Source organism: Mycobacterium paraffinicum (assembly GCF_001907675.1).
GTDB classification, from domain to species: Bacteria; Actinomycetota; Actinomycetes; order Mycobacteriales; family Mycobacteriaceae; genus Mycobacterium; species Mycobacterium paraffinicum_A.
The window spans coordinates 1-57,671 of record NZ_MPNT01000025.1 but is presented as its reverse complement, the minus strand read 5'-3'; the positions used below and the strand labels follow the sequence as shown (position 1 = coordinate 57,671).

At 69.2% G+C, this 57,671-nt stretch carries 49 protein-coding genes and 3 tRNA genes (1 of these 52 running past the window's edge); 33 read left to right on the top strand and 19 right to left on the bottom strand.

Annotation, left to right across the window (positions count from 1 at the left end):
• A protein-coding gene (locus tag BRW65_RS22375) for a lysylphosphatidylglycerol synthase transmembrane domain-containing protein (protein ID WP_073878393.1) crosses the window boundary here: on the bottom strand, positions 1-2,205 show its 5' portion. It extends 171 nt beyond the left edge of the window; 2,205 of the gene's 2,376 nt are visible here — the first part of the coding sequence; the start codon lies at positions 2,203-2,205; the stop codon falls past the left edge of the window.
• Positions 2,206-2,358: 153 nt separating this feature from the next.
• Here BRW65_RS22375 and BRW65_RS22370 point away from each other — a divergent pair, with 153 nt between their 5' ends.
• Both BRW65_RS22370 and BRW65_RS22365 read left to right on the top strand, forming a co-directional pair.
• Positions 2,359-3,309 carry a class I SAM-dependent methyltransferase gene (locus tag BRW65_RS22370; protein ID WP_073878390.1) on the top strand — a complete coding sequence of 317 codons (951 nt, stop codon included), beginning with the start codon at positions 2,359-2,361 and terminating at the stop codon, positions 3,307-3,309.
• Between the two features lie 9 nt (positions 3,310-3,318).
• Positions 3,319-4,269, top strand: a complete 951-nt coding sequence (locus BRW65_RS22365; protein WP_073878389.1) for a class I SAM-dependent methyltransferase — start codon at positions 3,319-3,321, stop codon at positions 4,267-4,269.
• Here the strand turns inward: BRW65_RS22365 and BRW65_RS22360 are convergent.
• Positions 4,266-4,976, bottom strand: a complete 711-nt coding sequence (locus tag BRW65_RS22360; protein WP_073878386.1) for a TVP38/TMEM64 family protein — start codon at positions 4,974-4,976, stop codon at positions 4,266-4,268. The genes BRW65_RS22365 and BRW65_RS22360 overlap by 4 nt on opposite strands.
• Before the next feature lie 87 nt (positions 4,977-5,063).
• On the opposite strand from BRW65_RS22360, the gene BRW65_RS22355 reads away from it, so the two are divergent.
• Both BRW65_RS22355 and BRW65_RS22350 read left to right on the top strand, forming a co-directional pair.
• The gene (locus BRW65_RS22355; protein WP_073878384.1) at positions 5,064-6,182 is read left to right on the top strand and encodes a DUF2235 domain-containing protein; all 1,119 of its coding nucleotides are present in this window, start codon (positions 5,064-5,066) and stop codon (positions 6,180-6,182) included.
• Between the two features lie 13 nt (positions 6,183-6,195).
• Positions 6,196-6,756, top strand: coding sequence for a phospholipase D-like domain-containing protein (locus BRW65_RS22350; protein ID WP_073878382.1), 561 nt, complete (start codon positions 6,196-6,198; stop codon positions 6,754-6,756).
• 12 nt (positions 6,757-6,768) lie between these two features.
• On the opposite strand, the gene recD is transcribed toward BRW65_RS22350, so the two are convergent.
• The 4 genes from recD to BRW65_RS22330 are packed head-to-tail and all read right to left on the bottom strand — an operon-like array spanning position 6,769 to position 15,973.
• Entirely contained in the window at positions 6,769-8,478 is a 1,710-nt protein-coding gene (gene recD / locus BRW65_RS22345) for an exodeoxyribonuclease V subunit alpha (protein ID WP_073878380.1), read from the bottom strand.
• Positions 8,475-11,792, bottom strand: a complete 3,318-nt coding sequence (gene recB / locus BRW65_RS22340) for an exodeoxyribonuclease V subunit beta (protein ID WP_073878378.1) — start codon at positions 11,790-11,792, stop codon at positions 8,475-8,477. The genes recD and recB overlap by 4 nt, the downstream gene beginning before the upstream one ends.
• A 1-nt stretch (position 11,793) precedes the next feature.
• On the bottom strand, positions 11,794-15,066 hold the full coding sequence (gene recC / locus BRW65_RS22335; protein ID WP_073878376.1) for an exodeoxyribonuclease V subunit gamma: 3,273 nt from the start codon (positions 15,064-15,066) through the stop codon (positions 11,794-11,796).
• 40 nt (positions 15,067-15,106) lie between these two features.
• On the bottom strand, positions 15,107-15,973 hold the full coding sequence (locus tag BRW65_RS22330) for a cyclopropane mycolic acid synthase family methyltransferase (protein WP_073878374.1): 867 nt from the start codon (positions 15,971-15,973) through the stop codon (positions 15,107-15,109).
• Positions 15,974-16,150: 177 nt separating this feature from the next.
• Between BRW65_RS22330 and BRW65_RS22325 the strand changes: the two genes are divergently transcribed.
• Complete coding sequence (locus BRW65_RS22325) at positions 16,151-16,666, top strand: nitroreductase family protein (RefSeq protein ID WP_073878372.1); 516 nt, start codon at positions 16,151-16,153, stop codon at positions 16,664-16,666.
• Positions 16,667-16,717: 51 nt separating this feature from the next.
• Complete coding sequence (gene cynS, locus BRW65_RS22320) at positions 16,718-17,173, top strand: cyanase (protein ID WP_073878370.1); 456 nt, start codon at positions 16,718-16,720, stop codon at positions 17,171-17,173.
• A gap of 218 nt (positions 17,174-17,391) precedes the next feature.
• On the opposite strand, the gene BRW65_RS22315 is transcribed toward cynS, so the two are convergent.
• The 3 genes from BRW65_RS22315 to BRW65_RS22305 are packed head-to-tail and all read right to left on the bottom strand — an operon-like array spanning position 17,392 to position 19,714.
• Positions 17,392-18,087 (bottom strand): crotonase/enoyl-CoA hydratase family protein, encoded by a 696-nt coding sequence (locus BRW65_RS22315; RefSeq protein ID WP_073878368.1) that lies wholly within the window; start codon positions 18,085-18,087, stop codon positions 17,392-17,394.
• A 19-nt stretch (positions 18,088-18,106) separates the two neighbouring features.
• Positions 18,107-18,940: a hypothetical protein gene (locus tag BRW65_RS22310; protein ID WP_073878366.1), complete on the bottom strand. Its 834-nt coding sequence runs from the start codon at positions 18,938-18,940 to the stop codon at positions 18,107-18,109.
• A 60-nt stretch (positions 18,941-19,000) separates the two neighbouring features.
• Positions 19,001-19,714 (bottom strand): MBL fold metallo-hydrolase, encoded by a 714-nt coding sequence (locus BRW65_RS22305; RefSeq protein WP_073878364.1) that lies wholly within the window; start codon positions 19,712-19,714, stop codon positions 19,001-19,003.
• 110 nt (positions 19,715-19,824) lie between these two features.
• Between BRW65_RS22305 and BRW65_RS22300 the strand changes: the two genes are divergently transcribed.
• From BRW65_RS22300 to rplA, 12 genes are all read left to right on the top strand, one after another.
• On the top strand, positions 19,825-20,034 hold the full coding sequence (locus tag BRW65_RS22300) for a type II toxin-antitoxin system VapB family antitoxin (protein ID WP_073878362.1): 210 nt from the start codon (positions 19,825-19,827) through the stop codon (positions 20,032-20,034).
• A 79-nt stretch (positions 20,035-20,113) separates the two neighbouring features.
• Positions 20,114-20,186: transfer RNA gene (locus BRW65_RS22295), tRNA-Thr, on the top strand.
• Positions 20,187-20,238: 52 nt separating this feature from the next.
• Positions 20,239-20,312 (top strand) — tRNA-Met (locus BRW65_RS22290).
• A 46-nt stretch (positions 20,313-20,358) separates the two neighbouring features.
• Complete coding sequence (gene rpmG, locus BRW65_RS22285; protein ID WP_007167776.1) at positions 20,359-20,526, top strand: 50S ribosomal protein L33; 168 nt, start codon at positions 20,359-20,361, stop codon at positions 20,524-20,526.
• Positions 20,527-20,576: 50 nt separating this feature from the next.
• The gene (gene hadA, locus BRW65_RS22280) at positions 20,577-21,056 is read left to right on the top strand and encodes a (3R)-hydroxyacyl-ACP dehydratase subunit HadA (RefSeq protein WP_073878360.1); all 480 of its coding nucleotides are present in this window, start codon (positions 20,577-20,579) and stop codon (positions 21,054-21,056) included.
• Complete coding sequence (gene hadB, locus BRW65_RS22275; protein WP_067274995.1) at positions 21,043-21,471, top strand: (3R)-hydroxyacyl-ACP dehydratase subunit HadB; 429 nt, start codon at positions 21,043-21,045, stop codon at positions 21,469-21,471. Before hadA ends, hadB begins: the two co-directional genes overlap by 14 nt.
• Before the next feature lie 13 nt (positions 21,472-21,484).
• Positions 21,485-21,982, top strand: a complete 498-nt coding sequence (gene hadC, locus BRW65_RS22270) for a (3R)-hydroxyacyl-ACP dehydratase subunit HadC (protein ID WP_073878358.1) — start codon at positions 21,485-21,487, stop codon at positions 21,980-21,982.
• A gap of 144 nt (positions 21,983-22,126) precedes the next feature.
• A tRNA-Trp gene (locus BRW65_RS22265) sits at positions 22,127-22,199 on the top strand.
• Positions 22,200-22,348: 149 nt separating this feature from the next.
• Positions 22,349-22,801 (top strand): preprotein translocase subunit SecE, encoded by a 453-nt coding sequence (gene secE, locus BRW65_RS22260; RefSeq protein WP_073878356.1) that lies wholly within the window; start codon positions 22,349-22,351, stop codon positions 22,799-22,801.
• 26 nt (positions 22,802-22,827) lie between these two features.
• Entirely contained in the window at positions 22,828-23,571 is a 744-nt protein-coding gene (gene nusG, locus BRW65_RS22255; RefSeq protein WP_073878354.1) for a transcription termination/antitermination protein NusG, read from the top strand.
• 30 nt (positions 23,572-23,601) lie between these two features.
• On the top strand, positions 23,602-24,030 hold the full coding sequence (gene rplK / locus BRW65_RS22250) for a 50S ribosomal protein L11 (protein WP_066952006.1): 429 nt from the start codon (positions 23,602-23,604) through the stop codon (positions 24,028-24,030).
• An 84-nt stretch (positions 24,031-24,114) separates the two neighbouring features.
• Positions 24,115-24,822 carry a 50S ribosomal protein L1 gene (rplA, locus tag BRW65_RS22245; protein WP_073878352.1) on the top strand — a complete coding sequence of 236 codons (708 nt, stop codon included), beginning with the start codon at positions 24,115-24,117 and terminating at the stop codon, positions 24,820-24,822.
• 11 nt (positions 24,823-24,833) lie between these two features.
• Here rplA and BRW65_RS22240 read toward each other — a convergent pair whose 3' ends face one another.
• The 9 genes from BRW65_RS22240 to BRW65_RS22200 form a co-directional block, all read right to left on the bottom strand.
• The gene (locus BRW65_RS22240; RefSeq protein ID WP_073878350.1) at positions 24,834-26,051 is read right to left on the bottom strand and encodes an RNA polymerase sigma factor; all 1,218 of its coding nucleotides are present in this window, start codon (positions 26,049-26,051) and stop codon (positions 24,834-24,836) included.
• A gap of 9 nt (positions 26,052-26,060) precedes the next feature.
• Complete coding sequence (locus tag BRW65_RS22235; protein ID WP_073878348.1) at positions 26,061-26,756, bottom strand: YciI family protein; 696 nt, start codon at positions 26,754-26,756, stop codon at positions 26,061-26,063.
• Positions 26,757-26,850: 94 nt separating this feature from the next.
• Complete coding sequence (mmaA4, locus tag BRW65_RS22230; protein WP_073878444.1) at positions 26,851-27,747, bottom strand: hydroxymycolate synthase MmaA4; 897 nt, start codon at positions 27,745-27,747, stop codon at positions 26,851-26,853.
• Between the two features lie 81 nt (positions 27,748-27,828).
• On the bottom strand, positions 27,829-28,710 hold the full coding sequence (locus BRW65_RS22225) for a cyclopropane mycolic acid synthase family methyltransferase (RefSeq protein ID WP_073878346.1): 882 nt from the start codon (positions 28,708-28,710) through the stop codon (positions 27,829-27,831).
• Between the two features lie 125 nt (positions 28,711-28,835).
• Positions 28,836-29,696, bottom strand: a complete 861-nt coding sequence (locus BRW65_RS22220; RefSeq protein WP_073878344.1) for a cyclopropane mycolic acid synthase family methyltransferase — start codon at positions 29,694-29,696, stop codon at positions 28,836-28,838.
• 87 nt (positions 29,697-29,783) lie between these two features.
• The gene (locus BRW65_RS22215) at positions 29,784-30,701 is read right to left on the bottom strand and encodes an alpha/beta fold hydrolase (protein WP_073878342.1); all 918 of its coding nucleotides are present in this window, start codon (positions 30,699-30,701) and stop codon (positions 29,784-29,786) included.
• The gene (locus BRW65_RS22210; protein ID WP_073878340.1) at positions 30,701-32,044 is read right to left on the bottom strand and encodes an ABC1 kinase family protein; all 1,344 of its coding nucleotides are present in this window, start codon (positions 32,042-32,044) and stop codon (positions 30,701-30,703) included. Before BRW65_RS22210 ends, BRW65_RS22215 begins: the two co-directional genes overlap by 1 nt.
• Before the next feature lie 150 nt (positions 32,045-32,194).
• A complete protein-coding gene (locus BRW65_RS22205) occupies positions 32,195-32,767 on the bottom strand; it encodes a DinB family protein (protein WP_073878441.1) in 573 nt (190 codons plus the stop codon).
• A 23-nt stretch (positions 32,768-32,790) separates the two neighbouring features.
• Positions 32,791-33,312: a DinB family protein gene (locus BRW65_RS22200; protein ID WP_073878338.1), complete on the bottom strand. Its 522-nt coding sequence runs from the start codon at positions 33,310-33,312 to the stop codon at positions 32,791-32,793.
• Positions 33,313-33,408: 96 nt separating this feature from the next.
• Between BRW65_RS22200 and BRW65_RS22195 the strand changes: the two genes are divergently transcribed.
• The 5 genes from BRW65_RS22195 to rplL all read left to right on the top strand — a co-directional run bounded on the left by BRW65_RS22195 (position 33,409) and on the right by rplL (position 40,399).
• Positions 33,409-37,569 (top strand): NEW3 domain-containing protein, encoded by a 4,161-nt coding sequence (locus tag BRW65_RS22195; RefSeq protein ID WP_073878336.1) that lies wholly within the window; start codon positions 33,409-33,411, stop codon positions 37,567-37,569.
• Positions 37,566-38,177, top strand: a complete 612-nt coding sequence (locus BRW65_RS22190) for a DUF7158 domain-containing protein (RefSeq protein WP_073878334.1) — start codon at positions 37,566-37,568, stop codon at positions 38,175-38,177. The genes BRW65_RS22195 and BRW65_RS22190 overlap by 4 nt, the downstream gene beginning before the upstream one ends.
• Before the next feature lie 5 nt (positions 38,178-38,182).
• Positions 38,183-39,088, top strand: a complete 906-nt coding sequence (locus BRW65_RS22185; protein WP_073878332.1) for an ROK family protein — start codon at positions 38,183-38,185, stop codon at positions 39,086-39,088.
• Between the two features lie 257 nt (positions 39,089-39,345).
• Positions 39,346-39,963, top strand: a complete 618-nt coding sequence (gene rplJ / locus BRW65_RS22180) for a 50S ribosomal protein L10 (protein WP_073878330.1) — start codon at positions 39,346-39,348, stop codon at positions 39,961-39,963.
• A gap of 43 nt (positions 39,964-40,006) precedes the next feature.
• Positions 40,007-40,399 carry a 50S ribosomal protein L7/L12 gene (rplL, locus tag BRW65_RS22175; RefSeq protein ID WP_067274949.1) on the top strand — a complete coding sequence of 131 codons (393 nt, stop codon included), beginning with the start codon at positions 40,007-40,009 and terminating at the stop codon, positions 40,397-40,399.
• 49 nt (positions 40,400-40,448) lie between these two features.
• Here the strand turns inward: rplL and BRW65_RS22170 are convergent, their stop codons facing one another.
• Complete coding sequence (locus tag BRW65_RS22170) at positions 40,449-41,132, bottom strand: TetR/AcrR family transcriptional regulator (RefSeq protein ID WP_432206447.1); 684 nt, start codon at positions 41,130-41,132, stop codon at positions 40,449-40,451.
• A 62-nt stretch (positions 41,133-41,194) separates the two neighbouring features.
• On the opposite strand from BRW65_RS22170, the gene BRW65_RS22165 reads away from it, so the two are divergent.
• The 10 genes from BRW65_RS22165 to BRW65_RS22120 all read left to right on the top strand — a co-directional run bounded on the left by BRW65_RS22165 (position 41,195) and on the right by BRW65_RS22120 (position 57,630).
• Positions 41,195-42,688 (top strand): carotenoid oxygenase family protein, encoded by a 1,494-nt coding sequence (locus BRW65_RS22165; protein WP_073878328.1) that lies wholly within the window; start codon positions 41,195-41,197, stop codon positions 42,686-42,688.
• Between the two features lie 169 nt (positions 42,689-42,857).
• Positions 42,858-43,868 (top strand): ABC transporter ATP-binding protein, encoded by a 1,011-nt coding sequence (locus BRW65_RS22160; RefSeq protein WP_073878326.1) that lies wholly within the window; start codon positions 42,858-42,860, stop codon positions 43,866-43,868.
• A 397-nt stretch (positions 43,869-44,265) separates the two neighbouring features.
• Positions 44,266-47,772, top strand: a complete 3,507-nt coding sequence (locus BRW65_RS22155; RefSeq protein ID WP_139273210.1) for a DNA-directed RNA polymerase subunit beta — start codon at positions 44,266-44,268, stop codon at positions 47,770-47,772.
• A 41-nt stretch (positions 47,773-47,813) separates the two neighbouring features.
• Entirely contained in the window at positions 47,814-51,764 is a 3,951-nt protein-coding gene (locus tag BRW65_RS22150; protein WP_073878321.1) for a DNA-directed RNA polymerase subunit beta', read from the top strand.
• A gap of 164 nt (positions 51,765-51,928) precedes the next feature.
• Entirely contained in the window at positions 51,929-52,684 is a 756-nt protein-coding gene (locus BRW65_RS22145) for a deoxyribonuclease IV (RefSeq protein WP_073878319.1), read from the top strand.
• Positions 52,685-52,694: 10 nt separating this feature from the next.
• Positions 52,695-53,531 (top strand): extracellular catalytic domain type 1 short-chain-length polyhydroxyalkanoate depolymerase, encoded by an 837-nt coding sequence (locus BRW65_RS22140; RefSeq protein WP_073878317.1) that lies wholly within the window; start codon positions 52,695-52,697, stop codon positions 53,529-53,531.
• A gap of 48 nt (positions 53,532-53,579) precedes the next feature.
• Complete coding sequence (locus BRW65_RS22135; RefSeq protein ID WP_073878315.1) at positions 53,580-55,208, top strand: acyl-CoA dehydrogenase family protein; 1,629 nt, start codon at positions 53,580-53,582, stop codon at positions 55,206-55,208.
• Positions 55,205-56,143 (top strand): crotonase/enoyl-CoA hydratase family protein, encoded by a 939-nt coding sequence (locus BRW65_RS22130; RefSeq protein WP_073878313.1) that lies wholly within the window; start codon positions 55,205-55,207, stop codon positions 56,141-56,143. Before BRW65_RS22135 ends, BRW65_RS22130 begins: the two co-directional genes overlap by 4 nt.
• A 3-nt stretch (positions 56,144-56,146) precedes the next feature.
• Positions 56,147-56,866: a PaaX family transcriptional regulator C-terminal domain-containing protein gene (locus tag BRW65_RS22125; protein WP_073878311.1), complete on the top strand. Its 720-nt coding sequence runs from the start codon at positions 56,147-56,149 to the stop codon at positions 56,864-56,866.
• Positions 56,863-57,630: a crotonase/enoyl-CoA hydratase family protein gene (locus BRW65_RS22120; protein ID WP_073878309.1), complete on the top strand. Its 768-nt coding sequence runs from the start codon at positions 56,863-56,865 to the stop codon at positions 57,628-57,630. Before BRW65_RS22125 ends, BRW65_RS22120 begins: the two co-directional genes overlap by 4 nt.
• The last annotated feature ends 41 nt before the right edge of the window (positions 57,631-57,671 follow it).

Genomic DNA, 57,671 nt, shown 5'->3' with positions numbered 1-57,671 from the left:
GGGAGTCGGCGCCGCGGAGGCCAGGGTCCCGCCGACCATCGTGACCACGGTGACGGTGACGAATGTGGTTCCGCCGCCGAAGGCTTCGACGCTGGCCCACAGCGCCAGTGCGGCGCCGAGAGTCGTTCCCGCGCAACCGAGCAGGATCAGCGCCAGTCGCCGGGGCTCGCGGGCCAGCTTGACCAGGTCGCCGGTCACCTCGGTCAGCTTCGGGCGCACCTCCGTGGCCAGCCAGCGCCGCGACTTCGGCACGAACAGCAAGGTGCCGAGGATGCCCAGCGCGACGCCCCCGATCAGGTAGAGCATCGTGGCGCTCGGCACGAAGTGCGACAGGTGCATCGACGCGCCCGCGACCACGCTGAAAAAGATCAACAGCAACAGGTGCACGATCACCTGCACGGCCTGCTGCAGCGCGACCGCCGCGGTGGCGCGCATCGCCGACAGGCCGCTCTTTTGCAGGTACCGGGTGGACAGCGCGAGCCCGCCGACGCCGGCGGGCGTGGTGGTCGCGGCAAAGGTGTTGGCCACCTGGACGAATGACAGCCGCCAATAGTTGACCGTCCCGTCGGTGCAGGCCCACAATGCCGCGGCGGCGCCCAGGTACGTCAGGGCCGACACCGCCAGCCCGAGCAGCGCATACCACCAGTTGGCGGACCTCAGCTGGGAGAAGAACGTGGGCGCGGTGCTGACGAAGGGGTAGGCGACGTACACCAGCGCCCCGAAGAGCACGAGCTGGACCAGCTGGCCGCGAGTGAACCGGGTGATGGTTTCGGTCTTGATCTGGTCGGCCCCGGTCTGACGCTTCACCTCCGCGCGGGCGGCCGAGATGACGGCGCCCGCATCCGAGACGGACCTCCGAATGAACCGCGGCACAGCCACTTTCGTCAATCGACGCGACGCGTTGAGGATGGTGTCCCTGTCGAACGCGTCGATCGCCGCCGCCACCGCCGATTTGGGGTCGTACAGGGCGGAGGTGGTCACCAGCAGCTGCGCGATGTCGGATTGCAGTTGGGCTTCGGTGGCGCCGTATTCGGCGTTGTGGAACCCACCGAAGCGCACTCCGCCGTCGTCGACGGTGATTTCGTTACCGCGCAGGTCGCCGTGCGCGATCTGCTGGTCGTTGAGGCTGCGCAGCGCTTCCCACACCCGGTGCACGGACGTCGATTGCGCGCAGCGCGTGAGCGCCACACCGTGGGGCGGCTTGTGCGAGTAGAGAATCCAGCCACGGTCGAGGGTGGCGACGGCGATCGTCGCGGTGTTGGCCAGGTCCACCTGCCCGACGGCGATCGTCATCAGTGCGCGGTGCTCGACGGCGCGGCGCATCGAGGTCACCAGGGGCGCGGTCTCGGTATCGCGCAGCCGCAGCTTTATCCAGAGTTGCCGCAGCGTGCCGCCGCTGCGCTGATGCGGTCCGTACAACTCGACGACCGCGGCGCCGTCGGGCTGCGCACATCCGGCCGAGAGAACGAGCGGGCCGCGGCCGGCCGGCCGGACTACGGTGAGCCGGGTGACGACGAATCCGCGCCTGGCCATCGCGCGCACCGCGGCCTCCAGCGGCACCTCGAGCGCGGGGGTCCCGACCACGAGCACCACCAGCGAGCCGACGAGCCACCCGACCGCCAGGCCCAACAGGGCGCGCGCCGGCACGATGGCGCTGACCACCAGGTGAATCGGCACGAAAGCCAGCAGCAGCGCCCACCACCAACGCCGCCAGCGCGCGGGCAGCCACGGTCCCGAGACCGTCAGCACCGCCGCCAGCATGCCGATCCAACGCGGGTCGTCGAGGAACTGGCCCAGCACGGTCTGCAGCCGTTCGGACAGGTCGAAGTGCCAGCGCGGCGCCGAAAACCCATTGCCGCCAATCGACAGCGGCAGGGCCGCGAGCACCGCGGCGGCCGCGTACGCCGCCAGCAGCTTCCACTGTCGGCCGACGACCAGGCCGATCAGGATCATGAACGGCAGGGCCAGGATCGCCACGCCGTACGCGAGGTACACCAGGTCGGACTGCCGCGGGGAGAGCACGCCGACGATCTGCGAGATGGACTTCTCCAGCGCGTCCCACTGCGGCCGGGTGATCAGCGAACTCGTGATCACCACGGCGAGGAACGTCGCGCTCGCCGCGAGCCGCAGGATGTCGTTGGTGCGCCGGGTCAGCGGCTGCAGCAAGCTGCCGGAAACGCTGACCTCGCGCCCGTCGACTCGCATGGTGATCCTTCGGATCCGTTCGGCGCCGCAAACAATTGCCGCTTGCCGGCTCGCCGACAACTTAACCGGATGGCCGGTTCCGCGACAGCTCCCACCCATCCGGCGCGCGTACGGTCGAGTATGTAGGCGAACTATCGATTCGGGGGGACGGGCGTGGCCAGGACCGAGAACGACAGCTGGGAGATCACCGAGAGCGTGGGGGCGACGGCGCTGGGCGTGGCGGCGGCGCGCGCCGCGGAGACCGACAGCGAGAATCCACTGATCTCCGACGAGTTCGCGCGGGTGTTCCTGCACGCCGCCGGTGAGGGCGTATGGAACTGGTTCGCCGCTCCCAACCTGCCCGACCAGATCGCCCAGGCCGAACCCGACCTCAAGCCGCGGATGCAGGGGATGGTCGACTACATGGCCGCGCGGACGGCCTTCTTCGACACGTTCTTCACCGACGCCACCCGGGCCGGCGCGCGGCAGGTGGTGATCCTGGCCGCCGGCCTGGACTCGCGGGCCTGGCGGTTGTCGTGGCCCGACGGCACCACGGTCTACGAACTGGATCAGCCCCGGGTGCTGGAGTGGAAGCTGTCTACCTTGCAGGACAACGGCGCCGAGCCGACCTGCCGCCTGGTTCCCGTGCCGGTCGACCTGCGCCACGACTGGCCGGCGGCCCTGCGGCAGGCCGGGTTTGACGCCTCCGCGCCGAGCGTCTGGTCGGCCGAGGGGTTGTTGCCGTTCCTGCCGGCGGCCGCCCAGGAGCTGCTGTTCGAGCGGGTCCAGGCGCTGGCCACCCCGGGCAGCCGAATCGCGGTGGAGGCGCCGGGCCCCGACTTCCTCGACGAGGCGGCCCGTGAGCGGCAGCGGCAGACGATGCAGCGGGTTCGCGACCTGATGGCCGAACTCGAGCCGGAGCGCGACATCCCCGACGTGGCGGACCTGTGGTATTTCGAGGAGCGCGAGGACGTCGGCGAATGGCTGTCCCGCCACGGCTGGGACGTGACGGTGAACCCGGCCGAGGAACTGATGGCCAGCTACGACCGCAGGCCCCCACACGACATCGAAGGCGCCACACCCCAGACACTGTTCGTGTCGGCCGAGCGGACGGAAAGGAACTGAAACCTCAAGATGAGCACAGTCAGAAGCGAAGACGACAGCTGGGAGATCACCGAGAGCGTCGGGGCCACCGCACTGGGCGTGGCGTCGGCGCGCGCCGCGGAGACGCGAAGCGAGAACCCGTTGATCTCAGACCCGTTCGCGCAGGTCTTCCTCGACGCCGCCGGCGACGGGGTGTGGAACTGGCATTCGGCCCCGCAGCTGCCGGACGAACTCCTCGAGGCCGAACCCGAGTTGCCGCTGCAGATGCAGGCGATGGTCGGCTACATGGCCTCGCGGACAGCGTTTTTCGACGAGTTCTTCCTCACCGCGACGCGCGCCGGAATCCGCCAGGCGGTGATCCTGGCCGCGGGCCTGGACGCGCGGGCGTGGCGGTTGTCCTGGCCGGACGGCACCACGGTTTACGAGCTGGATCAGCCCCGGGTGCTGGACTTCAAACTGTCGACGCTGACCGAACACGGGGCGGAGCCCGCGTGCAACCGGGTCGCCGTCCCGGTGGACCTGCGCCACGATTGGCCGACGGCCTTGCGCGAGGCGGGTTTTGACCCGTCGGCGCCCAGCGTGTGGTCCGCCGAGGGGTTGATGCCCTACCTGCCGGCCGCCGCCCAGGAGCTGTTGTTCGACCGCGTGCACGCGCTGACCGTCCCCGGCAGCCGGGTGGCCGTGGAGGCGCTGGGACCGAAGTTCCTCGACCCCGCGCTCCGCGCGAAGCGCCGCGAGCGGATGGACCGGGTCCGCGCGCTGATGGCGCGCGTGGACCCGGGCCGGCAGGTGCCGAGGACCGACGAGCTGTGGTACTTCGAGGAGCGCGAGGACGTCGGCGACTGGTTCCGCCGCCACGGCTGGAGCGTGACGGTCACGCCGGCCGACGAGCTGATGGCCGGCTACGGGCGCACGGTGCCCAAGGAGGTCGAGGACGCGGTGCCGGGCAACCTGTTCGTGGCCGCGGAGCGCCCCGCTTAGCCGTCCCCGGCCTTCCGGCTGGCGCGCCACCGTTGGAATCCGCGCCGCGCGGCGAACGCGCCGACGATGGCGGTCACGCACCACACCGCGATCGCCGCGTACGCCAACGGCGACGACCGGTTGCCGATCGACGCGCCCAGCGCGGTGTACACGAACGCGCGCGGCACCGAACCGACGAACGAGCCGATGACCATCTGCCACAAGGGCACCCCGAACGCCCCGAAGGCGTAGGACGCCAGGGCGTCGGAGACGCCCGGGACGAATCGCTGGCCGACGACCGCCCACAGCCCGCGGCGCTCGATCAGCGCGTCGATGCGGTCGGTGCGTTTCGCACCCAGCAGCGCCCGGGCGCTGTCGCGCCCGGCCCGCCGGCCGATCAGGCTCGCGACGATCGCGGTGCCGACCGTCGCGCCCAGCGTCACGAAAATGCCGAGCAGGGGACCGAACAGCAGCCCGCTGGCCGCGGCCAGGATCGAGCCCGGCACGAACACGGCGCCAAGCACGGCCGACGCCACCACGTAGGTCAGCGGCGCCGCCGGCCCCGTCGCCGAGACCACGCGCCGCAGCTCCTCCACGTGGACGACGCGCGCGATGGCCACCAGATAGAACATCAGCAGCAGGAAGGCGACGAACACGCCGAGCCGCACGATGTGGCCGCGCCGGGATGCGGGTCCCGGTGCCGGCGCGTCGTCGTCGTTGTGGTCCATGCTGACCGCGATTCTTCCGCACCCTGCGTGGGCGTCGTAAAGTGCCACACACAGGGAGTCGCATACCTGTGAGAGGCGTTCGTCGAGATGTCCGAGCACCCTGAGCAACCCCGGGGCAAGCGGATCGTCGTCTGCCTCGACGGCACCGCCAACCAGATCGGGGCCGGCAACCTCACCAACGTCGCCAAGCTGTTCGAGATGTTGGACAAGGACGATCCGGCCGGCCAGCTCGCCTATTACGACCCCGGCGTCGGCACACTGGTGCCCGCATCGGTGCGCTCGTCGCTGTCGCGCACGGTCGACCTGCTGATCGAGAAGGCGTTCGGGCTGGGCCTGAAAAGCAATGTGGCGCAGGCCTACTGGTACGTGATGCAACATTGGCGCCCGGGCGACTCGCTCTATATCTTCGGCTTCAGCCGCGGCGCCTACACCGCGCGCGCGTTGACCGGCATGTTGCTGCGGCCCGGATTGCTGCGGCCCGGCTCGGAGAACCTGCTGCCGTACGCGGTCGAAAAGTACGCCATCAACCGGCATTTCACCCAGGACGAGTACGCCCACTGGGCCGAGTTCGCCAGAGCGTTCTGCTGGCGCACCGAGGGCGAGCCGCTGTTTTCGACTGTGCGGCAGAACAGCCCGAATCAGGTTTGGCACCATGCGGTGCCGGTGGCCTATCTCGGCCTGTGGGACACGGTCAAGGCGGCCGGATTTCTGCGGTTCGGCAACCTGCGCTGGCCCTACACCCGGTCGCTGCCCAACGTCGCGCGCATCCGCCACGCCGTCTCGATCGACGAACGTCGCCGTCCCTACCGCGAATATCTCGTCGAACGCCACCCGCTGGGGCTGGAGGAACGCTGGTTCGCCGGCGTGCACGCCGACGTCGGCGGCACGTTCATGCCCGATCACCGGCTCGCCACCATCGCGTTGAAGTGGGTCACCGACGGCGTCGTCGGTGAACTGGCGATCGACGCGGCGGCCTACCGCCAGCAGTGCGCGGTAACCGAAGACTTCGCGGACGCGCCGATCCATCACAACGGCAAGCTGTGGTACCTGGTCGGCTGCCGGCGCCGGCCGATGGGTCCCGACGCGCTGGTGCATCCCAGCGTGCTGGTGCGCCGTCGCGACAACCCCGGCTACTTGCCCAATCTGACCGAAGAGGCGCAACGGCTCAGCGCCGACCCGACCGACTGGACCTCTCCCGCGTTGTGAAGGAGCAACCGCCATGGCACTGCGTTCGCTCACCGAGTTGGACCAATACAAAGCCGCGCCGTTCCCGCCGGGCTACCCCGATGACACGCGAACGTTTTACAGTCCGGTCGACCGGGTGCACGAGGCGCTGAAGGCCTTGTTGACATCCGCCGACAAAAGCATCGTGGTGGCGATGTACGGCTACGACGACGCCGAACTGAATTCGGTGCTGCAGTCGGCGCTGAAGGACGAAAAGATGTACGTGCAAATGAGTCTCGACTCCACCCAGGCCGCCGGGAAGTCCGAGCGGGCTCTGTTGGCGCCGTGGCTCAACGACAAGATCGGCAACAGCATCGCGATCGGGCACAGTGAGAAGTCGGCGATCATGCATTTGAAGATGGTGATCATCGACGGCGTCGACGTCATCACCGGCTCGACCAACTGGTCCACCGGCGGAGAATCCAAGCAGGACAACCAACTCACCGTGATCCGGGACCCGTACGTGTGCGCGGAGGCCCGGTCACGGATCGACATCATCCACGACGTCATGCTCAAGCAGATGGCCGCCAAGGCGCAATCCGGCGGCCCGCACTAGGGCGACGCCCCCTTAGAACGACTGCAGCCGCTGGGCCAGCCCGGTCGCGCGCACCGCCCGTCGCTCGATGGCCGCCCGCACCGACGCCTCGGTTCCGGCCACCCGGACCTTGGCCTTCGCCCGGGTCACGGCCGTGTAGAACAACTCCCGGGTCAGCAGCCGCGAATCCTCCGGCGGCATCAGCACCGTCACCTCGTCGGCCTGGCTGCCCTGACTCTTGTGGATCGTCATCGCGTGCATAGTCTCGATGTCCGTGAGCCGGCTGGTCGCGAAGCTCAACGTCCCGGTGGCGCCGGCGATGACGGCCCGCAACCCGCCGTCACCCGCCACCACCACCCCGGTGTCGCCGTTGTAGACCTTGAGCCCATAGTCGTTGGCCGTCACCAACAATGGCCGGCCCGCGTACCACGCCGACGCTGGCTGCTGACCCGTCTCCTCCGCGAGCCAGCGCTCCACCTGCCGGTTCCAGTGCGAGACCCCGTAGGGGCCGTGCCGGTGCGCACACAACAGCCGGTGCTCGTCGAGCGACGCCAACGCCGCCCCGGCGGCGCCGAGGATCGCGGCCTCCCGCACCCGCAGCGCGTGCGGGACCAGCACCGCGTGCAGCCGGTCGGTCGGCCCGTCGGAATCGAGCCACTCGATGTGCTCACCGCCGGTCCGCAGCAGCCCCATCGCGCGGTCGCCGTCGCCGACCCGGATCGCCTCGGCCAGCGCGCCGATCGACTCGCCGAATCGATGCGGTGTGCGCAGCGCCGCCACCCGCACGTCGGGTCGCGCCGTCAGCCCGTCTACCAGGTCGGCCAGGACCGCACCGGCCTCCACCGAGGCCAGCTGGTCGGGGTCGCCCACCAGGATCAACCGTGTGTCGGGCCGCACCGCCTCGAGTAGCCGCGCCATCATGGTCAGCGACACCATCGACGTCTCGTCCACGACGATCACGTCGTGGGGGAGCCGGTTGCCGCGATTGTGCTTGAACCGCACCGACGTATCCGGCCTCGAACCGAGCAGCCGGTGCAGCGTCGTCGCCGGCAGGTCCGCCAGCCGGGCCCGGTCCGCCGCGTCGAGCCTGTGCACCTCGGCGGCCACCGCCTCGGCGAGCCGCGCCGCGGCCTTGCCGGTGGGTGCGGCCAGCGCCATCCGGGGCCGCGGCAACCCGGCGCTCTCGGCCTGCCCGGCCAGCAACGCCAGCAACCGCGCCACCGTGGTGGTCTTGCCCGTTCCGGGACCACCCGTCAGCACGGTGACCGCTTGCGCGACGGCGATTTCCGCGGCCGCCCGCTGCTCCTCGTAACCCGGCGGGAAGAGTCGATCCAAGTCCGGCGCGTCGCCTCGCGCCCCCGGCGCGGAGAGCGCGAGTAGGTCGGCGCACACCTGCTGTTCCTCGAGCCAGTACCGGTCCAGGTACACCAGTTCGCCGAACATCCGCAGCACCGGCGGGGACCCCAGCAGCGGGCTGGCGCGCACGGCGGCCAACCAGTCGGCGGGCTCGGGCCAGGGCAGGTCGGCGACGCCGACTTGCGCCGCCACCGCCCGCAGGTCCATGCACACCGAACCGCTCCGCAGCGCCCGCACCAGCAGGGCGACCGCTAGCGCCACCCGCTCGTCGGGCTCGTCGGCGAGTGCCGTAAGCCGTTGGGCCACATGGACATCGGCGGCCTCGAACACGCCGGCATCGCTGTACGTCCGCAGCAGGCCCGCGGCGGTGATCGCCTCCAGCGTCACGCGGCGGCCCTCCCATCGAGCAGGTCCGACAGCTCGGCTATCAACGACGCGGGCGGCCGCCAGCTGAACACTCCCGACGGGTGACCGTCGACCACGGGGGTGTCCGGGCCGCACATGCCGCGCACGAACAGGTACAGGACGCCGCCGAGATGCGCGCCGGGGTCGTAGCCCGGCACGCGCCACCGCAGAAACCGGTGCAGCACAACGCTGTACAGCAGTGCCTGCAGTGGATAATCCGAATGCAGCATCGCCTCGACCAGGCGCCCCCGGTCGTAATCGGCGGACGTCAACGGCCGGTCCGGGTCACCGAGCCAGTTGGTCTTGTAGTCGACCACCAGATAGCGATGCCCCACGCCGTCGGGCACGCGCAGCACGGCGTCGACCGAGCCGGTCAGGTAGCCGCGCAGCGGCTGGTCGCCGAGCGGGCGGCTCGTCAGGCGGTCGGCATAGGACGCCAGCGCGTCATCGGCCGGCAGGTGCGCGCGCAGCAACGCGCCCATGTCCGCCAGCCGGATCTCGGGCGCCGCGGAATTCAGATCACCACCCGCGAGGGGAAATTCGAAGTCCAGCTCGCGCAGTCGGTCCGAGAGCCCGATGCGCCGCAAGGTCAGGTCGCCGGCCAGCGGTCCCAGCGGCGTGTCGTGCATCGGCACCATCGCCGCCGCGAGCGCGCCGGGGGGCACGTCGACCGGCCACCACACCGAGTGGGTGCGGATGTGCGCCTCGAGCTCGGCGGCCAGATCGCTGGCCAGCGGGTCGGTGGTCTCGAGCACGGCGTGCACCAGCGTGCCGAACTTCGCGCCCATCGGCACGTCGGCCATCGGCGACGGCAGCTCCGGCCCGGATGCGGCCTGCACCAACGGTATTTCGCCGACCTCGTCGTCCAGCTCGGTGACCTCCGGCTCGCTGCCGACCCCGGCGGCCGCGGAGTTTTCCGTGACCCGGATGAGGCCGGAGTAGGAGGTGCGCCGCCACCCGGTGTCGATGGCGCGGTGAAAATGCCGGCTGTCGAGGTCGGCCGGCACCGGCTGCGGCGGCACGGACGGCGCGGCCGCCACCACCGACCGTTCGATCACCGGGCCGCCCGCCGCCTCCCATTCCCGCAAGCGGTCGAGGGCGTCGTCGTCGGGGATCTTCGCCGGCTCGCATCGGTCCGGCACGCACGGCTCTCCCGGCCGTCGGCCGCGCAGCAGCCGCGACAGCCCGCCGTTGGGTTCGTCGAACGCCGGCGACCACCACGCGACGACTTGCGACTGGGCCCGGGTCAGGGCCACATAGGTCAACCGGCTGTCGTCGCTGGCGTCCTCCTTGCGGCCCAGCACCTCGACGGCCTTGAAGTCCGGGCTGTCCTTGCCCCCGATGTGCAGGCAGCGCACGCCCTCGTCGTGGAACAACACCACGTCGCGGTCCTGGGTGTTGCGGTTGAACGCGAACGGCAGGTACACGATCGGGTATTGCAGACCCTTGCTGACGAACACCGTCATGATCTGCACGGCCGCGGCGTCACTGTCCAGGCGCCGATTGCGTTCGGGCGCGCCGGCGCGTTCCTCGCGCTGCCTGCGCAGCCAGTCGCGCAGCGCCGGCAGGCTGGAGCGCTCGCGGTGGGCGACGTCCTGCAGCAACTGCGCGATGTGCGCCAGGTCGGTCATGTGGCGTTCGCCGCCGTGGGCGGACAGCACCCGGTCGGCCATGCCGGAAAGCTGCGCGGCTTCGAAGATGGCGGCGACGCCGCGCTCGCGCGCGTGGCCCGCCCACTCCCGCAGGGTTTCCGCGACGCGGTCGGTCAGCGCGTCACCGCCGGCCGCCAGCGATTCGGCGGTCTCGCCGAAGAACATGGTGGCCGCCGCGGCGCGCACCATGCCGGGCCGGTGCGGTTGGTCGAACGCCTCCAGCAGGCAGAGCCAGTCTTCGGCCGCGTCCGAGCCGAACACGTCGGAGTCGCCGGTGTACACCGCCGGCACGCCCGCGTCGCACAACGCCTTGAAGCAGGCCGCGGCGTCCTTGTGCTTCTCCACGATCACGGCGATGTCGCGGGCCTGCAGCGGCCGGCCGGCGAACGTCGCACCGGCGGCCAGCAGGGCGCGGATGTCGGCGGCGAGGTCGGCGCCGATGTGGGCCCGCAGCTCGTCGATGGGCAGGTTCTGAATACCGCTGCGCCCCAAGGTCGCTCGTTGGACCACCCGCAACCGGAACGGTTCGTTGTGCGGGGCGCTGGCGAGCCGGTGGCCCCGATGGTGGGCGTCGACGTCGTCCACCACGATCGCGGGATCGCCGAGCTGGGCGCCGCGCAGCACCACCTGCAGGCGCTCGATGAGCGCCGAATCGCTGCGCCAATTGGTGGCCAGCGTCTTGCGCTCGCCCGCCGTTTCGGCCGCCCGCAGGTACGTTACGATGTCGCCGCCGCGAAACGCGTAGATGGCCTGCTTGGGATCGCCGATCAGGATCAGGGTGGAGCGGCCGCTGAACGCGCGGTCGATCACCTGCCACTGCACCGGGTCGGTGTCCTGGAACTCGTCGACCATGACGATGGGCCAGCGGTGATGCATGCGCACCCGCGCGGGGGAATCCACGGCGGCCAGCGCGTCGGCGAGCCGGCTCAGCAGGTCGTCGTAGTCGAGCACGCCCAGCCGGCGCTTGCGGGTGTCCAGTTCCGCGAGAACGTCTTTCGCGAACGCCACGCAGACGGCGGCGCGCGAACCGGGCTCGGGGTCCAGCGGGCGCAGCTGCGTCGACGGGTTTCTGACGACTTCGCGCGCCAGGCGCAGCGCCTCGCGATAGGCCAGCGCCGGATCGTCGCGCTCGCGCCCGAAATGGGCCAGGTACAGATCGTCGACGATCTCGACCACCAACTCGTCGAGGCTTTCCAGCAGTGTGACGTTCGCGGCGGTGTCGCCGGCCACGCCCAGAGACTTCAACACCAGCTGACAGAACTGGTGGGTGGTGGCGATGGTCGCCGCATCGAAGCCCGCCAGGCCGTCGCGCAGCCGCTGCCTGCGCGCCGCGCGCTCGTCGTCGGTGCCGTCGAGCAGGTAGGCCACCAACTCGTTGTCACCGGCGGCCGACGGATCGCCGAAAGCCGCCACCGCGTCGACCAGTTGGCCGCGGACCCGTTCGCGCAGCTCCTGGCTGGCGGCCCGGCCGAACGTGATCAGCAGCATCTGGTCCAGCGTCGCGGTGCCCTCGGCGAGGTAACGGGTCACCAGGCCGGCCAGCGCGAACGTCTTGCCGGTGCCCGCGCTGGCCTGCAGCACCGTGGTCGACCGATCGGCGGGCAGCGGGCCGAGCAGGTCGAAGCGCTCTGTTACCTGCCCCATCTCAGGGCTTCCTCTCGGCCCGCAGCATCGGCAGCCAGACCCGCGCGGCGTAGGCGCCCAACCGGGTGTCTTCGCCGTCGAACTCCTCACCCGGCCGCACGGGCCGCATAAGGTCGGCCACCCGGGTGTTCTTGCCCCAGGCCCGCACGTGGGCCGGCTCCTCCTGCTCGTACTTCCACCGGTATTGCGCCTCGCGCAGCGGATCGTCGCCGCAGTGCCGCGCGGCCGCCCACGCGTAGGACGTCTTGACGGGCAACGGAATCGGCTCCCGCCGGCCCGCGTCGTAGACCGCCACCAGCTCGCGCAGCAGCGCCAGGGCGTCCTCGTGCGGCCGCCCCAGCCCCTCCACCCGCGGCGTGGTGCCCCGTTTCAGGCGGCCGACGCACACCGCCGACCAGTCTCGGCCCGGCTCGTGAGCGATCAACGCCAGCAACGGAATCCACGACTCGAGCAGGTGCTTGCCGTCCAGCTTGGAGTACGTCACCGACACCAGCCGCTCGCCGTACACCGGCGACACCGTGCCCGTGAGCCGCCGCCCGGAGCCCAGGTCGATGTCGACGTCGTACGCCCGGGCGCCGGCCCGGCGGTACTGCTGCGCCGCGGACGCCAGCAGCGCGACCTGGTCGCGGACCTCCGTCGCGGTGCGCCAGCCCAGTTGTCCGGGCGGCAACGTGCCGCGCCGCCACTCGGCCTGCCGGGCATCGTCGGGCGTCCACCCGCGCAGGATGTCGCCCAGCATCCGGTCGCCGACCGTCCACTCCTCGAGGGCATCGAGGTCGACGGGCATGGCGTCTTGCACGCCGTCGACATCGCGCGGCAGCGTGAAGTCCAGCGCGCGGAAGAAGCCCTTGACCGGATCCTTGAAGAAGCCGATGAGGTCGGCCAGGATGACGTCATCGGCGGGAGGTGGCGGCAGCGGTCCCGAGATGAACCGGGGCGCCTGGCCCCGCTCGCCCGCGGCGACCCGGGCCGCCCGCAGCACGGTGGGGTCGAAGCTGAAGGGCACCTTGGGCACCAGCCTGCCCGGGATGACGTTGCGAACGTCGAAGGGCTGCAACGGATGCTCGACCACGATGCGCCTGCGTATCCTTTCGCCCGACACGGTCATGTCGAGCGTGTCCAAGAGTTCGGCCAACGGCACCGCCGGCGGGCGCGGCTGGCCCGAGTACTCATTGGCGCCGGTGTAGGTGATCACCAGCTTCTCGGTGGCCGCGCCGATGGCATCGAGCAGCAATTGCCGGTCCTCGGAACGGATGTCGCGTTCGCCGGTCATCGGGTCGCGCGCCAGCGCGTCGTCGCCGTCGACGACGCCGAGCCGAGGGAACACCCCGTCGTCGAGGCCGACCAAGCACACCACCCGGTGCGGCACCGAGCGCATCGGGACCATGGTGCACACCGTCAGGGTGCCGGTGCGAAAGTTGGCCCGCGTCGGGCGTCCCGCGAGGCGACCCTGCAGCAGCGCGCGGATGTCCGGCAGGCGCAGCGGCGTGTCGGCCCGGGGCCCGGCGTCGGCCAGCGTCGACGCGAATTCCCGTTGCATCTGGCCGGTCTGCCACAGGTCCGCGTCGTCGACCCGGGTCAACAACTCGATCCCGGCGGCCAGCGCGCCCAGCCAGTCGCGCAACGGCCTTGTGCCCGTGAGCGAGTCGACCACGCGCTGCAGGCGCGACACGAATTCGGCGAGCTGGCCGGCCAGCTGGACGCGGTTGCTGCTGACATCGTCGAGGGGCAGTGTCGCGTCGATCCAGGCGTGCGAGTCGTCGGACATCGCGACGCCGGCCAGCACCCGGTCGATGCCGAAACGCCACGTGTTGTGCACGAAGTCGACGTGGTACGGACGCCGGTGCTCCTGGTCGAACCCCCAGCGGATGTTCGCCTGGCGAACCCAGCGGGTGATGGCCTCCAGGTCGTCGTCGGTGAAACCGAAGCGGGCACGCACCGGCGCGGCCTCGGCGAAGTCGAGCACCTCGCTGGCGGTCACCCGGCTGCCCGCCAGCGCCAGCAGCTGCGAGGCGACCCCCAGCAGCGGATTGGTTTGCAGCGGTGAGCGATCCGCGAGCCGCACCCGCAACCGGTGCGCGGGATGCGCGCCGCGCACCACGTCACCCAGCCCGAAGTCGGCGACGATCAGCGGCGCGTAGGTCTCGATGTCCGGACACATCACCAGGATGTCGCGCGGCTGAAGCGTCGGGTCGTCCTGCAGCAGGCCCAGCAGCACCTCGCGCAGCACGTCGACCTGGCGCGCCGGGCCGTGACAGTTGTGCACCTGCACCGAGAGGTCGTCGTCGGCGAGCGTACGCCCTTGTGGCCGAACGGCATTCGCGGCGATGTCGGACTGCAGCCAGCCGAGCAGCGTGTCGGGCCGCGCCGGCGCGGGCAGGTACTCGTCGATGCGCGGGTCGGGGGGCAGGGAACGTTGCAGCTCGCGCAGGTCACGCCCGAGCGTCGCCAGCAGCGGATGGTTCACGGCGCGGTGGCCGGTGTCGGTGCGGCGCGGGATCGCCCCGCGGGCGCCGGCCAGCGCGCGCCACAGTTCGTCGCTGGGATGCGGCAGCCACAAGTGCAGGTCGTGGTGGGTGGACAACGCATCCAGCAGCTCCACGTCGGTGTTCGCCAACCGGGTGTGCCCGAACAGCGACAGCCGCTCCGGCAGGTCGGCCGGGCCCCCGCGGAGCAGGGTCACGGTTCGCTGATGGCGGACGTGCGGGGGATCGGCGGGTACCGCGGCCACCAGCGCCCGCCAGAGCTGGGGCTGCCAGGCCAGGTCGGGATCGAGGCCGCGCTCCTCGCCGGCCAGCCAACCGGCGAGCAGCCCCGGACGCTGCCTGGCGTACGAGGCGAACAGACCGGCCAGCCGGCGCGCCACCGAGTAGCGGCGGCCGCGGCGCAGCTCGGCCTCCGCCTCCGTCGACGCGAAGTGCCCCAGATGCGTTGCCAGCGTGCGGCACCACGGCTCGTCGAGCGAGCAGTCGATCACCGCTAACAGCGGCCACGTCATCGCGTCCGGCGACCACGGGTCCTCGTCGGCCGTGCCGGTGAGCTCGGCGATCAGGGAAGCCGGGCTGCGGAACGCCACCCCGGCACACACCCCGTCGCCGCCGCGGCCGCGGCCGAGCACGTGCGACAACCGCTGGCTGAGCCAGCGTTCGACGCCGCGCGCCGGCACCAGCACGAGTTCCTCGGTGAAGGGGTCGGTCGGCGGGTTGGTCAGCAGGGCGCCGAGGCCGTCGGCAAGGAGGTCGGTGCGTTCGGCCCGGTGGAGATGAAGCGACATCGCGGTGCCACCATAGCCCCGGACACCGACGGGAGTGGGGCTACTTGGCCAGCGTGAACTGGTTGATGTCGATGTAGCCGTCCCGGAACGCTTTGGCGCAACCGGTCAGATACCTCATGTATCGCTGGTAGACCTCTTCGGACTGGATCGCGACGGCCTCGCTGTGGTGGGCTTCCAGCGCCGCGGCCCACAGGTCGAGGGTGCGGGCGTAGTGCAGCTGCAGCGACTGCCTGCGGGCCAGGTTGAATCCCATCTTCGACGCGTGGAACTCCACCATCTCGATCGGCGGCAGCTGGCCGCCCGGGAAGATCTCGGTGGCGATGAAGTTGTTGAAGCTGGTCTGCTCTTCGGTCATCGGCAGGCCGTGCTCGACGATCTGCTCCGGCGTCAGCATGGTGATCGTGTGCAGCAGCATCACCCCGTCGTCGGGCAGGACGCGGTAGGCCTTCTGGAAGAAGTCGTCGTAGCGGTCGTAGCCGAAGTGCTCGAACGCGCCGATGGAGACGATCCGGTCGACGGGCTCGTCGAACTGTTCCCAGCCCTGCAGCAGCACCCGCCTGCTGTGCGTGGTGTCCATCGCGTCGAACAGCTTCTGCACGTGGGCGGCCTGGTGCTCGGAGAGGGTCAGACCGACGACGTCCACGTCGTATTTCTCGATAGCGCGGCGCATCGTCCCGCCCCAGCCACAGCCGACGTCCAGCAGCGTCATCCCGGGCCGCAGCCCGAGCTTGCCCAGGGCCAGGTCCATCTTGCGCAGCTGCGCCTCTTCCAGCGGGATATCGCGCATCCGGTCGAAGTAGGCGCAGCTGTAGGTCATCGTGGGGTCGAGGAAGAGCCGGAAGAAGTCGTCGGACAGGTCGTAGTGCGCCTGGACGTCTTCGAAGTGCGGCGTCAGGTTCTGAGTCATGCCGGCTACGCGCCTTTCTGAATCCGGGGCCATCAGCTGTACACGAGCGCAGGGCGCAGCTGGTTCACCGTGGCTTCCCGGATGGGCCGGAATGAGACTCGGCGGGCCCGTACGCGGGGAATTCCGACGACGTTACGCCCGTTTACCCCGGGGTCAAGCGGAAAACGAGGAGGGCACATGGAGGCTTGGGACGCGATATGCGCCCGGCGCAACGTCCGGCAGTACACGCCGGAGCCGGTTTCCGACGAGGACTTGAACCGCATCACCGAGGCCGGATGGCGCGCGCCGTCGGCAAAAAACCGGCAGCCCTGGGACTTCGTGATCGTCACCGACCGGGCGCAGCTGCAGGAGCTGTCGACCGTCTGGCAGGGGGCCGGTCACATCGCCGCCGCCGCGGCCGCGATCGCGATCGTCGTGCCCGTGCCGCCCGACGAGCGCCGCGTGATCACCGACAACTACGACGTCGGCCAGGCCACGATGGCGATGATGATCGCGGCCACGGACCTGGGGATCGGGACGGGCCACTCGTCGGTGGGGGACCAGAAGAAGGCCCGCGCCGTCCTGGGTGTCCCCGAGGACCGGCTGGTGGCCTTCCTGCTCGGCGTCGGATATCCCGCCGACCGTCCGCTCCGCCCGATCCGCAAGCCGAACCGGCGCCCTTTCGCCGAGGTGGTCCACCGCGGACGCTGGTAGCGCCTTATGGTCCCGCGACGGCGCCGCGCGGTGCGGGCATGCTTGGGGGCTATGAACAGACATGAGATCACCGAGCAGATCGTCCTGGCTCGCCTGAGGCTAGGCCTGACCTGGCAGCAGCTGGCCGAGGCCATCGACAGGCCGGTGGTATGGACCACCGCGGCGCTGCTGGGCCAACACCCCATTCCCCCCGAACTGGCAACGGCTCTGGTGGAGAAGCTCGGCCTGGACGAGTCGGTGGTGCCGGTGCTGGCGGCGCCGCCGATGCGCGGCGGGCTGCCCACCGCGGTGCCGACCGACCCGACCATCTACCGCCTCTACGAGGCCCTGCAGGTCTACGGCGGCGCCATCAAGGAGCTGATCCACGAACAGTTCGGTGACGGCATCATGAGCGCGATCAACTTCAGCGTCGACCTGCAGAAGAAGCCACACTCGTCGGGCGACCGCGTCGTGGTGACCCTGGACGGAAAATTCCTTCCCTATCAATGGGTTTCGACGGATACCTGAAATGACGCTCGCGGCGAAGCCGGTAGGCCGGGTGCGCCCTTCACCGGTTCCGCCGAACCGGTGAAGTGACGACCCTTCGCGCGCGTGTCACACTGGCATCGAGGAGGCGAAGGGAACGCGGTGGCGGCCAGCGGCGGCCACCGCGTTCGCCGTTCAGCTCATCGACACCTGCGGTGAAAGCTCGTTCAGCATCGCGCTGGCCCAGCGCAGCTGGCCGCCTAGAGGCCGAACTCGGCCTCGATGCCGTCGATCCCCGCGCGGATGGCCTTGAGCGCGTCGGCGCGGGCGCGGAGCTTGGTCGCGGCGTGGGCGTGCTGGCGCAGACCGGCGAATTCGCGCGCGGCCTCCTCGGCGCGGCTCACCACCATCTCCGGCAGCACGATCTCGTCGACGAAGCCGGCGGCCAGCGCGGTCTCGCCGAAGAACGTCTTGGCCAGCCCGGCGGCCTGCTGGTACGCCGACCGTGTCAACCGCAGCTTCATGATCTCCAGGGCGGCGTACGGGATGACCATGCCGATCGCCACCTCGTTGGCCTGGATGTTGTAGGCGTGCGCGGCCACCCGGTGGTCGCCCGACGCCAGCAGGAACGCCCCCATCGCGATGGCGTGACCGGTGCACGCCATCACCACCGGCTTGGGATGCGACAACAGCCGGTAGGACAGCTCGAAGCCGCCGCGCAGCATGTCGATCGCCGGCTGCGCCTCGCCGGAGGTCAGGATCTTCAAGTCGAACCCGCCGCTGAACACCCGCTCGTTGCCGGTGATCACCAGCGCCCCGGCGTTGTCCGCCTCGGCCCGGTCGATCGCCTCGCCCAGGGCCTGCTGCATCGTCGGGCCCAGGGCGTTGACCTTGCCGTCGTCCATCCGGATGACCGCGATGGAATCCTTGAGGCTGTAGTGAACCGGGCCGCTCATGGTTGCTGGCTCCTTGCCGTCACGCCGGCTGGCTGTGGTGTTTGCCCAGGTCGTCCGGGGCCTCACTCCAGCGCAGGCTGACATCGGTGGGGTCGTCGAGCTGGCGGGTGCGCCACCTGTCCTGCGTTTCCCGCACGGCGCCGTTGATCCGTTCGATCTCGCTGCGGAACACCTCGGGCCGGGTTTCCTTGCTGGCGTAGTGGAAGTAGGTGAGCAGGCCGCGCAGCAGCTCCAGCTTCTGCTTCTCCCGCTTCGCCAGGTCGTGGGTCGTCATCAGCTCGATGCGCTGGACGGGCGGCAAGGAATCCCAGTCGAGCACCACCTGGGTTTCCAGCGGAAGGCGGTCACGTTCCCAGAACCGCCACCCGCGCGGGCGCTCGGGCTGGTCGAAATAGCTGATCGTGCCGGCGAAGCGGGACTCGATGCCGCTGCCGATCTCGGCGCGGTCCAGCGCCGAGTCCCACACCATCCGCCATTCCTGGCCGGGGGCCAGGTACGGCAACTCGCGCGGGAGCCGCAGTTCGACGACGTCGGCGTATCCGTCGGTCGCGTTCTCGTACTCGGCCACCGTCGGCGGGTTCACGAACGAGAACGTGATGTCGTACGCCGCGGTCTGACCGAAGTTCCTGACCACCAGCTCGATCACGTGCCAGTCGGCGGGATGCGGCTCCATGAACATCGAGACCTGCGGGCGCGTCTGCTCCGCGGCCAGCCGGCGGTTGCGGGCGATCTGCCTGTTGGTGAAGACCAGGGTGATGGCGGCGAGCGCAATCGCCGCCCACGCCGCCCACGCGATCCAGGTGCTGGACCCGACGTGTGTGATCCCGTGCCAGCTGTCCTGGATCCACCCCATGGCATCCACCCTCCGCTTATATCACAGGCCGGTTGCCGGCCCGTTGTGGTCGAGCGACCCTCAGCCGCCCATCAACATTCGCCATTGGGCGAGGTCCGCGGCCCGATACACGTAGTTGGAACGCTTGACTTCCGACAGCGAAGCGCTCGACTCCGCCGAATACCAGTGCCCGGGGAAGACCGTCGGGTCACCGGGCAACGTCGCGAGTTGCCGCAGGCTGCGATACATCTCGTCGGAGTCGCCGCCGGGAAAGTCGGTGCGCCCGCAGCCCTCCAAAAACAACGTGTCACCGGCGACCAGGCGGCCGTCGAGCAAGAAGCACTGGCTGCCGGGCGTGTGGCCGGGAGTGTGCAGCAATTCGATCTCGATGTCGCCGATGCTGACCTTGTCGTGGTTCTCGTGCGCGGTGAGGTCCCCGAGGCTGATTCCGGTCACCCGCGAAACCCATTGCGCCTCATGGGTATTGACGTGTACCGGCACGGCTCTGCGTTCGAGCAGCTCGGCCAGGCCCTGTAGCGAAAAGCCCATCATCGATCCACCGACGTGGTCGGGATGATGATGGGTCACCAGCACGCCGGACAGCCGCATGCCGTCGGCCTCGAGCGTGTCGAGAAGATCACCGGCCGCGTATGCGGGGTCGACCACCACGCAGTCGCCCGTTTCGCGGTCGCCGATCAGGTAGGCGAAGTTGCGCATCTGGGTCGCGATCATGTCGCCGGCGGCGAAGTCGCGGCCGGAGAGCAGTTGGCGAAAGTACAGCCGGTCCGTTGACACGTGACCAGACTAGGGCGTGCTCGCCCGGCGCCCGCAGCGCCGCCGCGAACTTTGCCGGACCCCGCCCGCGAGCAGCGATTGGGCGCCCGTCCGCTGGGTATTGTTGGCCCATGAGGAAGAAGGTCGAAATTGAGATCGACGTTGATCTGATCGACGAGGCGATCCGCCGCTTCCATCTGGCCGACGCCCGCGAGGCCGTCAACCTGGCACTGCGCACCCTGCTCACCGAGGCCGACGCCAACGAACCGGCCGAGGAGTACGACGAGTTCAGCGACCTCAGCGCCTGGCAGCCCCGCCCCAGCGGCGGCGCCGCCCCGTAACGGCCGTAGTTTGGTCCGGTTGCGGGCCAGGCTGTACCCTCTTTTAGGCCCGAGGCACCACGTCCGATTCGGGTGAACGGCCCCCTTAGCTCAGTCGGTAGAGCGTTTCCATGGTAAGGAAAAGGTCAACGGTTCGATTCCGTTAGGGGGCTCGGCGGACGCCGAGCAGGCGTGGGCGGCCCTACCCCAAAAGGGGTGGCCAGAGGCGATGTAGCTCAGTCGGTTAGAGCGAACGACTCATAATCGTTAGGTCGCCGGTTCGAGTCCGGCCATCGCTACAACACAACAACGCGCACTTTTTTAGAGAGTTGAGAGAGAACCGTCATGGCTTCCAGTACCGACGTGCGGCCGAAGATCACCCTGGCCTGCGAGGTGTGCAAGCACCGCAACTACATCACCAAGAAGAACCGCCGGAACGACCCGGACCGCATGGAGCTCAAGAAGTTCTGCCCGAATTGCGGCAAGCACCAGGCCCACCGGGAAACGCGCTAGCGGCGACCCGCGACCGTTTATTCGCCCCTGACTAGGTAGATTTTAGAGCCGTGCCGTTAAGCGAGAGCATCGTCGGGATGCATTACCGCTATCCCGACCATTACGTCGTGGAGCGGGAGAAGATCCGTGAGTACGCCGTCGCCGTGCAGAACGACGACGCCATGTTTCTCGAGGAGAAGGCGGCCGCGGAGCTGGGCTATGACGACCTGCCCGCGCCGCTGACGTTCATCTGCGTGTTCGGCTACAAGGCGCAGACGGCGTTCTTCAAGCACGCGAACGTTGCCGTCCAGGACGCGCAGATCGTGCAGGTCGACCAGGTGCTGAAGTTCATGGCGCCGATCGTGGCGGGCGACACCCTGTACTGCGACGTCTACGTGGACTCGATGCGGGTTTCGCACGGCACCCAGATCATCGTGACCAAGAACATCATCACCAACGAGGCGGGTGATGTTGTGCAGGAGACCTACACGACCCTGGCGGGTCGTGCCGGTGAGGATGGAGAAGAGGGATTTTCTGATGCCACTGCGTGAGTTCAGCTCGGTGAAGGTGGGTGACCAGCTCCCCGAGCGGACCTACCCGCTGACCCGCCAGGATCTGGTGAATTACGCGGGCGTCTCGGGTGACCTGAACCCGATCCACTGGGACGACGAGATGGCCAAGGTCGTCGGCCTGGACACCGCGATCGCGCACGGCATGCTCACCATGGGCATCGGTGGCGGCTATGTCACCGCGTGGATCGGCGACCCGGGCGCGGTCACCGAGTACAACGTGCGGTTCACCGCGGTGGTGCCGGTGCCCAACGACGGCAAGGGCGCCGAGTTGGTGTTCAACGGCCGGGTGAAGTCGGCCGACCCGGAGACCAAGTCCGTGACCATCGCGTTGACGGCCACCACCGGCGGCAAGAAGATCTTCGGTAGGGCCATCGCGTCCGCGACCCTCGCCTAGGCGGGCCTGGTTAATGGCGCTCAAGACCGATATCCGCGGAATGATCTGGCGGTACCCGGACTACTTCGTCGTCGGCCGCGAACAACTCCGCCAATTCGCCCTGTCCGTCAAGGACCGCCACCCCGCCCATTACAGCGAGGACGCGGCCGCCGAGCTCGGCCACGACGCGATCCTGGCGCCGCTGACGTTTGCGACCATCTTCGCCAAGCTCGTCCAGCTGGATTTCTTCCGGCACGTCGACATCGGCATGGAAACCCTGGTGATCGTGCAGGTGGACCAGCGGTTCGTGTTCTCCCGGCCGATCAAGGCCGGCGACAAGCTGTGGGCCCGGATGGACATCCACTCGGTCGACGAGCGCTTCGGCGCCGACATCGTCGTCACCAGGAACACCTGCACCGACGATCAGGGCGAGGTGGTCCTGCAGTCCTACACGACGCTGATGAGCCAATACGCCGAGTCGGAGAACCTCAGATGGGACCCGGAGTCCGGCCAGGTCGTCAGAACGGCGTAATTAGTATCTGGCTCGCGCGTCGATGTACACTCGGACCTCGGGGTTTTCCCAGCATTAGCGCGCTTTCCGGGATTCGAGCAATCGGAAGGCGCGCGTGTCATGTAAGCCCCGGTAGGTAAGCGCAGGTTGGCCTGCCAACCGCGAAGGGGCGTAGCTCAACTGGCAGAGCAGCGGTCTCCAAAACCGCAGGTTGCAGGTTCAAGTCCTGTCGCCCCTGCTGAACGCGACGTCCGGTGACGATGCGGGCCCCGAACGGGCCCGAGAAGGAGCCGGACAACCGCAAAGGCGTGCCATGGTGGACACTGGAATAGTGGCCGTCCACCACGGGACGGCCCGCGGGATATTGGCAAACTTAAGGAGCATGCGGTGAGCGACGAAGGCGACGCTGCCAACGACGCCACAAGCGACGGCGCCGACAGGGAGGACGACCGCGCGAGTGGCGGTCGGACCGCTGTGGTGACGCGCCCGCAGCGCCCGACCGGCAAACGATCCCGGCAGCGAGTGGCCGACGCGGGCGAGGACGTCGACGTAGAGTCGGCGGACGAGGCCGAGGCCGCCAAGGACAAGGGCGCCAAAGCCAAGAAGGCCAAGAAGGGCAAGAAGCCGAAGAAGCCCGGAGACCGTTCGGCCAACCCGTTCGTCTTCGTCTTCAACTACCTCAAGCAGGTGGTTGCGGAGATGCGGAAGGTCATCTGGCCCAACCGCAAGCAGATGATCACCTACACGTCGGTGGTGCTGGCGTTCCTGGCCTTCATGGTGGCGCTGGTCGGCCTCGCGGATTTTGGCCTCACCAAGCTCGTGCTGCTGGTGTTCGGCTGAGCGATAGATAGAGAGGACTGAAAACCGTGACTACCTTCGACGGTGACACGTCCGCGGGTGAAGCGGTCGACGTAGAAGAGCGCACCGAGGACGCCGAGACCACCGAGACCTCGGCGGCCGAAGCCCCCGAGGAGTCGACCGAAGAGACCGACCCGGCCGCCGCGCTCAAGGCGGAGCTGCGCAGCAAGCCGGGTGACTGGTACGTGATCCACTCCTACGCGGGATACGAGAACAAGGTCAAAGCCAATCTCGAGACACGCGTGCAGAACCTGGACGTCGGCGACTACATCTTCCAGGTCGAGGTGCCCACCGAAGAGGTCACCGAGATCAAGAACGGCCAGCGCAAGCAGGTCAACCGCAAGGTGCTGCCCGGCTACATCCTGGTGCGCATGGACCTGACCGACGACTCGTGGGCCGCGGTGCGCAACACCCCCGGCGTCACCGGCTTCGTCGGCGCGACGTCGCGGCCGTCGGCCCTGACCCTGGACGATGTCGTCAAGTTCCTGCTGCCGCGCGGCGCGACCAAGAAGGCCGCCAAGGGCGCGGCCACCACCGCCGCCGCCGCCGAGGCGGGTGGGCTGGAGCGGCCGGCCGTCGAGGTCGACTACGAGGTCGGCGAGTCGGTGACCGTCATGGACGGCCCGTTCGCGACGTTGCCCGCGACCATCAGCGAGGTCAACGGCGAACAGCAGAAGCTCAAGGTGCTGGTGTCGATCTTCGGCCGTGAGACGCCGGTCGAATTGACCTTCAGCCAAGTGTCGAAGATTTAGCACGTCAGTTAGGAAGGAACACCAACACCCATGGCCCCGAAGAAGAAAGTCGTTGGGCTGATCAAGCTGCAGATCGTGGCCGGGCAGGCCAACCCCGCCCCGCCGGTGGGACCCGCGCTCGGCCAGCACGGCGTCAACATCATGGAGTTCTGCAAGGCCTACAACGCCGCCACGGAGAACCAGCGCGGCCAGGTCATCCCGGTGGAGATCACGGTCTACGAGGACCGCAGCTTCACCTTCGCGCTCAAGACGCCGCCGGCCGCCAAGCTGCTGCTCAAGGCCGCGGGCGTGGGCAAGGGCTCGGCCGAGCCGCACAAGACCAAGGTCGCCAAGGTCACCTGGGACCAGGTTCGCGAGATCGCCGAGACCAAGAAGACCGACCTCAACGCCAACGACATCGACGCCGCCGCCAAGATCATCGCCGGCACCGCCCGGTCGATGGGGATCACCGTCGAATAGGCGGACATCGTTCGACCCCAACCGTGGGAGGGCCAGCTTCGGCCCGCTGCTTAACCACGACCCAACACCAGATTGGATGAATCAATGAGCAAGAACAGCAAGGCATACCGCGCCGCCGCCGAGAAGGTGGACCGCGACAACCTGTACAGCCCGCTGGAGGCGGCCAAGCTCGCCAAGGAGACCGCGTCGGCCAAGCAGGACGCGACGGTCGAGGTGGCGATCCGGCTCGGCGTCGACCCGCGCAAGGCGGACCAGATGGTCCGCGGCACGGTCAACCTGCCGCACGGCACCGGTAAGACCGCCCGCGTCGCGGTGTTCGCGGTCGGTGACAAGGCCGAGCAGGCGCAGGCCGCGGGCGCCGACATCGTCGGCAGCGACGACCTGATCGAGAAGATCCAGGGCGGCTTCCTGGACTTCGACGCCGCGATCGCGACGCCCGACCAGATGGCCAAGGTCGGGCGCATCGCCCGCGTGCTCGGTCCGCGCGGCCTGATGCCCAACCCCAAGACGGGCACCGTCACCCCGGACGTCGCCAAGGCCGTGGCCGACATCAAGGGCGGCAAGATCAACTTCCGCATCGACAAGCAGGCCAACCTGCACTTCGTCATCGGCAAGGCGTCCTTCGACGAGAAGGCCCTCGCGGAGAACTACGGCGCCGCCCTCGACGAGGTGCTGCGGCTCAAGCCGTCCGCCTCCAAGGGCCGTTACCTGAAGAAGATCACCGTGTCGACGACCACGGGCCCGGGCATCCCGGTGGACCCGTCCGTCACCCGGAACTTCGCCGAGGCCTAGGTCGCCGGGGCCTACCCGCCGCACTCGGCGATTCGGCGCCGCAGAAACTCGCGGCCCGGCTCGGAACCGTTGACTGCCAACGCTTCTCGATACCAGACGACGGCATCGGCCGGCCTGCCCGCGCGCCGGAGCAGGTCGGCGCGCACCGTGGCGACCAGGTTGGAGCGGCGTAACCGGGCGTCGTGTGCCACCTCGTCCAGGGCGCTCAGGCCGGCGTCGGGGCCGTCGCGGAAGCCGACCGCCAGGGCGCGGTTGGCCCGCACGACCGGCGAATCGGTCAGCCGCACCAACCGGTCGTAGGCCGCGCAGATGGTGACCCAGTCCGTCTGCTCCCAGGACGGCGCCGTCGCGTGCACCGCGGCGATCACCGCCTGCGGCAGGTAGGGGCCCGCCGACCCCTCCGCCAGGCGCAGTCGGTCGAGTCCGCGGGCGATGCAGCCGCGGTCCCACCGGCGGCGGTCCTGCTCCTCTAGGGGCACCAGCATGCCGGTGTCGTCGACCCGGGTCACCCGCCGCGAATCGTGCAGCAGCATCAGGGCGGCCAGCGCGTGGGCCTCGGGCTCCTGCGGCATCAGCGCGCACAGCTCACCGGCCAGCCGGATCCCCTCGTCGCACAGTTCGTCGCGGATCGCGGACGGGCCGGCCGTCGACCAATACCCCTCGGTGAACACCGAATACACACAACCCAGCACGTGCGGGGTGCGTTCGGGCAGCAGCTCGGCGGGTGGCACCCGCAGCGGGATGTTGGCGTGCCGAATCTTGCTCTTGGCGCGCGTGATCCGCTGGCCGATCGCCGCGTCGGTCTGCAGCAGCGCGCGGGCGATCTCGGTGACGGTCAACCCCGACACCAGCCGCAGGGTGAGCGCCAGCTGCGACTGGCGGTCCAGGGCGGGATGCGCGCAGGTGAACATCATCCGCAGTTCGTCGTCGCGCACCGGAGACGGGTCGGTGTGATCGGTGCGCGCCCGGATTTCGTCGATCACGGCCGCCAATTCCTTTCCGGGGCGGGCGGTTTCGCGACGCAGGCGATCGCGCGCCCGATTGCGGGCGACGGTCACCAGCCAGGCGCCGGGATTGGCCGGCGGGCCGTCACGGCCCCAGCTTCCAAGCGCCTCGGCGCAGGCTTCCTGGACGGCGTCCTCCGCGATGGTCAGGTCACCCGACCACCGCGCGAGCGCGGCGACGGCGGGCCCCCATTCCCGACGAAAGACGCCGTCCAGGTCGGACACCGGCGACGCTCAGAGCTCCGAGAGCCCAGCCAGCTGCCGCACCTGCACCGTCGAGGCGGGGATCATCGACGCCAGCTTGACGGCCTCTTCGCGGTCCGCGGCACTCAACAGGTAGATCCCGGTGGCGATTTCGGCGCCTTCCACATAGGGCCCATCGGTGATCAGCACCTCGCCGTCGCGCACTCGCACGGTCGTCGCCGTGGACCGATCGTGCAACGCGGCGCCGCCGATGATGTGATCACCCGCGGCCGCGTGCAGGTCGGCGTGCTTGGCGGCCACCGCCTCCCACTCCGGTGTGCCCGGAGTATGCGCGGATTCGGCCGGCTCCAGCAGCAGCGCGAGCCAGTCGTTGCCGGTGAGCCCGCGGGACAGCTCGACCGAGTGAACCGTCGGCCAGACCTCCACCGCGCCGAACGTGGCGAGCGGGACGTCGCGCGCCAACGCGAGCGCCTCGTCGAGGTTTTCGGCTTCGAACAGGTAGAAGCCGCAGGCCACCTCGGCGGATTCGGCGAAGGGGCCGTCGGTGACCACCGGCGCATCCGGGCCGCCGGTGATGACCGCCGCGGCGCCGGCGGGCGCCAGGGCGTCCCCGGACTTGATCGCCGGGCCGGCCTTGGCGTGGAACTTCCCCCAGGCGGCCATTGCGTCCGGGCTTTCGGGCGCGCGGTCCTGTTCCCTGCTGATCAACAAGGCGAAGTACTGCATGTCTCGTCACCTCCAGATAGCGAGCGAAGCCCCGTGCTCCACTCTCTACCTATTCGACGAACGACGCAGCCCTAATCCGACAGCGGCGGAGAAATCAGCCGACGGCTCCCGGCTTGAGGTAGGTCACCAGGCTGACGTCGAGCATTTCGTCGGTGAAGTAGTGCTCGCAACCGCGCAGATACTTGATGTAGCGGTTGTAGACCTCTTCGGAGGTGACCTCGATGGCCTTGTCCTTGTTCGCATCGAGGTTGTCGCCCCAGATGTGCAGCGTCTTGATGTAGTGCGGCCGCAGCGAAAGCGGTTCGGGCACAACAAATCCCGCCTTCTCGCCGTGGTCGACCATCATCTGGGTGGATGGCAGCCGGCCGCCGGGAAAGATCTCGGTGACGATGAACTTGATGAACCGGGCCGTCTCGAACGTCAGCTTCTTGCCGCGGGCCGCCATCTCGTACGGGTGGTAGCTCACGCTGCTCTGGACGGTCATCCGGCCGTCGTCGGGCATGATGTCGAACGTCCGCTTGAAGAAGTCGTCGTAGTTCTCGTGCCCGAAGTGCTCGAAGGCCTCGATCGACACGATGCGGTCGACGGGCTCGTTGAAGTCCTCCCAGTTCTGCAGCCGCACCTCGCGCGAGCGGTCGCTGTCGACCGACGCCAGCACCTCCTCGCAGCGGGCGTGTTGGTTCTTGGACAGCGTCAGGCCGATGACGTTGACGTCGAACCGCTCGACCGCCCGCTTCATGGTGGTGCCCCAGCCGCAGCCGATGTCCAGCAGCGTCATGCCCGGCTTGAGGTCCAGTTTGTCCAGGTTCAGGTCGATCTTGGCGTACTGCGCCTCTTCCAGCGTCATGTCGTCACGCTCGAAGTAGGCGCAGCTGTAGATCCTGGTCGGGTCCTGGAACAGGGCGAAGAAGTCGTCCGAAACGTCGTAGTGCGCCTGAATGTCCTCGGGAGCCGTCCGGATCTTGGTCGGGCTAGCCGGCTGATCAGCCATTTTCGTCTCGTTCTCCTGGATGAAGTTCACTGCGCATCCCCGCGCACTTGCCTCGGGTGTGACGTGCAACCATACCGAACTCTACTTTTCCAGCGTGAATTGGTTGCAGTCGATGTAGCCCGCCCGGAACGCCCGGGCGCAGCCGGTCAGGTACCTCATGTAGCGCTCGTACATCTCTTCGGACTGGAGATCGATGGCCTCGTCCCTGCGTGCCTGCAGGGCCTCGGCCCACAGGTCCAGGGTCCTGGAAAAATCCGCCCGGAGCGACTGCACGCGGGTGACCCGGAAGCCGGCATTCGCCGAGTGCTCCTCGACGGTCTCGATCATCGGCAGCCGGCCGCCCGGGAAGATCTCGGTCACGATGAACCGGATGAACTTGGCCACCTCCATCGTCAAAGGCAGCCCCCGCTCGATCACCTGCTTTCCGTGCAATCCCGTGATCGAGTGCAGCAGCATCACGCCGTCGTCGGGCAACGAGGCGTAGGCGAACTTGAAGAAGTCGTCGTACCGGTGAAAGCCGAAGTGCTCCAACGCCTCGATGATGACGATGCGGTCCACCGGTTCGCTGAATTCCGACCAGTCGCACAGCAGTGCCCGCCGCGACCGGCCGGTGTCGATGCCGTCGAGGACCTCCTGGCAGTAGGCATGCTGATTCCTGGACAACGTCAGCCCGACGACGTTGACGTCGTAGCGCTCCACGGCGCGTTTCAGCACCGAACCCCAACCGCAGCCGACGTCCAGCAGGGTCATCCCCGGCTGGAGACCGAGCTTGTCCAGCGTGAGGTCGAGCTTGGCGAGCTGGGCTTCCTCCAAGGTCATGCCCTCGCGGGGGAAGTACGCGCAGCTGTAGGTGCGGCTCGGGTCCTGGAACAGGGCGAAGAATTCGTTGGAGAGATCGTAGTGCGCCTGCACATCGTCGAAATTGGAGCGAGTACCAACAGCGCCGGCCGGGTTGTCAGACATAGGTCCTCCCGAGGGGACGATCACCACAGAGAGGTGGCCGTCCTTCGGGGGCACGCTACTCGCCCGGGGACCCAAAACCGCGCATTCGGCGGCGCGTGCGCCGGAGTTTTTCCGCGCGGGGGCCGCTACTTGGTGAGCGTGTACTGGGCGACGTTCGAGATGCCCTTGCGGAACAGGTCCGCGCAGCCGGTCAGGTAGCGCATGAAGCGGTCGTAGACCTCGACGGACTGGATGGCGATGGCCTGTTCGCGGTTGGCCTCCAGATTTGCCGCCCAGGTGTCCAGCGTCCGCGCGTAATGCTCCGGCAAATACTGGATCTGATCGATCGAGAAACCGCTGGCTTGCGCGAGGTCGACGATATCGGTCTCCCCGCACATCTGCCCGCCGGGAAAGATCTCCTTGCCCAGAAAATGGAAGAAACGCAGATCCGACATCGTGATCTGAATGCCGCGATCCTTCCACGACGACTGCGGATAGGTGAAAATGCTGTGCATCATCATCCGGCTGTTCTCCGGCAGGGCCTTGTACGCCCAATCCCAGAACGCGGGCCAGCGTTCCTTTTTGAAGGCGTCGAACGCCTCGAAGCTGATGATCCGGTCGACCTGCTCGTCGAATTCTTCCCAGCCCTGCAGCCGCGCCTCGGCCCGCCGCGTCGTTTCGATCGCGGCCAGCCTTTCCTTGGTGCGCGCGTAGTGATTGCGGCTGAGCGTGATGCCGATGACGTTGACGTCGTATTTCTCCACCGCGCGGACCACCGCGCCGCCCCAGCCGCACCCGACGTCGAGCACCGTCATGCCCGGCTCGAGCTTCAGCTTGTCCAGCCCCAGATCGAGCTTGGCCAGCTGCGCCTCTTCCAGCGTCATGTCGTCGTTCTTGTAGTAGGCGCAGGTGTACACCATGTTGGGGTCGAGGAACAGCGCGAAGAAGTCGTCTGAAATGTCGTAGGTTGCCTGCGACTCTTCGTAATACGGCTTCAGCTTGGCCATTGGTGAACCCACCTCCTTGAACAACCGTACAACCCGGCGACTTGGACTGAGATCGCAGGGGAAGCGTTTCGTTCGGGTGTTTTCGGCTTAGCCGGCCTTGGCGAAGTTGCTCGCCAGCACGCCGATCACCTGATCCCACAACTGTTGTGGCAGATCATGGCCCATCCCGTCGAATAACACCAATCGAGCGCCGTCGATGGCCCTGGCCACCGCGCGGCCGCCGAAGGGCCGCATCAGCTTGTCGGCCCGGCCGTGGATCACAACGGTCGGGGCGGCGGTGCGCCGGTTGTAGTGCTTGAGGCTGCCGCTGCCCAGCACGGCGTCGAAGTGCCGGGCGACGCCCCACGGGTAATAGCTGCGTTCGTAGCTTTCGATGGCCTCGGCCCGGAGCTGCTCCTCGGGCGCCAGGAAGCGCCGGCTGCCGATGATCTTGCTCACCCGGATCGCGTTGTCGACGATCACGTCGCGCGGCGAGTCCGGCGCGGGGCCCTTGATGAGCGCCAGCAACTGGCGGGGTCCCGGCGGCGGCAGGCACGCCGAGTTGTTGCTGGAGAAGATGACTCCGAGGGTCTTGGTTCGCTCGCGGAATCGCGCGGCGAAGATCTGGGCGATCATGCCGCCCATCGACGCGCCCACGACGTGCGCGTGCTCGATCCCGAGGTGATCCAGCACGGCCGCGGCGTCGTCGGCCATGTCCTCGAGCTTGTACGGCGCGTCGCTCGGCAGCCCCAGCCAGGAGCGGGCCAACCGCGCCACCAGCGGCTGGCCGGAGCCGCGGTGCTGCGTCTTACTCGACAGGCCGACGTCCCGGTTGTCGTAGCGGATCACGCGCAGTCCGTGGCCAACCAGCCGCTCGCAGAAGGCGGTCCGCCACAGCACCAGCTGGGCGCCCAGGCCCATGATCAGCAGCACGGGCGGGTCGTCGATGTCGCCCATGTCCTCGTAGTACAGCTTCAGGTCGCCGTGGGGATCGAAGACAGTGGCGTGCCCGGTGCGGACCTCCATCAGACCTCTTCGGCTTGGTGCTCGCGGCTGACCTCGACCATGAAGTTCGCGAAGTAGCCGGTCAGCTGTGGGTCGGACATCATCTGCCACTTGGGGGCCAGCAGCTTCATGTACCGCTCGACGTAGAGGAACTGCTTGCCGATCAGCACCAGCTCGCGGGGGAGCTTGACGTCGTAGGCGTCGGCCAGGGCCGACAGCTGCCGCCCGATGTCGGCGTAGGACATGTCGCCCAGCGTCGACATGGTCAGCGGGGTGGCGAAGCGCTCCAGGTCCTTGGCGGCCTGGGCCTCGGGCTTCATGGTGCCGACGGCGCCCATCAGCACCACGATTTTGCCCGCCGCGGCGTGGTCCTTCTTGACCAGCAGCGCGTACACCAGCTCGCGCAGCAGCCAGCGGGTGCGGGGATCGATGCGGCCCATGATCCCGAAGTCGAAGAACACGATGCGGCCTTGGTCGTCGACGTAGAGGTTGCCCGCGTGCAGGTCGCCGTGGAACAGCCCGTGCCGCAGGCCGCCCTCGAACAGCGAGAACAACAGCGCCTTCACCAGTTCGGTCCCGTCGAAGCCGGCCTTGCGGATGGCGGCGACGTCGTCGATGCGGATGCCGTGCACCCGCTCCATCGTCAGCACCCGCTCGGAGGTGAAGTCCCAGTGCACCTGCGGCACCCGGATGTTCTTGCCCAAGGGTGAGGCGTGCAGGTGCGAGACCCACGCGTCCATCGACTGCGCCTCGAGGCGGAAGTCGAGCTCCTCGGCCAGGTTGTCCGAGAAGTCGGCGACCACGTCCTGCGCCGAAAGCCGGCGGCCCAGCTTGGCCAGCTCGACGGCCTGGGCGAAGCGCTTGAGGATCTGCAGGTCGGCCGCGACCCGGCGGCGGATGCCCGGACGCTGGATCTTGACGACGACCTCCTCCCCGGTGTGCAGCGTCGCGTAGTGCACCTGGGCGATGGACGCCGACGCGAACGGCGTCTCCTCCCACTTGGCGAACAGCTCCGCGGGGTCACCGCCCAGCTCCTCGACCAGCAGCTTGTGCACCTCGTCGGTGTCGGCGGGCGGCACCCGGTCGAGCAGGCCGCGGAACTCGCGGGACAGCGATTCGCCGAACGCCCCGGGGCTGGACGCGATGATCTGCCCGAATTTCACGTAGGTCGGGCCGAGGTCGGCGAAGGTCTGCGGGAGCTGCTTGATCACCTTCTGTTGCCACGGGCCCCTGCCCGGCAGCTTGCTGATGACGCGGGCGGCGGTGCGGGTGACCTGCCAACCGGTGACGGCCACCCGGGCCGCCTCGATCGGCAGCGGCACCCGGTCAAGCCTGGCCACGTCTCGATGCTTGGTAGAGCTCATTCCAGCAGTCTGCCAAATCGGCGGTGTCGAGGCCCAATTCGCTGTGACCGCGCTCACCGGAGATCGCGGAGCGGCGAGCGTGCATTCATGGCGTAAAACCGGCGGCCCGAATTTCGCCCTGAGTACAGGTTCTGGTGCAGGGCTCGGTGCTCAGGGTCTCGCCCAGGGTTGCACCCAGCCCTGGATCGCCCACCCCTCCAGCGCCGCGATCAGCTCGTACATCGTGGCGCCGTCGATGGATTCGCGGATGATGTCGGCGTGCCCGGCGTGCCGGGCCAGCTCGTTGATGACGTGCAGGATCACCCAGCGCACCGACCAGGCCTCCTGGTTCTTGGGGAACCAGGGGATGTCCTTCGGCACGGGCACCGCGGCGTCGAGGTCCGCGGTCTCCACCAACCGCAGCGACTCCGCGTTCTGTTTTTCGAAGGCCCGCAGCAACCCGTCCAGCGTCTCATCGGGCCGCATCACGTGCTGATCCGCGAATTCCTGCGCGATCTGCTCGAACGGGCGCGTGTCCTTCGGCGGCGCGTCCGGCGCGGCGGCGACGCGTCGCATCCAGCTGCGTTGCATCCCGGTGGCGTGCTTGACCAGCCCGCCGATCGACAGCGCGCTGACGGAGGCGGTGGACCGGGCCTGGTCGTCGGTGAGGCCGTAGCTGACCGCGAAGTAGGCGCTCTGGTGAAATGCCAGGTACTCGCGCAGGGCGCTGCGTTCGTCGGACACGGGCGGGGCGAGGGCGGGCATGGTCAATCCTTCCTGTTGTGGACGTAAAGGTCACGCAGGCAAGAGATTTCGGCACCGTGGTGGATCGCTTCCCGGTTGATGTGCAAGACCAGCTCGCTCAGCGCGTGGTCGGCGTACGGCCCTTCCGCCGGTCCGCAGCGGCGGGTCAGGTCCGCGGCCGACAGCGACCGCACGCCGTGGATCCACGTGGCGTACGTCTGGTCGAGTTGCCGCAGGGCGGTGCCGGCGTCGGTCGCGAATTCCCAACTCTGGAAGCTGGCCGCGGGTCCGCCGAAGTGGTGGTGGCTGCGCATGGCGAACACGCCGACGATTACGTGGGCCATCCGCCAGGCGATCGTGGTGAAGGGCGCCGGGCTGGGTGGGGGGAATTCGAAGTCCACCGACCCGTCCGGATGCACGGTCCAGCAGTTGGGCACCGGCTGCCAGAAGTACTCGTCGTCGGACAGGCCGTCCAGGCGTGGGCGCAGCTGCGCGCGCCAGTGCCAGTCGAGTTGGTCGGCGAGTTGCGTGGTCAGATCCGCCATGGCCCATAGCTTTCCATCCACCGCCGACAGGCGTCTTCTGGTTTCTTGCGGCGAAATGGCCTCATCGCCGCCGTGGGCTCGCCGTAGAGTGCGAGCATGCGCGTGGTTGCGGCCGAGTCGACCGAGCTGTTCGTCGGGCCGCCGGACGCGCCGGTACAGCTGGTGCGGGTCGCCGTTTCCGGGGTGGCCGAGCCGACGCCGATCCGCGTCGACGGGGACGGCGTGAGCGGTGAGGCGGTGGCCGGGGCCGGCGACGAGGTGGTCGAGGTCCCCGTCGGCGTGGACCGCCCGGTGGTAGGGCAGGCGCGGGCGGCGCGGGCGGTGGCGGCCGGCGCCGCGCAGCCGTTCGAGTTCGTCGTGGCCGAGCCCGGCTGGACCATGTTCATGGTCAGTCACTTCCACTACGACCCGGTGTGGTGGAACACCCAGGGCGCCTACACCAGCGAGTGGGTCGCGGACCCGCCGGTCCGGCAGACCAACAGCTTCGAGCTCGTCCACGCGCACCTCGAGATGGCCCGCCGAGAGCCGGAGTACAAGTTCGTGCTGGCCGAGGTCGACTACCTCAAGCCGTACTGGGACACCCACCCCGAGGACCGCGCCGACCTGCGCCGCTTCCTGGCGCAGGGCCGCGTGGAGGTGATGGGCGGCACCTACAACGAGCCCAACACCAACCTCACCAGCCCGGAGACCACGATCCGAAACCTGGTGCACGGCATAGGGTTTCAGCGCCACGTTCTGGGCGCCGACCCGGCCACGGCCTGGCAGCTCGACGTGTTCGGCCACGACCCCCAATTCCCCGGGATGGCCGCCGACGCCGGGCTGACGTCGAGCTCGTGGGCCCGGGGTCCGCACCACCAGTGGGGCCCGGGCGGTGACGTCGACCGCATGCAGTTCTGCAGCGAATTCGAGTGGATCGCGCCGTCCGGCCGCGGCCTGCTGACCCACTACATGCCCGCGCACTACGGGGCGGGCTGGGGGATGGACGAGTCGGCCTCGCTCGCGGAGGCGGAGGACGCCACCTATGCGCTGTTTCGTCGGCTCAAGCGGGTCGCGCTGACGCGCAACGTGCTGCTGCCCGTCGGCACCGACTACACGCCGCCGAACAAATGGGTCACCGCCATCCACCGCGACTGGGCCGCGCGCTACGCCTGGCCGCGCTTCGTGTGCGCGCTGCCGCGGGAGTTCTTCGCGGCCGTACGCGCCGAGCTGGGCGAGCGCGCGAGCGTGCCGTCACCGCAGACCCGCGACATGAACCCGATCTACACCGGCAAGGACGTGTCCTACATCGACACCAAGCAAGCCAACCGGGCCGCGGAGAACGCCGTCCTGCAGGCCGAGCGGTTCGCGGTGTTCGCCGGGCTGACGGCCGGCGCCGAGTACCCGCAGGCCGCCCTGGCCAAGGCCTGGGTCCAGCTGGCCTACGGCGCGCACCACGACGCCATCACCGGCTCGGAGTCCGACCAGGTCTACCTCGACCTGCTGACCGGCTGGCGCGACGCGTGGGAGCTGGGCCGCGCGACCCGCGACGCCGCGCTGGCGCTGCTGTCCCGCGAGCTCGGCGGGGACGTCGTGGTGTGGAACCCGCTGGCGCAGCGGCGCACCGACGTCGTCACCGCGCGGCTCGACGCGCCACTGGCGGCCGGGGTGCGGGTGCTGGACACCGATGGCAGCGAGCTGCCCGCACACGTCGAGGACGGCGGCCGGTCGGTCAGCTGGCTGGCGCGCGACGTCCCGTCGCTGGGCTGGCGGACCTACCGGCTCGTTCCCGGCGGCGGCCCGGCCGGCTGGGAGGCGGTGCCCGGCACCGCCATCGCCAACGAGCGCTGCCGCCTCGAGGTGGACCCGGCGCGCGGCGGGGGAGTGCTGTCCCTGGTCTGCGACGGCCGGGAGCTGATCGCCGACGGCCGGGTGGGCAACGAGCTGGCCGTCTACGAGGAGTACCCGTCGCACCCGACGCAGGGCGAGGGCCCGTGGCACCTACTGCCGAGGGGGCCGGTGGTGTGCTCGTCGGAGTCAGCGGCCCTGGTGCGGGCCTACCGCGGGCCGCTGGGGCAGCGGGTGGTCGTCACCGGCCGGATCGGCGCGCTGCTGCGCTACACCCAGACCATCACCCTGTGGGACGGCGTGCCGCGGGTGGACTGCCGCACCACCATCGACGAGTTCACCGGGGCCGACCGGCTGGTCCGGCTGCGCTGGCCCTGCCCGGTGCCGGGCGCCATGCCGGTCAGCGAGGTCGGCGACGCCGTCGTGGGGCGGGGCTTCGCCCTGTTGCATGACGGGGCGCGCTCGGTGGACACCGCGCAGCACCTCTGGACCCTGGACAACCCGGCCTACGGCTGGTTCGGCCTGTCCTCGCCGGCGCGCGTCCGTGTGGGCCCGGCGCACGGCCAAGCCGTGCGTGCGATCTCGGTGGCCGAGGTGGTGACCCCGGACGAGGCGGAGTCGGGGCCGCTGGCGCGCGAGCTGATGGTCGCGCTGGTGCGCGCCGGGGTGACGGCCACCTGCAGCGGGGCGGACAAGTCCCGCTACGGCGACCTCGAGGTCGATTCGAACCTGCCCGACGTGCGGATCGCCCTGGGCGGGCCGGCCCGCAACACCTTCACGAAGGCGGTGCTGGCGCAGGCCGATCCGGCGTACACCGACGAGCTCGACCGCCAGCTGGCGGCGACCGGCCGGGCCACGGTCTGGGTGCCGGCCGCCGCCCCGTTGGCGGCGGTGTGGGTGCCCGGCGCCGACCTGCGCGCGCCGGCGGCGCTGCCGGTGCTGGTGATCGCCGGCCGCGACGAAGCGGGCCTGGCCGCCGCGATCGCGGCGGTGACCGACGACCTCGGCGACGCCGAAATCGTCGTCACCCAGCGGGCGCCTGCGGGCACCGACGACTTCCAGGACCGCACCGTCGCCCTGCTCAACCGCGGTGTCCCCGGCTTCGCCGTCGACGTCGAGGGCACGCTGCACACCGCGCTGATGCGGTCCTGCACCGGCTGGCCGTCGGGCACCTGGATCGACGAGCCGCGCCGCACCGCCCCGGACGGCTCGAACTTCCAGCTCCAGCACTGGACGCACGCCTTCGACTACGCGCTGGTTTGCGGTGACGGCGACTGGCGGCGCGCCGAAATCCCCAGCCGCAGCGCGCAGTTCGCCCACCCGCTGCTCGCCGTCACCGCCGGCGGGGCGCGCGGCGCGGCGCCGGGGGCCGGATCCCTGCTGCGCGTCGAACCCGCGCCCCGGGTGCAGCTGGCCGCCCTGAAGGCGGCCGGCAACCCGCTCACGGCGGGCAGCGCGCGGCCGGTCGATCCGCGCGAGGTGGCGCTGCGCCTGGTGGAGACGACGGGGGCGCGGGCCAGCGTGGTCATCGGCTCGGACATCGGCGAGCTCGGCGACGTCCGCCCGGCCGACCTGCTCGAAACCGCGCGCGCCGGCCGTCGCCCGCTCGAGCTGCACGGCTACCAGGTGGCCACCGTGCTGGCCCGGTTCGAGAGCACGCCGCACGAGCGAGCGCCGTCCGTCGCGCTGGCCCCGCACGCCGAAACCGCCCAGCCGTTGTACGCGCGGTACTGGCTGCACAACCGGGGCCCCGCGCCGCTGGGCGGGCTGCCGGCCGTCGCGCACCTACACCCCGTGCGAGTGCCCGCCGAGCCGGGCGGCGAGGTCGTGCTGCGCCTCACCGCGGCCAGCGACTGCAGCGATGCCACCCTGACGGGCACCATCACCCTGGTGTGCCCGCGGGGCTGGTCGGCCAAGCCCGACGGGCTGCCCTTCGCGCTGCACAGCGGCGACTTCCGCGAGGCCGAGGTGGCGGTGTCGGTGCCCGCCCACGCCAGCCCCGGGCGGTACCCGATCAGGGCCCAGCTCCGGATCACCGGCGACGAGGCCCCGGCCGCCTGGCGACAGACGGTCGAGGACGTGTGCATCGTCGAGGTCGGCGCTACCGGCGACGGGGAGCTGGTCTACCTCGCCGAGGGGCCGGCTGACGTCGAGGTGGCCGCCGGCGCCGCGGCGGCGCTGACCGTCACGGTGGGCAGCCGCGCCGGGGCGGACCTCGCGCTCGAGGCGCACCTGATCAGCCCGTGGGGCACCTGGGAGTGGCTGGGCCCCGCCGCGGCGGGCGCGGTCTTGCCCGCCCGCGACACCGCCGACCTTCGTTTCTCGGTGACCCCTCCGGCCTGGCTGGAGCCGGGCCAGTGGTGGGCCCTGGTCCGGATCGGGTGCGGCGGCCGGCTGCTCTACACCCCGGCGGTCAAGGTGAGCGTGACATGAGCGTGGCGGCGACGGTCGCCGGCGTTGCGGTTCCGGTTGAGGCGGTCGACGCGGCCGAAACGCGGCTGCGCGGCCGGCGCGGAGCGGCCACGCTGCCGGCCGCCGGCACCGCCGAGGGACGCCAACTGCGGCGCTGGCTGACGCAGCTGATCGTGACCGAACGGGTCGTCGCCGCCGAGGCCGAGGCCCGCGGCCTGAGCGGGCGGGGCGCGCCGGCGGAGCGGGAGCTGCTGCCCGACGCGACGGCGCGGCTGGAGATCGGCAGCGTCGCGGCGGCCGTGCTGGCCGACCCCCGCGCCCGGGCGCTGTTCGCGCACGTCACCGCCGCCGTGCGCGTGTCCGACGAAGAGGTGGCCGCCTACCACGCCCGCAACCCGCTGCGGTTCGCCGTGCCGCGTCGCGATTCGCACGGCTGGCGGGTCCGGCCGCCGGCCGGGCCGCCGCTGGACGACGTGCGAGCGGCGATCGCCGGCCATCTGCTCGGTGCCGCCCGGCGCCGCGCCTTTCGGGTGTGGCTGGACGCGCGGCGGGCGGCGCTGGTGCGGCTCGCCCCCGGCTACGAGCATCCGGGCGACCCCCGCCAACCCGACAACACCCACCGGCACTGATCGCGATGCTCACCCTCTGCCTGGACATCGGCGGCACCAAGATCGCCGCCGGCCTCGCCGATCCCGACGGCACACTGGTGCACACCGTCGTGCGGCCCACGCCGAAAGGCGCGGCCGAGGAGGTGTGGGCCGCGGCCGACGCGACGATCGCCGACGCGCTGCGTGCGGCCGACGGTGCGGTCGCCGCCGTTGGTATCGGGTCGGCCGGGCCCATCGACCTGCGCGCCGGAACCGTCAGCCCCGTCAACATCAAAGGCTGGCAACGCTTCCCGCTGCGCGACCGCGTCGCGACCGCGGTGCCCGGCGTCCCCGTACGGCTCGGCGGCGACGGCCTGTGCATGGCGCTGGGCGAGCACTGGCGCGGTGCGGGCCGCGGCGCGGACTTCCTGCTGGGCATGGTGGTGTCCACCGGGGTGGGCGGCGGGCTGGTGCTGGGCGGCGTTCCGTACACCGGCCGCACCGGCAACGCCGGCCACGTCGGGCACGTGGTGGTGGAGGACGGCGGCCCGCCCTGCGTGTGCGGCGGGCGCGGCTGCGTCGAGGCCATCGCCTCCGGGCCGTCCATGGTGCGCTGGGCGCGGGCCAACGGGTGGTCCGCCCCGCCCACGGCCGGCGCCCGCGACCTGGCCGCCGCCGCGGCGGCCGGGGATCCGTTGGCGGGCCGGGCATTCCACCGGGGGGCCACCGCGCTCGCGGCGATGATCGCCTCGGTCGGCGCGGTCTGCGACCTGGACCTCGTCGTCATCGGGGGAGGCGTCGCCAACTCCGGCGGCCTGCTCTTCGATCCGCTACGGGAGACGCTGGCCGAGTACGCGCGGCTGGACTTCCTGGCCGGTCTTCGGGTGGTTCGCGCCGAACTCGGCGGCGAGGCGGGCCTGGTCGGCGCGGCGCGGCTGGCCGGCCTCAGCTGACCGCCGGACGGCCGCCGTTTTGGCTGACGGCGACGGGTCAGGCTATCCTGGTGCCCGATCCACCGAAGACCGTCGGTCACCGAGCAATCGGTTGAAGGTCCGGGAGTATCCCGGCGGCCCACGCAGGAGGACGAGGCAGCAGCGCCGGCCCCGCCGGCGCGCATTCACGCCCCGGCCGCATCCTGCGCCGGGGCGTTCGTCGTTCCACGGGTGATCACAGACGACACGTCGCATGGTTTTCACTTCAGGAGGTACGCATGGCCAGGGCTGACAAGGCCACCGCCGTTGCAGACATCGCCGAGCAGTTCAGGGACGCGACCGCGACCCTGATCACCGAGTACCGCGGGTTGACCGTGGCGAACCTGGCCGAGCTGCGCCGGTCGCTGAGCGGCTCGGCCACCTACTCGGTGGCCAAGAACACGCTGATCAAGCGGGCGGCGTCCGAGGCGGGCGTCGAAGGCCTCGACGAGCTGTTCGCCGGGCCGACCGCGATCGCGTTCGTCACCGGCGAGCCGGTCGACGCCGCCAAGGCCATCAAGACCTTCGCCAAGGACCACAAGGCGCTGGTCATCAAGGGCGGCTACATGGACGGTCGCGCGCTGACCGTCGCCGAGGTCGAGCGCATCGCCGACCTGGAGTCGCGCGAGGTGCTGCTGGCCAGGCTGGCCGGCGCCATGAAGGGCAACCTCGCCAAGGCGGCCGGCCTGTTCGCCGCCCCGACCTCGCAGATGGCCCGCCTACTGGCCGCACTGCAGGAGAAGAAGCCCGCCGAGCCGGAGCCCGCGGCTCCGGTCGCAGCAGCACCGGCGGCCCCCGCCGAGGAAACCCCCGAGGCACCGGCCGAGACGGCCGAGGCACCGGCCGAAGCCGAATAACACCAAACCCGCAAACCTGGGAAAACAAGGAAGGACCCACACCATGGCGAAAATGTCTACCGACGACCTGCTCGACGCCTTCAAGGAAATGACCCTGTTGGAGCTCTCCGACTTCGTCAAGAAGTTCGAGGAGACCTTCGAGGTCACCGCGGCCGCCCCGGTCGCCGTCGCCGCGGCCGGCCCGGCCGCCGGTGGCGCCCCCGCCGAGGCCGCCGAGGAGCAGTCGGAGTTCGACGTCATCCTCGAAGCCGCCGGCGACAAGAAGATCGGCGTCATCAAGGTGGTCCGCGAGATCGTCTCCGGCCTGGGCCTCAAGGAGGCCAAGGACCTGGTCGACAGCGCACCCAAGCCGCTGCTGGAGAAGGTCGCCAAGGAGGCCGCCGACGAGGCCAAGGCCAAGCTCGAGGCCGCCGGCGCCACCGTCACCGTCAAGTAGCTGCACGTCACGAAACCCCCGGAAGCGACCTTCCGGGGGTTTCGTGCGCTCAGCGTGAGTGCAGCGACCGTTTCGCGCGCTCGGGTGAATCACCCAGCGCGATAACCAGATTCGACTTCATCGAGCCGAGCACCGATTCGACCGCCGCGCCGTCGTCGCCGTAGAAACCGGCGAGCTCGAGCATCACGAACCCGTGCACCAGCGCCCAGAACTGGGCCGCTGTGCTGACCACGGCGTGGTCGTCGTCGGCGTCGCCCACCGTGATCCGGCCCGCCCGCATCGATCGCTGTACGGCCCGCACCACGTGGGCGAAGCTGGGAATGCTCTGCTCGATCTCGCCGACCGTCAGCGCCAGCACGTTGCCCACCGGCGCGTTGATGCCGTGCGCGCTGGTGCTGCCGAACATCAGCCGGTACATGTGCGGATGCTCGATCGCGTAGCGCCGGTAGGCCGCACCGGTCGCGAACAGGTCCGCGACCGGGTCGGCGGTCTGCGGCACCGACAGCGCGGCGTCGAACTGGCGCAACCCCTCCTCGGCCACCTCGGCGATCAGGCCGCGCATCCCGCCGAAGTGGGTGTAGACGGCCATCGTCGACGTTCCGGCCGCGCCGGCGACCTTGCGGGTCTGCAGCGCGTCCGGGCCGTGCTCGTGCAGCAGGTCCACGGCGGCGCGCAGCATTTCGTCGCGGACGCTGTGCTGCCCTCGCGTCAATTCCGAAGTCATCGTTGCCATCCTCGCATCCGCGGCGTAGCGTCCATATAACAGCATCATATCAATGTTATAGGAGCTCAGCGATGACGGTCACACATACCGCCGAAACCCGTAACCCGTATCTCGAGGGTCTGCTGGCGCCGGTGCGCGCCGAGGTGACCGCGACCGACCTGCCGGTCACCGGACACATTCCCGAGCACCTCGCCGGTCGCTACCTGCGCAACGGTCCCAACCCCGCCGAACAGGTCGACCCGGCCACCTATCACTGGTTCAGCGGCGACGGAATGGTGCACGGCGTCGCGCTGAGCGAGGGCAGGGCCCGTTGGTACCGCAACCGCTGGGTGCGCAGCCTGTCGGTGTGCGCGGCCTTGGGCGAGCCAACCCCGGGCCGGCTCGACCCGCGCGCGGGCATGCTCTCGCTCGGCGCCAACACCAACGTCTTGACCCACGCCGGGCGCACCCTGGCCCTGGTCGAGGGCGGGGTGGCCAACTATGAGCTGACCGACGAGCTGGACACCATCGGGACGTGCGACTTCGACGGCACCCTGGCCGGCGGCTACGCCGCCCACCCGCACCGGGATCCGCGCACCGGCGAACTGCACGCCATCTCCTATTCGTTCGCCCGCGGGCGGACCGTGCAGTACTCGGTGATCGACAGCAAGGGGCGGGCGCGCCGCACGGTCGACATCGAGGTGTCGGGGTCGCCGATGATGCACGACTTCTCGCTAACCGAAAAGTACGTCGTCGTCTACGACCTGCCGGTGACGTTCGACCCGGTGCAGGCGCTGCCGCAGACCATGCCCGGTTGGCTCTCTGCGCCGGCCCGGCTGGCGATGCAGTCGCTGATCGGGCGCGTGCGGGTGCCGAGCCCGATCAGCGCCCTGATGAACCGCAGCCCGAAGCACTCCGATCGCATGCCCTACGCCTGGAACCCGAACTACCCGGCGCGCATCGGGGTGATGCCCCGCGAGGGCGGCAATAAGGACGTTCGCTGGTTCGAGATCGAACCCTGCTACGTCTACCACCCCCTCAACGCCTACTCGGAGATGCGGGGCGGCGCAGAGGTTTTGGTGCTCGACGTGGTGCGGTACTCGCGGATGTTCGACCGCGACCGGCGCGGGCCCGGCGAGGCCCCGCCGACGCTGGACCGCTGGACCATCAACCTGGCGACCGGCGCGGTGAGCGCCGAATGCCGCGACGATCGGCCGCAGGAATTCCCCCGGATCAACGAGGATCTGCTCGGCCGGCAGCACCGCTTCGGCTACACGGTCGGTGCGGCGTTCCAGGGCGCCGAGGCGACCGTGTACAAGCACGACTACGCCACCGGTGCCCGCATGGTCGCGCCGCTCGATCCCGACCTTTTGCTCGGCGAGATGTCCTTTGTGCCCAACCCCGGCGCCTCCCAAAAAGGCGGAGCCGAGGACGACGGCGTTCTGATGGGCTACGGCTATCACCGGGGCCGCGACGAGGGCCAGTTGGTGTTGCTGGACGCGGGGACGCTCGAGCCCGTGGCCACCGTGCATTTGCCGCAGCGGGTGCCGATGGGCTTTCACGGCAATTGGGCGCCCACTGGCTAACGCGCGTCGAATAAGATGGCGGCCGCCGGCGACGGCGGGATCTCAGGTCAGCCAATTTTCGCCGGCTGTACCACGCAACCCTGATGCCGTGCAGCAAGCGTGCGCTACAGTGACTCATGCCACACAAAAGGGCAGGTGGCGGGCATGAGCGTCGACGGAAGGATCTCCCATGGGTGTCGCTATTGAGGTGAACGGCCTCACGAAGTCCTTCGGGTCGTCGAGAATTTGGGAGGACGTCACCCTGGAGATCCCCGCCGGGGAGGTGAGCGTTCTGCTGGGCCCCTCGGGTACCGGCAAATCGGTGTTCCTGAAGTCCCTGATCGGCCTGCTGCGTCCCGAGCGCGGCTCGGTGGTCATCGACGGCACCGACATCCTGCAGTGCTCGGCCAAGGAGCTCTACGAGATCCGCACGCTGTTCGGCGTCATGTTCCAGGACGGTGCCCTGTTCGGTTCGATGAACCTGTTCGACAACGCCGCCTTCCCGCTGCGCGAGCACACCAAGAAGAAGGAAAGCGAGATCCGTGACATCGTCATGGAGAAGCTGGAGATGGTGGGTCTTGGCGGCGACGAGAAGAAGTTCCCCGGCGAGATCTCCGGCGGTATGCGCAAGCGCGCCAGCCTGGCCCGCGCCCTGGTGATGGACCCGCAGATCATCCTGTGCGACGAGCCCGACTCCGGTCTGGACCCGGTTCGCACCGCCTACCTGAGTCAGCTGATCCTCGACATCAACGCCCAGATCGACGCCACCGTCCTGATCGTCACGCACAACATCAACATCGCCCGCACCGTCCCGGACAACATGGGCATGCTCTTCCGGCGCAAGCTGGTCATGTTCGGCCCCCGCGAGGTGCTGCTGACCAGCGACGAGCCGGTCGTGCGGCAGTTCCTCAACGGCCGCCGCATCGGCCCGATCGGCATGTCCGAGGAGAAGGACGAGGCGACGATGGCCGAGGAGCAGGCCGCCCTCGAGGCCGGCCAGCACGCCGGCGGTGTGGAGGAGATCGAGGGCGTGCCGCCGCAGATCGTCGCGTCCCCCGGCATGCCCGAGCGCAAGGCCGTCGGCCGGCGCCAGGCCCGGGTGCGCGAGATCCTGCACACCCTGCCGCAGAAGGCGCAAGCCGCGATCCTCGACGACATGGAGGGCACCCACAAGTACCGGGCGCACGAGGTCGGCGACTAGCGCGCTCGGCCTGAGTTTTCGCGATAACTTCGCGTAACTCTCCCGGCCCGCCCTCTTGACGACGGGCCGTAAACGCGCCAGTCTGTTGGGCAGCATGTATCCAGCGGAGAGTCGAGATGCCAGCCAGCGCCGATGTCCCTGGATGTCCTGTGCTGGACAGTTGAGGAATGCGCCGCCCTACGCTATTGTTGGACGTTGCGCTGGCTACCTCCTGCCCACCTCACCCGCCACCTGACACCGTGGTCTAAGCCTGAGCCCCCTGTAAGCGGCTTAGTTCTTTCATCGTGCGCGTGAGATCCGGACAGTTTGTTCGCCGGCCTAACCGACACAATTCGCGGCGAACGCAACCGGTGGTTCCGGTCTTCGTGAGTCGCACGAGGTGCTGGAAGGATGCATCTTGGCTGATTCTCGCCAGAGCAAAACGGATCGCCCACAAAGTTCCTCTAACGGAAGTTCCCTAAACGGCTCCGTCCCCGGAGCGCCCAACCGAGTTTCCTTCGCCAAGCTCCGCGAACCGCTCGAGGTTCCCGGCCTGCTCGACGTGCAGATCGACTCCTTCGAGTGGTTGATCGGCTCACCGCGCTGGCGCGAGGCCGCCATCGATCGCGGCGAGCCCAGCCCGGTGGGCGGCCTCGAAGAGGTGCTGTACGAGCTCTCGCCGATCGAGGACTTCTCCGGCTCGATGTCGCTGTCGTTCTCCGACCCCCGTTTCGACGAGGTCAAGGCGCCGGTCGACGAGTGCAAAGACAAGGACATGACGTACGCGGCCCCGCTGTTCGTCACGGCCGAGTTCATCAACAACAACACCGGCGAGATCAAGAGCCAGACGGTGTTCATGGGTGACTTCCCGATGATGACCGAGAAGGGCACCTTCATCATCAACGGGACCGAGCGCGTGGTCGTCAGCCAGCTGGTCCGCTCGCCCGGCGTGTACTTCGACGAGTCGATCGACAAGTCGACCGAGAAGCTGCTGCACAGCGTCAAGGTGATTCCGAGCCGCGGCGCGTGGCTGGAGTTCGACGTCGACAAGCGCGACACCGTGGGTGTGCGCATCGACCGCAAGCGTCGCCAGCCCGTCACCGTGCTGCTCAAGGCGCTGGGCTGGACCAACGAGCAGATTCACGAGCGGTTCGGCTTCTCCGAGATCATGATGTCGACGCTGGAGAAGGACAACACCGCCGGCACCGACGAGGCGCTGCTGGACATCTACCGCAAGCTGCGCCCGGGCGAGCCGCCGACCAAGGAGTCCGCGCAGACCCTGCTGGAGAACCTGTTCTTCAAGGAGAAGCGCTACGACCTGGCCCGCGTCGGCCGCTACAAGGTCAACAAGAAGCTGGGCCTGCACGCCGGCGAGCCGATCACCTCGTCCACGCTGACCGAGGAAGACGTCGTCGCGACCATCGAGTACCTGGTCCGCCTGCACGAGGGCCAGGCCACGATGACCGTGCCCGGCGGCATCGAGGTGCCGGTGGAGACCGACGACATCGACCACTTCGGCAACCGGCGCCTGCGCACCGTCGGCGAGTTGATCCAGAACCAGATCCGGGTCGGCATGTCCCGGATGGAGCGCGTCGTCCGCGAGCGGATGACCACCCAGGACGTCGAGGCCATCACGCCGCAGACGCTGATCAACATCCGGCCGGTCGTCGCCGCGATCAAGGAGTTCTTCGGCACCAGCCAGCTCTCCCAGTTCATGGACCAGAACAACCCCCTGTCGGGTCTGACCCACAAGCGCCGCCTGTCGGCGCTGGGCCCCGGCGGTCTGTCCCGTGAGCGGGCCGGGCTGGAGGTCCGTGACGTGCACCCGTCGCACTACGGCCGGATGTGCCCGATCGAGACCCCGGAGGGTCCCAACATCGGTCTGATCGGCTCGCTGTCGGTGTACGCGCGGGTCAACCCGTTCGGCTTCATCGAGACGCCGTACCGCAAGGTGGTCGACGGTGTGGTCACCGACGAGATCCACTACCTGACCGCCGACGAGGAGGACCGCCACGTCGTGGCGCAGGCCAACTCGCCGATCGACGCCAACGGCCGGTTCGAGGAGTCGCGCGTCCTGGTCCGCCGCAAGGCGGGTGAGGTCGAGTACGTGCCGTCGTCCGAGGTGGACTACATGGACGTGTCGCCGCGCCAGATGGTGTCGGTGGCCACCGCCATGATCCCGTTCCTCGAGCACGACGACGCCAACCGTGCCCTGATGGGCGCCAACATGCAGCGCCAGGCGGTTCCGCTGGTGCGCAGCGAGGCGCCGCTGGTGGGCACCGGCATGGAGCTGCGCGCCGCGATCGACGCCGGCGACGTCGTCGTCGCGGACAAGGCCGGGGTGATCGAGGAGGTCTCCGCCGACTACATCACCGTGATGGCCGACGACGGCACCCGGCACACCTACCGGATGCGCAAGTTCGAGCGGTCCAACCACGGCACCTGCGCCAACCAGTCGCCGATCGTGGACGCCGGGGACCGGGTCGAGGCCGGCCAGGTCATCGCCGACGGACCGTGCACCGAGAACGGTGAGATGGCGCTGGGCAAGAACCTGCTGGTGGCGATCATGCCGTGGGAGGGTCACAACTACGAGGACGCGATCATCCTCTCCAACCGCCTGGTTGAGGAGGACGTGCTCACCTCGATCCACATCGAGGAGCACGAGATCGACGCCCGCGACACCAAGCTGGGCGCCGAGGAGATCACCCGGGACATCCCGAACGTCTCCGACGAGGTGCTGGCCGACCTCGACGAGCGCGGCATCGTCCGCATCGGCGCCGAGGTCCGCGACGGCGACATCCTGGTCGGCAAGGTCACCCCGAAGGGTGAGACCGAGCTGACGCCGGAGGAGCGGTTGCTGCGGGCGATCTTCGGCGAGAAGGCGCGGGAGGTCCGCGACACCTCGCTCAAGGTGCCGCACGGCGAGTCCGGCAAGGTCATCGGCATCCGGGTGTTCTCCCGCGAGGACGACGACGAGCTGCCGGCCGGTGTCAACGAGCTGGTCCGCGTCTACGTGGCCCAGAAGCGCAAGATCTCCGACGGTGACAAGCTGGCGGGCCGGCACGGCAACAAGGGCGTGATCGGCAAGATCCTGCCCGTCGAGGACATGCCGTTCCTGCCCGACGGCACCCCGGTGGACATCATCCTGAACACCCACGGTGTGCCGCGACGGATGAACATCGGCCAGATCCTGGAGACCCACCTCGGGTGGGTGGCCAAGTCCGGCTGGAACATCGAGGGTTCGCCCGAGTGGGCCGCCAACCTGCCCAAGGAGCTGCAGAGCGCGGAGCCGAACGCCATCGTGTCGACGCCGGTGTTCGACGGCGCCCGGGAGGCGGAGTTGCAGGGCCTGCTGTCCTGCACGCTGCCCAACCGGGACAACGAGGTGATGGTGAACGGCGACGGCAAGGCGGTGCTCTTCGACGGCCGCAGCGGTGAGCCGTTCCCGTATCCGGTGACGGTTGGCTTCATGTACATCATGAAGCTGCACCACTTGGTGGACGACAAGATCCACGCCCGCTCGACCGGTCCGTACTCGATGATCACCCAGCAGCCGCTGGGCGGTAAGGCGCAGTTCGGTGGCCAGCGGTTCGGTGAGATGGAGTGCTGGGCCATGCAGGCCTACGGCGCGGCGTACACGCTGCAGGAGCTGTTGACCATCAAGTCCGACGACACGGTCGGCCGGGTCAAGGTGTACGAGGCGATCGTCAAGGGCGAGAACATCCCCGAGCCGGGCATCCCCGAGTCGTTCAAGGTGCTGCTCAAGGAGCTGCAGTCGCTGTGCCTGAACGTGGAGGTGCTCTCGTCGGACGGCGCGGCGATCGAATTGCGCGAAGGCGAGGACGAGGACCTGGAGCGCGCTGCGGCCAACCTGGGAATCAACTTGTCGCGCAACGAATCCGCCTCGGTTGAGGACCTGGCTTAACCACTTTTAGTTACTAAACCCGCAAGGGGAAAGGGAGTTACGTGCTCGACGTCAACTTCTTCGATGAACTCCGTATCGGCTTGGCCACAGCGGAGGACATCAGGCAATGGTCTTACGGCGAGGTCAAGAAGCCGGAGACAATCAACTACCGCACGCTGAAGCCGGAAAAGGACGGCCTGTTCTGCGAGAAGATCTTCGGACCGACTCGCGACTGGGAGTGCTACTGCGGCAAGTACAAGCGCGTCCGCTTCAAGGGCATCATCTGTGAGCGCTGCGGCGTCGAGGTGACCCGCGCCAAGGTGCGCCGCGAGCGGATGGGCCACATCGAGCTTGCCGCGCCCGTCACGCACATCTGGTATTTCAAGGGTGTGCCGAGCCGGCTCGGATACCTGCTCGACCTCGCCCCGAAGGATCTCGAGAAGATCATCTACTTCGCGGCGTACGTGATCACGTCGGTCGACGACGAGATGCGGCACAACGAGCTGTCCACGCTCGAGGCCGAAATGATGGTGGAGCGCAAGGCCGTTGAGGACCAGCGCGACGCCGACCTGGAGGCCCGCGCGCAGAAGCTCGAGGCCGATCTGGCCGAGCTGGAGGCCGAGGGTGCCAAGGCCGACGCCCGCCGCAAGGTGCGCGACGGCGGGGAGCGGGAGATGCGGCAGCTCCGCGACCGCGCCCAGCGCGAGCTGGACCGGCTGGAGGACATCTGGAACACGTTCACCAAGCTGGCCCCCAAGCAGCTGATCGTCGACGAGAACCTCTACCGCGAGCTCGTCGACCGCTACGGCGAGTACTTCACCGGCGCCATGGGCGCGGAGTCGATCCAGAAGCTCATCGAGAACTTCGACATCGACGCCGAGGCCGACTCGCTGCGCGACGTCATCCGAAACGGCAAGGGGCAGAAGAAGCTTCGCGCCCTCAAGCGGCTGAAGGTGGTCGCCGCCTTCCAGCAGTCCGGCAACTCGCCGATGGGCATGGTGCTCGACGCCGTGCCGGTGATCCCGCCGGAGCTGCGCCCGATGGTGCAGCTGGACGGTGGCCGCTTCGCGACCAGCGACCTGAACGACCTGTACCGCCGGGTCATCAACCGCAACAACCGCCTCAAGAGGCTGATCGACCTCGGCGCGCCCGAGATCATCGTCAACAACGAGAAGCGGATGCTGCAGGAGTCCGTCGACGCCCTGTTCGACAACGGCCGCCGCGGCCGCCCGGTCACCGGGCCGGGCAACCGTCCGCTCAAGTCGCTGTCGGATCTGTTGAAGGGCAAGCAGGGCCGGTTCCGCCAGAACCTGCTCGGTAAGCGCGTCGACTACTCGGGCCGTTCGGTCATCGTGGTCGGCCCGCAGCTCAAGCTGCACCAGTGCGGCCTGCCCAAGCTGATGGCGCTCGAGCTGTTCAAGCCGTTCGTGATGAAGCGGCTCGTCGACCTCAACCACGCGCAGAACATCAAGAGCGCCAAGCGCATGGTGGAGCGCCAGCGTCCCCAGGTGTGGGACGTCCTGGAAGAGGTCATCGCCGAGCACCCCGTGCTGCTGAACCGCGCGCCCACGCTGCACCGGCTGGGCATCCAGGCCTTCGAGCCGATGCTGGTGGAGGGCAAGGCCATTCAGCTGCACCCGTTGGTGTGTGAGGCGTTCAACGCCGACTTCGACGGTGACCAGATGGCGGTGCACCTGCCGCTGAGTGCCGAGGCGCAGGCCGAGGCGCGCATCCTGATGCTGTCGAGCAACAACATCCTGTCGCCCGCATCCGGCCGCCCGCTGGCCATGCCGCGACTGGACATGGTGACCGGGCTGTACTTCCTGACCACCGAGGTCGACGGCGACAAGGGCGAATTCCAGCCCGCCGCAAAGGATCAGCCGGAGGTCGGCGTGTACTCCTCGCCGGCCGAGGCGATCATGGCCGCCGACCGCGGCGTCCTCTCGGTGCGGGCCAAGATCAAGGTGCGGCTGACGCAGTTGCGTCCGCCGGCCGAGGTCGAGGCGGAGGTGTTCGGCGCCAACGGTTGGCAGCCGGGCGACGCCTGGATGGCCGAGACCACGCTGGGCCGGGTGCTGTTCAACGAGCTGCTGCCGGTGGGCTACCCGTTCGTGAATAAGCAGATGCACAAGAAGGTGCAGGCCGCGATCATCAACGACCTCGCCGAGCGCTACCCGATGATCGTGGTGGCGCAGACCGTCGACAAGCTCAAGGACGCCGGCTTCTACTGGGCGACCCGCAGTGGTGTCACCGTGTCGATGGCCGACGTGCTGGTCCCGCCGCGCAAGAAGGAGATCCTCGACCAGTACGAGGAGCGGGCCGAGAAGGTCGAAAAGCAGTTCCAGCGCGGCGCTTTGAACCACGACGAGCGCAACGAGGCGCTGGTGGAGATCTGGAAGGAAGCCACCGACGAGGTCGGTCAGGCGCTCCGCGAGCACTACCCCAGCGACAACCCGATCATCACGATCGTCGACTCGGGTGCCACGGGTAACTTCACCCAGACCCGAACGCTGGCCGGCATGAAGGGTCTGGTGACCAACCCGAAGGGTGAGTTCATCCCGCGTCCGGTCAAGTCGTCGTTCCGCGAGGGCCTGACCGTGCTGGAGTACTTCATCAACACGCACGGCGCCCGAAAGGGCCTGGCGGACACCGCGTTGCGTACCGCCGACTCGGGTTACCTGACCCGTCGTCTGGTGGACGTGAGCCAGGACGTCATCGTGCGCGAGCACGACTGCGAGACCGAGCGCGGCATCATCGTCGAGCTCGCCGAGCGTCAGCCCGACGGCACCCTGATCCGTGACCCGTACATCGAAACCTCGGCGTACGCGCGGACTTTGGGCACCGACGCGGTCGACGAGGCCGGTAACGTCGTCGTCGCCCGCGGCGAGGACCTGGGTGACCCGGAGATCGACGCCCTGCTGGCGGCCGGCATCACGCAGGTCAAGGTGCGCTCGGTGCTGACCTGCACCACGGGCACCGGCGTGTGCGCGACCTGCTACGGCCGCTCGATGGCGACCGGCAAGCTGGTCGACATCGGCGAGGCCGTCGGCATCGTCGCGGCCCAGTCCATCGGCGAGCCCGGCACGCAGCTGACCATGCGCACCTTCCACCAGGGTGGTGTCGGTGAGGACATCACCGGCGGTCTGCCCCGGGTCCAGGAGCTGTTCGAGGCCCGCGTCCCGCGCGGCAAGGCGCCGATCGCCGACGTCACCGGGCGGGTGCAACTCGAGGAGGGCGAGCGCTTCTACAAGATCACCATCATTCCCGACGACGGGAGCGAGGAGGTCGTGTACGACAAGCTCTCCAAGCGGCAGCGGCTGCGCGTGTTCAAGCACGACGACGGTTCCGAGCGGGTACTGTCCGACGGCGACCACGTCGAGGTGGGCCAGCAGCTGATGGAGGGTTCGGCCGACCCGCACGAGGTGCTGCGCGTGCAGGGCCCCCGCGAGGTGCAGATCCACCTGGTCCGCGAGGTCCAGGAGGTCTACCGCGCCCAGGGTGTGTCGATCCACGACAAGCACATCGAAGTGATCGTCCGCCAGATGCTGCGCCGCGTCACCATCATCGACTCGGGCTCCACGGAGTTCCTGCCCGGCTCGCTGATCGACCGGGCGGAGTTCGAGGCGGAGAACCGTCGGGTGGTGGCCGAGGGCGGCGAGCCCGCCGCCGGGCGCCCGGTGCTGATGGGTATCACGAAGGCGTCGCTGGCCACCGACTCGTGGCTGAGTGCGGCGTCGTTCCAGGAGACCACGCGAGTGCTGACCGATGCGGCCATCAACTGCCGCAGCGACAAGCTCAACGGTCTGAAGGAGAACGTGATCATCGGAAAGCTGATCCCGGCCGGTACCGGTATCAACCGGTACCGCAACATCCAGGTGCAGCCGACCGAGGAGGCCCGCGCCGCGGCGTACACGATCCCGTCCTACGAGGATCAGTACTACAGCCCGGACTTCGGCCAGGCGACCGGAGCCGCGGTTCCGCTGGACGACTACGGCTACAGCGACTACCGCTAGTCGCGTCAAACGAGAAAGCCCCGGGCCCAAAGAGGCCCGGGGCTTTCTCGTTGCCCGCCGCGCGCTGCCCCGCGAGTGTGCGGCCAGCCGCACGTTCGAGCCCGAGTGTGCGGCCAGCCGCACATTCGGCGAGGCGTGTCCACTCGCCGCACTAGACTGGCCGGGTGCTCATCGGTTCACACGTTCACAACGACGACCCGCTGGCCGCCGCCCAAGCGGACGGGGCCGACGTGGTGCAGTTCTTCCTCGGCAACCCGCAGAGCTGGAAGAAGCCGAAACCGCGCGATGACGCCCCCGCGCTCAAGGCGTCGGCCGTGCCGCTTTACGTGCACGCGCCCTACCTCATCAACGTGGCATCGGCGAACAACCGCATCCGCATCCCGTCGCGCAAGATCCTGCAGGACACCTGCGACGCGGCCGCACAGATCGGCGCGACGGCCGTGATCGTGCACGGCGGCCATGCCGACGACGACGACATGGAGGCCGGCTTCCAGCGGTGGGTCAAGGCGCTGGACTATCTGGAAACCGACGTGCCCGTGTACCTGGAGAACACCGCAGGCGGCGACCACGCGATGGCCCGCCACTTCGACACCATCGGCAAACTCTGGGATCACATCGGCGACAAGGGAATCGGCTTCTGCCTGGACACCTGTCACGCCTGGGCCGCGGGTGAGGCGCTGGTCGACGCGGTCGACCGGATCAGGGCATTGACCGGGCGCATCGACCTGGTGCACTGCAACGACTCGAGGGACGCGGCGGGCTCGGGCGCCGACCGGCACGCCAACTTCGGCACCGGCCAGATCGATCCCGAGCTGCTGGTCGCGGTGGTCACGGCCGCCGATGCTCCGGTCATCTGCGAGACCGCCGACGAGGGACGCAAGGACGACATCGCGTTCCTCCGGGAAAAGACCAGCGGCTAAGACCCGGCCCGTGTTCGGTCGGCTGGCAACGCTTTTCGGGGTGGTCCTGCTGGTCGCGGGTTGCTCGGCGTGGTCCGACCCACCCTCGGGCTTCGTGACCGGCACCAGCCTGCACCACATCAAAGTCGGCGGGCTCGACCGCACCTACCGGCTCTACGAGCCGGCGGGCAAACCCGCGTCGTCGCCGCTGGTCGTCGCGCTACACGGTTATTCCGGGAGCGCTCGCCAGGTCGAAAGGGCTTACGGCTGGGACGAATTGGCCGATTCGGCCAAGTTCGTCGTCGCCTACCCGGACGGGCTGGACCGGGCCTGGAACGTGGACGGGGAAACCTGCTGCGGCAGGCCGGGACGGGAGGGTGTCGACGACGTCGCGTTCATCAGCGCGGTCGTCGCCGACATCGCCAAGCATGTCGGCACCGACCCCGCCCGGATCTATGTCTCCGGGATGAGCAACGGCGCCATCATGTCCTTCACCCTGGCCTGTGCCACCGACATCTTCGCCGCGATCGGGCCGGTCGCCGGCACCCAGCTGAACCGGTGCCCCAACCCGCGTCCGACGTCGATCATGCAGATCCACGGCACGGCGGACCGGCTGGTGCCCTACGGCGGTGGGCAGGGTTTCAGCGTCATCAACGGCCCGTCGGTGCCCGACGTGGATGCGTTCTGGCGCAACGTCGATCAGTGCGCGAATCCGACCACCAACGCCAATGGCCCGGTCACCACGTCGACGGCGGGATGTGCCGGCAACCGCGGTGTCAGCCTCGTCACGATCGATCAGGGTGGCCACGAGTGGCCCCCGTTCGCCGCGCGCACCCTGTGGGACTTCTTCTCCGCACACCCCCGGTGAGTCATTACACCTCTTGTGCGACTGTCGAAAAAATGTAACATGAGGGGCATGTCGGATACGCATGTCGTCACCAACCAGGTTCCCCCGCTGGAGAACTACAACCCCGCGACGTCCGCGGTGCTCGTCGAGGCCCTGATCCGCGAGGGCGGGCAATGGGGCTCCGAAGAGGTGACCGAGGTGGGCGCGATCGCCGGTGGCCGCCAAGCCCAGCGGTGGGGTGAGCTCGCCGACCGCAACCGGCCCATCCTGCACACGCACGACAAGTACGGCCACCGGGTCGACGAGGTCGAGTACGACCCGGCCTACCACGAGCTGATGCGCACGGCGATCGCCAGCGGCATCCACGCGGCGCCGTGGGCCGACGGACGTCCGGGGGCGCACGTGGTGCGCGCGGCGAAGATGTCGGTCTGGAACGTCGAGCCCGGCCACACTTGCCCGATCTCGATGACCTACGCCGTCGTCCCCGCGCTGCGCTACAACGCCGAGCTCGCGGCGGTCTACGAGCCCCTGCTCACCAGCCGCGAATACGATCCCGAGCTCAAGCCGGCCAGTACCAAACGCGGCATCACCGCCGGCATGTCGATGACCGAGAAGCAGGGCGGCTCCGACGTGCGCGCCGGGACCACGCAGGCGACCCCGAACGGTGACGGCAGCTACAGCCTGACCGGTCACAAGTGGTTCACCTCGGCCCCGATGTGCGACATCTTCCTGGTCCTCGCCCAAGCCCCGGGCGGGCTGTCCTGCTTCCTGCTGCCGCGGGTGCTGCCCGACGGCAGTCGCAACCGCATGTTCCTGCAGCGGCTCAAGGACAAGCTCGGCAACCACGCCAACGCGTCCAGCGAGGTCGAGTACGACGGTGCCACCGCGTGGCTGGTGGGCGAGGAGGGCCGCGGCGTGCCCACCATCATCGAGATGGTCAACCTCACCCGGCTGGACTGCACGCTGGGCAGCGCCACCAGCATGCGCACCGGCCTGACCCGCGCGATCCACCACGCGCAGCACCGAAAGGCGTTCGGCGCCTACCTGATCGACCAGCCGCTGATGCGCAACGTGCTGGCCGACCTGGCCGTCGAGGCCGAGGCCGCCACCATCGTCGCGATGCGGATGGCCGGCGCCACCGACCGGGCGTTGCGCGGCGACGACCAGGAGGCGCTGCTGCGCCGCATTGGCCTGGCGGCCAGCAAGTACTGGGTGTGCAAGCGCGCGACCCCGCACGCCGCCGAGGCGCTGGAATGCCTGGGCGGCAACGGGTACGTCGAGGACTCGGGCATGCCGCGACTGTTCCGGGAGGCGCCGCTGATGGGCATCTGGGAGGGCTCGGGCAATGTCAGCGCCCTGGACACGTTGCGCGCCATGGCAACTCGTCCCGAATGCGTCGAGGTGCTGTTCACCGAGCTGTCCGAGAGCGCCGCTGCTGACCCGCGACTTGGCGCCCACGTCGACCGGCTGCGGTCGGACCTGGCCGATCTGGACACCATCGCGCACCGGGCCCGCAAGGTCGCCGAGGACATCTGCCTGGCGCTGCAGGGCTCGCTGCTGGTGCGCCACGGCCACCCCGCGGTCGCCGAGGCCTTCCTGACCACCCGACTCGACCGCCAGTGGGGCGGCGCGTACGGCACGATGCCCACCGGCCTGGACCTGGCTCCGATTCTCGAGCGTGCTCTAGTAAAGGGATGACGCACGCGATCAGGCCGGTCGACTTCGACAACCTGAAGACGATGACCTATGAGGTCACCGATCGGGTCGCCCGGATCACCTTCAACCGGCCGGAGAAGGGCAACGCGATCGTCGCGGACACCCCGCTGGAGCTCGCGGCGCTGGTGGAGCGCGCCGACCTGGATCCCGATGTGCACGTGATCCTGGTTTCGGGCCGCGGTGAGGGCTTCTGCGCAGGCTTCGACCTGAGCGCATACGCCGACCGCACCGGCTCGGCCGGTGGGACCGGCGGGTACGCCGGCACCGTGCTCAGCGGAAAAACCCAGGCGGTCAACCACTTACCCGATCGGCCGTGGGACCCGATGATCGACTACCAGATGATGAGCCGGTTCGTGCGCGGCTTCTCCAGCCTGATGCACGCCGACAAGCCGACGGTGGTCAAGATCCACGGCTACTGCGTGGCCGGCGGCACCGACATCGCGCTGCACGCCGACCAGGTGATCGCCGCCGCCGACGCCAAGATCGGCTACCCGCCGACGCGGGTGTGGGGTGTCCCGGCGGCGGGCCTGTGGGCGCACCGGCTCGGCGACCAGCGCGCCAAGCGCCTGCTGTTCACCGGGGACTGCATCACCGGGGCGCAGGCCGCCGAATGGGGCCTGGCGGTCGAGGCGCCGGAGCCAGGCGACCTTGACGAGCGCACCGAGCGGCTGGTGCAGCGGATCGCCGCGGTGCCGGTCAACCAGCTGATCATGGTCAAGCTCGCGCTGAATTCGGCTCTGCTGCAACAGGGTGTGGCCACCAGCAGGATGGTCAGCACCGTGTTCGACGGTGTCGCCCGGCACACCCCGGAAGGCCACGCCTTCGTCGCCGACGCCACCGAGCACGGCTTCCGCGAAGCGGTGCGGCATCGCGACGAGCCCTTCGGCGACTACGGCCGCCGCGCGTCACAGGTCTAGCCGATGGCCACCATGACGGCCCGGTCCGTGGTGCTGAGCGTGCTGCTGGGGGCCCACCCGGCGCACGCGCGGGCCAGCGAATTGGTGCGACTGACTTCGGATTTCGGCATCAAAGAGACAACCCTGCGGGTGGCGCTGACCCGCATGGTCGGTGCCGGCGACCTGATCCGCTCCGCCGACGGCTATCGACTCTCCGATCGCCTGCTGGCCCGGCAGCGACGCCAGGACGACGCCATCGACCCGCGGGTCCGCCCATGGGACGGCGAGTGGGTCACGCTGATCGTGACCAGCGTGGGCGGCGACGCGCGTACCCGAGCCGCGCTGCGAAACACCATGCACGGCAAGCGCTTCGGTGAACTGCGCGAGGGCGTATGGATGCGCCCCGACAACCTGGAGCTGGACCTCGACCCCGAGATCGACGCCCGGGTAAGGGTCTTGCGGGCGCGCGTCGACGACGCCGCCGAGCTCGCCGCCCAACTGTGGGACCTGCCCGCGTGGGCCCGGGCAGGTAACCGGCTGCTCGACGAGATGGCCGCCGCGCCCGACGTTCCCGCCCGTTTCGTGGTTGCCGCCGCGACGGTGCGGCACCTGCTCACCGACCCGGTATTGCCCGACGAGCTGCTGCCCGCCGACTGGCCGGGCGCGCGACTGCGGGCGGCCTACCATGACTTCGCCACTGAGCTGCTGCAGCGGCGGGAACCACTATTCGCGGAGGCACCATGAGCGACCCAGTGCGCATCGAACGCAACGGCCCGGTGACGACGGTGATCCTGAACCGGCCGGCCGCTCGCAACGCGGTCAACGGACCCACGGCCGCCGCGCTGTACGCGGCGTTCGAGGAATTCGACCGCGACGACTCCGCCTCGGTCGCGGTGCTGTGGGGGGATGGTGGAACCTTCTGCGCCGGCGCCGATTTGAAGGCCTTCGGCACCCCGGACGCCAACGCCGTGCACCGGACGGGCCCGGGCCCGATGGGGCCGACGCGAATGGTGCTGTCCAAGCCGGTAATCGCCGCCGTCAGCGGCTTCGCGGTCGCCGGGGGTCTGGAATTGGCCGTCTGGTGCGATCTTCGGGTGGCCGAGGAGGACGCCGTGTTCGGGGTCTACTGCCGCCGCTGGGGCGTGCCGCTGATCGACGGGGGCACGGTGCGGTTGCCGCGGCTGATCGGACACAGCCGCGCGATGGACATGATCCTCACCGGCCGCGGAGTCAAGGCCGACGAAGCACTCGCGATGGGGCTGGCCAACCGCGTCGTGCCGAAAGGTCAGGCGCGGCGGGCGGCGGAGGAACTGGCGGCGCAACTGGCCGCGCTGCCGCAGCAGTGCCTGCGCTCCGACCGGCTCTCGGCGCTGCATCAATGGGGCACAACGGAATCCGAGGCGATCGACTTCGAATTCGCCAGCATCTCCCGCGTTGCCGCCGAGGCGAACGAAGGGGCGGGGCGGTTCGCCGCGGGCGCGGGCCGGCACGGCGCTCCCGCAAGCTAGCCGATCAACCCGGTTACGGTGCGAGCCGCACCCTGCCGGGA

Coding starts and splice junctions, on each gene's coding strand:
- BRW65_RS22225 (WP_073878346.1), bottom strand. CDS start 28,710: ATGTCTGACAACCCGGCCGGCGCTGTTGGTACTCGCTCCAATTTCGAC.
- hadC (WP_073878358.1), top strand. CDS start 21,485: ATGGCGCTCAAGACCGATATCCGCGGAATGATCTGGCGGTACCCGGAC.
- BRW65_RS22130 (WP_073878313.1), top strand. CDS start 55,205: ATGACGCACGCGATCAGGCCGGTCGACTTCGACAACCTGAAGACGATG.
- rpmG (WP_007167776.1), top strand. CDS start 20,359: ATGGCTTCCAGTACCGACGTGCGGCCGAAGATCACCCTGGCCTGCGAG.
- BRW65_RS22350 (WP_073878382.1), top strand. CDS start 6,196: ATGGCACTGCGTTCGCTCACCGAGTTGGACCAATACAAAGCCGCGCCG.
- BRW65_RS22355 (WP_073878384.1), top strand. CDS start 5,064: ATGTCCGAGCACCCTGAGCAACCCCGGGGCAAGCGGATCGTCGTCTGC.
- BRW65_RS22360 (WP_073878386.1), bottom strand. CDS start 4,976: ATGGACCACAACGACGACGACGCGCCGGCACCGGGACCCGCATCCCGG.
- rplJ (WP_073878330.1), top strand. CDS start 39,346: ATGGCCAGGGCTGACAAGGCCACCGCCGTTGCAGACATCGCCGAGCAG.
- BRW65_RS22160 (WP_073878326.1), top strand. CDS start 42,858: ATGGGTGTCGCTATTGAGGTGAACGGCCTCACGAAGTCCTTCGGGTCG.
- hadB (WP_067274995.1), top strand. CDS start 21,043: ATGCCACTGCGTGAGTTCAGCTCGGTGAAGGTGGGTGACCAGCTCCCC.
- BRW65_RS22235 (WP_073878348.1), bottom strand. CDS start 26,756: ATGCAGTACTTCGCCTTGTTGATCAGCAGGGAACAGGACCGCGCGCCC.
- BRW65_RS22325 (WP_073878372.1), top strand. CDS start 16,151: ATGGAGGCTTGGGACGCGATATGCGCCCGGCGCAACGTCCGGCAGTAC.
- BRW65_RS22220 (WP_073878344.1), bottom strand. CDS start 29,696: ATGGCCAAGCTGAAGCCGTATTACGAAGAGTCGCAGGCAACCTACGAC.
- BRW65_RS22125 (WP_073878311.1), top strand. CDS start 56,147: ATGGCCACCATGACGGCCCGGTCCGTGGTGCTGAGCGTGCTGCTGGGG.
- BRW65_RS22165 (WP_073878328.1), top strand. CDS start 41,195: ATGACGGTCACACATACCGCCGAAACCCGTAACCCGTATCTCGAGGGT.
- BRW65_RS22195 (WP_073878336.1), top strand. CDS start 33,409: ATGCGCGTGGTTGCGGCCGAGTCGACCGAGCTGTTCGTCGGGCCGCCG.
- mmaA4 (WP_073878444.1), bottom strand. CDS start 27,747: ATGGCTGATCAGCCGGCTAGCCCGACCAAGATCCGGACGGCTCCCGAG.
- recB (WP_073878378.1), bottom strand. CDS start 11,792: ATGGGGCAGGTAACAGAGCGCTTCGACCTGCTCGGCCCGCTGCCCGCC.
- BRW65_RS22200 (WP_073878338.1), bottom strand. CDS start 33,312: ATGGCGGATCTGACCACGCAACTCGCCGACCAACTCGACTGGCACTGG.
- BRW65_RS22190 (WP_073878334.1), top strand. CDS start 37,566: ATGAGCGTGGCGGCGACGGTCGCCGGCGTTGCGGTTCCGGTTGAGGCG.
- BRW65_RS22185 (WP_073878332.1), top strand. CDS start 38,183: ATGCTCACCCTCTGCCTGGACATCGGCGGCACCAAGATCGCCGCCGGC.
- BRW65_RS22330 (WP_073878374.1), bottom strand. CDS start 15,973: ATGACTCAGAACCTGACGCCGCACTTCGAAGACGTCCAGGCGCACTAC.
- rplA (WP_073878352.1), top strand. CDS start 24,115: ATGAGCAAGAACAGCAAGGCATACCGCGCCGCCGCCGAGAAGGTGGAC.
- BRW65_RS22315 (WP_073878368.1), bottom strand. CDS start 18,087: ATGAGCGGCCCGGTTCACTACAGCCTCAAGGATTCCATCGCGGTCATC.
- BRW65_RS22215 (WP_073878342.1), bottom strand. CDS start 30,701: ATGGAGGTCCGCACCGGGCACGCCACTGTCTTCGATCCCCACGGCGAC.
- BRW65_RS22170 (WP_432206447.1), bottom strand. CDS start 41,132: ATGGCAACGATGACTTCGGAATTGACGCGAGGGCAGCACAGCGTCCGC.
- BRW65_RS22310 (WP_073878366.1), bottom strand. CDS start 18,940: ATGGGGTGGATCCAGGACAGCTGGCACGGGATCACACACGTCGGGTCC.
- BRW65_RS22120 (WP_073878309.1), top strand. CDS start 56,863: ATGAGCGACCCAGTGCGCATCGAACGCAACGGCCCGGTGACGACGGTG.
- rplL (WP_067274949.1), top strand. CDS start 40,007: ATGGCGAAAATGTCTACCGACGACCTGCTCGACGCCTTCAAGGAAATG.
- cynS (WP_073878370.1), top strand. CDS start 16,718: ATGAACAGACATGAGATCACCGAGCAGATCGTCCTGGCTCGCCTGAGG.
- BRW65_RS22210 (WP_073878340.1), bottom strand. CDS start 32,044: ATGAGCTCTACCAAGCATCGAGACGTGGCCAGGCTTGACCGGGTGCCG.
- BRW65_RS22300 (WP_073878362.1), top strand. CDS start 19,825: ATGAGGAAGAAGGTCGAAATTGAGATCGACGTTGATCTGATCGACGAG.
- recC (WP_073878376.1), bottom strand. CDS start 15,066: ATGTCGCTTCATCTCCACCGGGCCGAACGCACCGACCTCCTTGCCGAC.
- BRW65_RS22135 (WP_073878315.1), top strand. CDS start 53,580: ATGTCGGATACGCATGTCGTCACCAACCAGGTTCCCCCGCTGGAGAAC.
- BRW65_RS22365 (WP_073878389.1), top strand. CDS start 3,319: ATGAGCACAGTCAGAAGCGAAGACGACAGCTGGGAGATCACCGAGAGC.
- rplK (WP_066952006.1), top strand. CDS start 23,602: ATGGCCCCGAAGAAGAAAGTCGTTGGGCTGATCAAGCTGCAGATCGTG.